52 protein-coding genes and 2 pseudogenes are annotated in these 56402 nt (G+C 67.6%); 25 read left to right on the top strand and 29 right to left on the bottom strand.

Annotated elements, in window-relative coordinates; all coding sequences use genetic code 11:
• Positions 1-174 precede the first annotated feature (174 nt).
• Positions 175-612 carry a pyridoxamine 5'-phosphate oxidase family protein gene (locus ACWEQQ_RS38875; protein ID WP_452351696.1) on the top strand — a complete coding sequence of 146 codons (438 nt, stop codon included), beginning with the start codon at positions 175-177 and terminating at the stop codon, positions 610-612.
• Here the strand turns inward: ACWEQQ_RS38875 and ACWEQQ_RS38870 are convergent.
• Together ACWEQQ_RS38870 and ACWEQQ_RS38865 are read right to left on the bottom strand one after the other, a co-directional pair.
• Positions 609-761 carry a hypothetical protein gene (locus tag ACWEQQ_RS38870; RefSeq protein WP_452351695.1) on the bottom strand — a complete coding sequence of 51 codons (153 nt, stop codon included), beginning with the start codon at positions 759-761 and terminating at the stop codon, positions 609-611. The two genes, ACWEQQ_RS38875 and ACWEQQ_RS38870, sit on opposite strands and share 4 nt — an antisense overlap.
• Before the next feature lie 49 nt (positions 762-810).
• A complete protein-coding gene (locus ACWEQQ_RS38865; protein ID WP_452351694.1) occupies positions 811-2094 on the bottom strand; it encodes a ubiquinone/menaquinone biosynthesis methyltransferase in 1284 nt (427 codons plus the stop codon).
• 94 nt (positions 2095-2188) lie between these two features.
• Between ACWEQQ_RS38865 and ACWEQQ_RS38860 the strand changes: the two genes are divergently transcribed.
• Complete coding sequence (locus tag ACWEQQ_RS38860) at positions 2189-2344, top strand: hypothetical protein (RefSeq protein WP_452351693.1); 156 nt, start codon at positions 2189-2191, stop codon at positions 2342-2344.
• 215 nt (positions 2345-2559) lie between these two features.
• Here the strand turns inward: ACWEQQ_RS38860 and mgtA are convergent, their stop codons facing one another.
• The 3 genes from mgtA to ACWEQQ_RS38845 form a co-directional block, all read right to left on the bottom strand.
• Positions 2560-5241, bottom strand: coding sequence for a magnesium-translocating P-type ATPase (gene mgtA / locus ACWEQQ_RS38855; RefSeq protein ID WP_452351692.1), 2682 nt, complete (start codon positions 5239-5241; stop codon positions 2560-2562).
• A 207-nt stretch (positions 5242-5448) separates the two neighbouring features.
• Positions 5449-6096: a response regulator transcription factor gene (locus tag ACWEQQ_RS38850; RefSeq protein ID WP_364618536.1), complete on the bottom strand. Its 648-nt coding sequence runs from the start codon at positions 6094-6096 to the stop codon at positions 5449-5451.
• Between the two features lie 54 nt (positions 6097-6150).
• On the bottom strand, positions 6151-7170 hold the full coding sequence (locus tag ACWEQQ_RS38845) for an Acg family FMN-binding oxidoreductase (RefSeq protein ID WP_452351691.1): 1020 nt from the start codon (positions 7168-7170) through the stop codon (positions 6151-6153).
• 118 nt (positions 7171-7288) lie between these two features.
• On the opposite strand from ACWEQQ_RS38845, the gene otsB reads away from it, so the two are divergent.
• On the top strand, positions 7289-11281 hold the full coding sequence (gene otsB / locus ACWEQQ_RS38840; RefSeq protein ID WP_452351735.1) for a trehalose-phosphatase: 3993 nt from the start codon (positions 7289-7291) through the stop codon (positions 11279-11281).
• Here otsB and ACWEQQ_RS38835 read toward each other — a convergent pair.
• A complete protein-coding gene (locus ACWEQQ_RS38835; RefSeq protein ID WP_452342311.1) occupies positions 11262-11468 on the bottom strand; it encodes a hypothetical protein in 207 nt (68 codons plus the stop codon). The two genes, otsB and ACWEQQ_RS38835, sit on opposite strands and share 20 nt — an antisense overlap.
• 228 nt (positions 11469-11696) lie before the next feature.
• Between ACWEQQ_RS38835 and ACWEQQ_RS38830 the strand changes: the two genes are divergently transcribed.
• Entirely contained in the window at positions 11697-12635 is a 939-nt protein-coding gene (locus tag ACWEQQ_RS38830; protein ID WP_452351690.1) for a universal stress protein, read from the top strand.
• Positions 12632-15001 carry a phosphoketolase family protein gene (locus ACWEQQ_RS38825; RefSeq protein ID WP_452351689.1) on the top strand — a complete coding sequence of 790 codons (2370 nt, stop codon included), beginning with the start codon at positions 12632-12634 and terminating at the stop codon, positions 14999-15001. Before ACWEQQ_RS38830 ends, ACWEQQ_RS38825 begins: the two co-directional genes overlap by 4 nt.
• A gap of 254 nt (positions 15002-15255) precedes the next feature.
• Here the strand turns inward: ACWEQQ_RS38825 and ACWEQQ_RS38820 are convergent.
• Positions 15256-15456, bottom strand: a pseudogene (locus ACWEQQ_RS38820) (transposase); the annotation flags it as partial.
• 356 nt (positions 15457-15812) lie between these two features.
• Here ACWEQQ_RS38820 and ACWEQQ_RS38815 point away from each other — a divergent pair.
• From ACWEQQ_RS38815 to ACWEQQ_RS38805, 3 genes are read left to right on the top strand one after another with little or no spacing between them, the layout of a single operon-like run.
• Positions 15813-18128, top strand: coding sequence for a nitric-oxide reductase large subunit (locus ACWEQQ_RS38815; RefSeq protein ID WP_452351688.1), 2316 nt, complete (start codon positions 15813-15815; stop codon positions 18126-18128).
• Complete coding sequence (locus ACWEQQ_RS38810) at positions 18125-18685, top strand: hypothetical protein (protein WP_452351687.1); 561 nt, start codon at positions 18125-18127, stop codon at positions 18683-18685. The genes ACWEQQ_RS38815 and ACWEQQ_RS38810 overlap by 4 nt, the downstream gene beginning before the upstream one ends.
• Positions 18682-19446, top strand: a complete 765-nt coding sequence (locus ACWEQQ_RS38805) for a slipin family protein (protein ID WP_452351686.1) — start codon at positions 18682-18684, stop codon at positions 19444-19446. The genes ACWEQQ_RS38810 and ACWEQQ_RS38805 overlap by 4 nt, the downstream gene beginning before the upstream one ends.
• Positions 19447-20070: 624 nt before the next feature.
• Here the strand turns inward: ACWEQQ_RS38805 and ACWEQQ_RS38800 are convergent.
• Positions 20071-21111: an Acg family FMN-binding oxidoreductase gene (locus ACWEQQ_RS38800; RefSeq protein ID WP_452351685.1), complete on the bottom strand. Its 1041-nt coding sequence runs from the start codon at positions 21109-21111 to the stop codon at positions 20071-20073.
• A 230-nt stretch (positions 21112-21341) separates the two neighbouring features.
• Between ACWEQQ_RS38800 and ACWEQQ_RS38795 the strand changes: the two genes are divergently transcribed.
• From ACWEQQ_RS38795 to ACWEQQ_RS38760, 8 genes and pseudogenes are all read left to right on the top strand, one after another.
• On the top strand, positions 21342-21776 hold the full coding sequence (locus ACWEQQ_RS38795; protein ID WP_452342315.1) for a hypothetical protein: 435 nt from the start codon (positions 21342-21344) through the stop codon (positions 21774-21776).
• 22 nt (positions 21777-21798) lie between these two features.
• Complete coding sequence (locus ACWEQQ_RS38790; RefSeq protein ID WP_452351684.1) at positions 21799-23508, top strand: SulP family inorganic anion transporter; 1710 nt, start codon at positions 21799-21801, stop codon at positions 23506-23508.
• 80 nt (positions 23509-23588) lie between these two features.
• Positions 23589-24176, top strand: a complete 588-nt coding sequence (locus ACWEQQ_RS38785) for an Rv1733c family protein (RefSeq protein WP_452351683.1) — start codon at positions 23589-23591, stop codon at positions 24174-24176.
• A 30-nt stretch (positions 24177-24206) separates the two neighbouring features.
• Positions 24207-25106: a universal stress protein gene (locus ACWEQQ_RS38780; protein ID WP_452351682.1), complete on the top strand. Its 900-nt coding sequence runs from the start codon at positions 24207-24209 to the stop codon at positions 25104-25106.
• Between the two features lie 20 nt (positions 25107-25126).
• Positions 25127-26485, top strand: coding sequence for a wax ester/triacylglycerol synthase family O-acyltransferase (locus ACWEQQ_RS38775; protein ID WP_452351681.1), 1359 nt, complete (start codon positions 25127-25129; stop codon positions 26483-26485).
• A gap of 193 nt (positions 26486-26678) precedes the next feature.
• Positions 26679-27452 carry a hypothetical protein gene (locus tag ACWEQQ_RS38770; RefSeq protein ID WP_452351680.1) on the top strand — a complete coding sequence of 258 codons (774 nt, stop codon included), beginning with the start codon at positions 26679-26681 and terminating at the stop codon, positions 27450-27452.
• Between the two features lie 72 nt (positions 27453-27524).
• Positions 27525-28196 (top strand): annotated as a pseudogene (locus tag ACWEQQ_RS38765) (DUF4389 domain-containing protein); the annotation flags it as partial.
• Positions 28193-28447 carry a hypothetical protein gene (locus ACWEQQ_RS38760; RefSeq protein WP_452351679.1) on the top strand — a complete coding sequence of 85 codons (255 nt, stop codon included), beginning with the start codon at positions 28193-28195 and terminating at the stop codon, positions 28445-28447. The pseudogene ACWEQQ_RS38765 and the gene ACWEQQ_RS38760, both read left to right, overlap by 4 nt.
• Here ACWEQQ_RS38760 and ACWEQQ_RS38755 read toward each other — a convergent pair.
• From ACWEQQ_RS38755 to ACWEQQ_RS38735, 5 genes are all read right to left on the bottom strand, one after another.
• Complete coding sequence (locus tag ACWEQQ_RS38755; RefSeq protein WP_452351678.1) at positions 28414-29274, bottom strand: universal stress protein; 861 nt, start codon at positions 29272-29274, stop codon at positions 28414-28416. The genes ACWEQQ_RS38760 and ACWEQQ_RS38755 overlap by 34 nt on opposite strands.
• 158 nt (positions 29275-29432) lie before the next feature.
• A complete protein-coding gene (locus tag ACWEQQ_RS38750) occupies positions 29433-30476 on the bottom strand; it encodes a zinc-dependent alcohol dehydrogenase family protein (protein WP_452342323.1) in 1044 nt (347 codons plus the stop codon).
• A 35-nt stretch (positions 30477-30511) separates the two neighbouring features.
• The gene (locus ACWEQQ_RS38745; RefSeq protein ID WP_452351677.1) at positions 30512-31516 is read right to left on the bottom strand and encodes a hypothetical protein; all 1005 of its coding nucleotides are present in this window, start codon (positions 31514-31516) and stop codon (positions 30512-30514) included.
• Between the two features lie 24 nt (positions 31517-31540).
• A complete protein-coding gene (locus tag ACWEQQ_RS38740) occupies positions 31541-32542 on the bottom strand; it encodes an Acg family FMN-binding oxidoreductase (protein WP_452351676.1) in 1002 nt (333 codons plus the stop codon).
• Positions 32539-33249 carry an SRPBCC family protein gene (locus tag ACWEQQ_RS38735; protein WP_452351675.1) on the bottom strand — a complete coding sequence of 237 codons (711 nt, stop codon included), beginning with the start codon at positions 33247-33249 and terminating at the stop codon, positions 32539-32541. Before ACWEQQ_RS38735 ends, ACWEQQ_RS38740 begins: the two co-directional genes overlap by 4 nt.
• 177 nt (positions 33250-33426) lie before the next feature.
• Between ACWEQQ_RS38735 and ACWEQQ_RS38730 the strand changes: the two genes are divergently transcribed.
• The 4 genes from ACWEQQ_RS38730 (at position 33427) to ACWEQQ_RS38715 (ending at position 37271) form a co-directional block, all read left to right on the top strand.
• On the top strand, positions 33427-34188 hold the full coding sequence (locus tag ACWEQQ_RS38730) for an SDR family NAD(P)-dependent oxidoreductase (RefSeq protein ID WP_452351674.1): 762 nt from the start codon (positions 33427-33429) through the stop codon (positions 34186-34188).
• 30 nt (positions 34189-34218) lie between these two features.
• Positions 34219-34479: an SHOCT domain-containing protein gene (locus ACWEQQ_RS38725; RefSeq protein ID WP_379426897.1), complete on the top strand. Its 261-nt coding sequence runs from the start codon at positions 34219-34221 to the stop codon at positions 34477-34479.
• Between the two features lie 18 nt (positions 34480-34497).
• Positions 34498-35400, top strand: a complete 903-nt coding sequence (locus tag ACWEQQ_RS38720; protein ID WP_452351673.1) for a universal stress protein — start codon at positions 34498-34500, stop codon at positions 35398-35400.
• A gap of 212 nt (positions 35401-35612) precedes the next feature.
• Positions 35613-37271 carry a SulP family inorganic anion transporter gene (locus tag ACWEQQ_RS38715; protein WP_452351672.1) on the top strand — a complete coding sequence of 553 codons (1659 nt, stop codon included), beginning with the start codon at positions 35613-35615 and terminating at the stop codon, positions 37269-37271.
• A gap of 19 nt (positions 37272-37290) precedes the next feature.
• Here ACWEQQ_RS38715 and ACWEQQ_RS38710 read toward each other — a convergent pair whose 3' ends face one another.
• The 4 genes from ACWEQQ_RS38710 to ACWEQQ_RS38695 all read right to left on the bottom strand — a co-directional run bounded on the left by ACWEQQ_RS38710 (position 37291) and on the right by ACWEQQ_RS38695 (position 43698).
• Entirely contained in the window at positions 37291-38442 is a 1152-nt protein-coding gene (locus ACWEQQ_RS38710) for a site-2 protease family protein (RefSeq protein WP_452351671.1), read from the bottom strand.
• Between the two features lie 28 nt (positions 38443-38470).
• A complete protein-coding gene (locus ACWEQQ_RS38705) occupies positions 38471-39118 on the bottom strand; it encodes a DUF2267 domain-containing protein (protein ID WP_452351670.1) in 648 nt (215 codons plus the stop codon).
• A gap of 108 nt (positions 39119-39226) precedes the next feature.
• Positions 39227-42070: a cation-translocating P-type ATPase gene (locus ACWEQQ_RS38700; protein ID WP_452351669.1), complete on the bottom strand. Its 2844-nt coding sequence runs from the start codon at positions 42068-42070 to the stop codon at positions 39227-39229.
• Positions 42071-42075: 5 nt separating this feature from the next.
• Complete coding sequence (locus tag ACWEQQ_RS38695) at positions 42076-43698, bottom strand: bifunctional aminoglycoside phosphotransferase/ATP-binding protein (protein WP_452351668.1); 1623 nt, start codon at positions 43696-43698, stop codon at positions 42076-42078.
• Between the two features lie 55 nt (positions 43699-43753).
• On the opposite strand from ACWEQQ_RS38695, the gene ACWEQQ_RS38690 reads away from it, so the two are divergent.
• Positions 43754-44356 carry a hypothetical protein gene (locus tag ACWEQQ_RS38690; RefSeq protein WP_452351667.1) on the top strand — a complete coding sequence of 201 codons (603 nt, stop codon included), beginning with the start codon at positions 43754-43756 and terminating at the stop codon, positions 44354-44356.
• Between the two features lie 207 nt (positions 44357-44563).
• Here the strand turns inward: ACWEQQ_RS38690 and ACWEQQ_RS38685 are convergent, their stop codons facing one another.
• The 5 genes from ACWEQQ_RS38685 to ACWEQQ_RS38665 all read right to left on the bottom strand — a co-directional run bounded on the left by ACWEQQ_RS38685 (position 44564) and on the right by ACWEQQ_RS38665 (position 49027).
• Positions 44564-45577, bottom strand: a complete 1014-nt coding sequence (locus ACWEQQ_RS38685) for a M48 family metalloprotease (protein WP_452351666.1) — start codon at positions 45575-45577, stop codon at positions 44564-44566.
• A gap of 148 nt (positions 45578-45725) precedes the next feature.
• Positions 45726-46742, bottom strand: a complete 1017-nt coding sequence (locus ACWEQQ_RS38680) for a TIGR03617 family F420-dependent LLM class oxidoreductase (protein ID WP_452351665.1) — start codon at positions 46740-46742, stop codon at positions 45726-45728.
• Between the two features lie 112 nt (positions 46743-46854).
• The gene (locus tag ACWEQQ_RS38675; RefSeq protein WP_452342334.1) at positions 46855-47463 is read right to left on the bottom strand and encodes a hypothetical protein; all 609 of its coding nucleotides are present in this window, start codon (positions 47461-47463) and stop codon (positions 46855-46857) included.
• Positions 47464-47930: 467 nt separating this feature from the next.
• Positions 47931-48140, bottom strand: a complete 210-nt coding sequence (locus ACWEQQ_RS38670; RefSeq protein WP_452351664.1) for a DUF397 domain-containing protein — start codon at positions 48138-48140, stop codon at positions 47931-47933.
• Positions 48137-49027: a helix-turn-helix domain-containing protein gene (locus ACWEQQ_RS38665; protein ID WP_452351663.1), complete on the bottom strand. Its 891-nt coding sequence runs from the start codon at positions 49025-49027 to the stop codon at positions 48137-48139. Before ACWEQQ_RS38665 ends, ACWEQQ_RS38670 begins: the two co-directional genes overlap by 4 nt.
• 231 nt (positions 49028-49258) lie before the next feature.
• Between ACWEQQ_RS38665 and ACWEQQ_RS38660 the strand changes: the two genes are divergently transcribed.
• The gene (locus tag ACWEQQ_RS38660; RefSeq protein WP_452351662.1) at positions 49259-49642 is read left to right on the top strand and encodes a hypothetical protein; all 384 of its coding nucleotides are present in this window, start codon (positions 49259-49261) and stop codon (positions 49640-49642) included.
• Entirely contained in the window at positions 49629-49934 is a 306-nt protein-coding gene (locus ACWEQQ_RS38655) for a hypothetical protein (protein ID WP_452351661.1), read from the top strand. The genes ACWEQQ_RS38660 and ACWEQQ_RS38655 overlap by 14 nt, the downstream gene beginning before the upstream one ends.
• A gap of 212 nt (positions 49935-50146) precedes the next feature.
• Here the strand turns inward: ACWEQQ_RS38655 and ACWEQQ_RS38650 are convergent, their stop codons facing one another.
• The 5 genes from ACWEQQ_RS38650 to ACWEQQ_RS38630 form a co-directional block, all read right to left on the bottom strand.
• Complete coding sequence (locus tag ACWEQQ_RS38650) at positions 50147-50326, bottom strand: winged helix-turn-helix transcriptional regulator (RefSeq protein WP_452351734.1); 180 nt, start codon at positions 50324-50326, stop codon at positions 50147-50149.
• Positions 50327-50370: 44 nt separating this feature from the next.
• Positions 50371-51057, bottom strand: coding sequence for a hypothetical protein (locus tag ACWEQQ_RS38645; RefSeq protein ID WP_452351660.1), 687 nt, complete (start codon positions 51055-51057; stop codon positions 50371-50373).
• Between the two features lie 55 nt (positions 51058-51112).
• Positions 51113-51550 (bottom strand): hypothetical protein, encoded by a 438-nt coding sequence (locus ACWEQQ_RS38640; protein WP_452351659.1) that lies wholly within the window; start codon positions 51548-51550, stop codon positions 51113-51115.
• Positions 51551-51958: 408 nt separating this feature from the next.
• Positions 51959-52453 carry a pantetheine-phosphate adenylyltransferase gene (gene coaD, locus ACWEQQ_RS38635; protein ID WP_452351733.1) on the bottom strand — a complete coding sequence of 165 codons (495 nt, stop codon included), beginning with the start codon at positions 52451-52453 and terminating at the stop codon, positions 51959-51961.
• An 88-nt stretch (positions 52454-52541) separates the two neighbouring features.
• Positions 52542-52667, bottom strand: coding sequence for a hypothetical protein (locus ACWEQQ_RS38630; RefSeq protein WP_452351658.1), 126 nt, complete (start codon positions 52665-52667; stop codon positions 52542-52544).
• A gap of 229 nt (positions 52668-52896) precedes the next feature.
• Between ACWEQQ_RS38630 and ACWEQQ_RS38625 the strand changes: the two genes are divergently transcribed.
• Positions 52897-53790 carry a LysR family transcriptional regulator gene (locus ACWEQQ_RS38625; RefSeq protein WP_452351657.1) on the top strand — a complete coding sequence of 298 codons (894 nt, stop codon included), beginning with the start codon at positions 52897-52899 and terminating at the stop codon, positions 53788-53790.
• Between the two features lie 456 nt (positions 53791-54246).
• On the opposite strand, the gene ACWEQQ_RS38620 is transcribed toward ACWEQQ_RS38625, so the two are convergent.
• Together ACWEQQ_RS38620 and ACWEQQ_RS38615 are read right to left on the bottom strand one after the other, a co-directional pair.
• The gene (locus tag ACWEQQ_RS38620) at positions 54247-55071 is read right to left on the bottom strand and encodes a MerR family transcriptional regulator (protein WP_452351656.1); all 825 of its coding nucleotides are present in this window, start codon (positions 55069-55071) and stop codon (positions 54247-54249) included.
• A 21-nt stretch (positions 55072-55092) separates the two neighbouring features.
• A complete protein-coding gene (locus ACWEQQ_RS38615) occupies positions 55093-55320 on the bottom strand; it encodes a hypothetical protein (RefSeq protein WP_452346529.1) in 228 nt (75 codons plus the stop codon).
• Between ACWEQQ_RS38615 and ACWEQQ_RS38610 the strand changes: the two genes are divergently transcribed.
• A partial coding sequence (locus ACWEQQ_RS38610; RefSeq protein WP_452351655.1) for a protein kinase occupies positions 55314-56402 on the top strand: 1089 nt, incomplete at its 3' end. The two genes, ACWEQQ_RS38615 and ACWEQQ_RS38610, sit on opposite strands and share 7 nt — an antisense overlap.

Below are 56402 nucleotides of genomic sequence, written 5' to 3'. Positions count from 1 at the left end.
CCCGAACACCACTGCCCTTGGTCCCGGTGGTGGCCGGCCCACGGTTCGCGGGCTGTGCCGTGTCCGATGTATGCCCGAGACAGGACCTTCGGCCCTGTGAGGGGCGCGGGTGCGGATGCTGACATGTATCGAGGGGTTTGTCGTGCAGGGGATCAGGTGAGAAAGGGTCAGTTGATGCGTGGGTATCAGTTCGCTCCGCGCGCCACCGTGAGTCTGGAGCGCGCGGAAGCACTGCGGCTGCTGGCCGGTGTTCCGTTCGGGAGGGTCATCTTCACGCGCGACGCGCTGCCCGCTGTGCGACCGGTGAACCATCTGGTCGACGAGGGCGAGATCATCGTCGTGCGGACCCGGCTCACGTCTCGGTTGACCTCGACCGTGCGTGCGGATTCGAATGTGGTGGTGGCCTATGAGGCCGACGAGATCGACCCCATCGCGGGGCTGGGATGGTCGGTGGTGGTGACGGGGATCGCCCGCACCGTGACGGATCCGGAACGGGTCGCACGCTACGAGCGCCTGCTGCAGCCGTGGGTCGACGGGGAGATGGACACCATCGTCGCCATCGAGCCGACCCTGGTGACCGGAGTGCGGTTAGTGGTGAAGCAGGCGGGTTAGCCGGATTCAGGGCGCCGAAGTGCCCCACCGAACCCTGCCGGGTTGGCCCAGAAGGCCTGGGCCGACAAGGTGTCCTCCTGCCAGTGGCCCCACAGCCGCAGCGCCAAGTCTTCGGTGACCCACATAGCGGCGCCGATGAAAGTGAGCATGCTGCCGACTATCGGGAACCGAGCTTTTGAATCCATTTTCTATGACCGATCATCGTGGCTTGTCGGCCCAGAGGACGACATTGGTGCCGAGGAACTTCTTGCTCCATCCGATGTTCCGAAAACCTGTTTCGCACAGAACATTAGCGACATGTTGGGGTGAGGTGAAGGCGAGGGTGCTGGATTCGAGGTATGTGTACGACGACCGGTCGCGAGCAATCGTCTGCCCCAGCAGCGGAATGATCGTGCTCATTCCCCACTCGAGGATCGGCCGCAACGGGCCGCTGGGAGGGCAGGTTTCGAGGATGACGATCCGGCCGCCGGGTACGAGGACGCGGTGCTGTTCGCGAAGCACTCCGGGGAGGTCTTCGATGTTGCGGAGCAGATAGCCTTCGGTGACCGCGTCGAAGGACTCGTCATCGAACGGTAGCCGGGTCGCGTCGGCCTGCTGCCATCGAATCGCGCCGGCCCCGGATTTGATCCGTGCGCGAGCCAGCATCGCCTCGGAGAAGTCGGCACCGGTCACGGCGACAGTGGGATACATCCGTGCCGCCGCCAGAGCGATCACACCTGTCCCGGTGGCCAGGTCCAACAGTTGTCCGCCCGCGGGCGGCGCGGCGCGGACGGCCACTTCACGGCACCAGCGCGCATGGCGGCCGAGCGTCATGACGAGGTTCATCCGGTCGTAGTATCCGGCGATCTGCTCGAAGATCGTGTGTACCGCAACACCTTTGCCGTGCGAGGTCGCGGCGACGGTGTTCGCTTGCCACTCGCGGCCGATGGCGCGCATGAGCGCCGGATACACACCGAGATACCGGAAAGGCTTGATACCGGCCATGTAGAGGGTGCCCAACAGGCCGTTCGGCTTCACCAGGACAGCCATCTGACCGCGGTAGCCGCCGGTTCCGTCCGCAACCCAGCCGAGGTGCATGACCGCGTGGACGGTCGTGTTGCCCATTTCGGCTGCCCATTCGTTCTCCAGTTGGTAGACGGACCGGAACGGCGATGTGCCGAGGTCCGGTCCCCGGGAGCCTTCGCGGAGGTCGGCGGGCAAGCGGTCGTACAGGGAGGGCAGCCGACCGCCGGTGCCGGTATCGGGCCGGTCCCAGCCGAGCAGTGCTCCGAGCTTCCAGCGAATGGTGAACAGCGCCCGGGAGATCGCGGTATCGCCGGTCACCCCACCGCCGATTCCTTCGGCGAATTGGCGTACCAGCCAAGGGAAGTCGTCGGGGCCGCCCGGTGTGGGCAACGCCCATACGTCCTCCACGGTGAAGTCGTCGGCGATGTCGTGGATCCGCCACGGGCGGTTGGTGTGAGCGGTTGGAGGAAGTCTCACGAGCTCGGCTCCGATCTATACGGTGGCGTATAAATCGAACATAAACCCATCTATACGCCCCCGTATACTCCTTGCCGACGTGAGGAGGCGCACCGTGGCCGTGGCTCGCACACCGCGAGGCAGATGGGTCGAGGAAGGCTTGCGTGCGCTCGTCGCGGGCGGCCCCGAAGCCGTGCGGATCGAGGCGCTGGCACAGGCCCAGCGCCACCGGTGGCGGGCGTGGACGGCCCGCGCAGCCGCACCGAAATGATGGAACTGATCAAGTCCCGGCTGCTGGCCTAGGAGCACCAGTGAAACCGATTGCGGGCCTGATCAATTCGTTGGGATGAGCGGGGTGGCGGATCGCCTGGGGTTCGAACCGGCGAGCCCGTAGACCAGTGCAGCGCGATATGGACGCGAGCGGCGGTCCAGCGCTCGGCGACGGTTTCCGGATCCGGAACAGCGGGATCACCTTCTCCAGTTCGGTCACGACTGGTTCGACGCGCACAGGGCCTCCACGGTCGCCGCCCGAGGCGTTCCGGTGGCGAAACGCGCAGCGCGACGTCGCATTCGATGGTCGGGCCGGCGGTCGCGGGCGGCTGGGACGGCGGGGGGTGTCCGGAAGAACCAGTGCTTCGCGGTTTCCGCCAGCGCGAGGTACACGACGATCATGGCGAGCAGCGCGACGAAGAAGGCGCCTGGCAGCGGCTGGAAGCCGAGCGTAGCGGCCAGCGGCGTCACGGGCAGCAGTGCGCCGATTCCCACCGCGGCCAGCGCGGCGGTGAGCAGGGCGACGCTCGGGTGGCTGCGGAAGAAGGGTGTTCTGCGGGTGCGGATCACGAACAGCACCAGGGTCTGGGTGGCCAGTGATTCGACGAACCAGGCGGTGTGGAAGAGGGCTTCGCTCGCGTGGAAGACCCACAGCATGATGCCGAAGGTCGCGAAGTCGAACACCGAGCTGATGGGACCGAACACCAGCATGAATCGCCGGATCAGCCCGATGTCCCAGCGCGCGGGCCGGGCCAGCTGTTCCTCGTCGACGGTGTCGGTGGGGATGGCGAGCTGGCTGGAGTCGTAGAGCAGATTGTTGAGCAGGATCTGCGAGGGCAGCATGGGCAGGAACGGCAGGAACGCGGAAGCGCCCGCCGCACTGAACATATTGCCGAAATTGCTGGACGTGCCCATCAAGACGTACTTCATGGTGTTGGCGAACACGCGCCGGCCCTGGGTGACGCCGTCCGCCAGGACCTGCAGGTCCTTCTCGAGCAGCACGACGTCGGCGGCGTCCTTGGCGACGTCGGTGGCGGCGTCCACGGAGATTCCGACATCGGCGGCGTGCAGGGCCAGCGCGTCGTTGACGCCGTCGCCGAGAAACGCGACATCGACGCCGAGCGACCGCTGCGCGCGGACGATGCGCGCCTTCTGCTCGGGATCGATGCGCGCGAAAACCGTTGTGGTGGACAGCTTCCCGGTGAGCTCGGCGTCGGTGAGCCGGTCGAGGTCGGCGCCCGACAGGGTGTCGCCCGCCGGTAGGCCCAGCTGTTCACAGACCCGCGCCGCCACCGTCGGATGATCGCCGGTGATGACCTTGACCGCGACGCCGAGCCTGCCCAGGCGGCTGATCGCCTCGCGCGCAGAGGCTTTCGGCGGGTCGAGGAACACCAGGAACCCGGCCAGCCGCAGACCGGTCTCGTCCTCGGCCGTCAGCGACGTCCGCCCGGGCGCCGGACGGGTCGCGACCGCGACCACGCGGTGCCCGGCCGCGAACTCGGCGCCGAGCGCCCGGGTGGCCGCATCCGGCACGTTCTCGCAGCAGGCGAGGACGGCTTCCGGCGCTCCCTTCGTAATGATGGTTTCCCCGGTGTCCGGTGCATCGACCAGGACCGAGACCATGCGCCGCCGATGATCGAAAGGCAGTGTGGCGAGCCGGGTGTGCCGCTCGGCGTCGTCCCGCGGTGCGAGCGGCGCGGCCCACAGTGCCGTGTCGAGCGCGTCACCGCCGGCGAGCCGGCCGTTCTGGATCACGCCGTCGGTGCAGGCCATGCCCAGCTCGATGATATTGCCATCCGTGTCCGGTTCGGCGGCGACCGCGCGCATGAATTCGATTCGTCCCTCGGTCAAGGTGCCGGTCTTGTCGGTGAACAACACTTCGATGTCGCCGAGATCCTCGATACAGACCAGCCGCTTCACCAGCACCTTGCGCTGCGCCAGGATTCGTGACCCGGCCGCCAGGTTGGTCGACACCACCGCCGGCAGCAGTTGCGGGGAAATGCCGACCGCGATCGCCAGCGAGAACATCAGCGCGTCCAGCAGCGGCCGGTGCAGCACCAGGTTCACCCCGAAGATGCCGATCGTCAGAACGGCGGCGACGCGCACCAGCAGCATCGAGAACCGGCGCAGCCCGGCCTGGAACTCGGTCTCGGGCTCCCGGCGCGCCAAACCGACGGCGATACGCCCGAATTCGGTGTCGCCGCCCGTCGCTGTCACGACGCCGCGGCCGGTCCCCGCGGCGACCACCGTGCCCATGAGTGCGCAGCAGGCCAGCTCGGACACCGGGCTTCCCGCCGCCACCGGGTCGGGCGATTTGATCACCGCTTCCGACTCGCCGGTCAGCACCGATTCATCGCACTGCAGTCCGGTCACCGACAACAGCCGCAGATCCGCGGGCACCAGCTCGCCGGGCCGCAGCTGGACGATGTCGCCCGGAACCAGCTCCGCGAGGTCGACCGATCGGGCCTGTCCGGCACGCGTCACCACGACTCGATGCCGGATGCGCTCGTGCAGGGCCGCCGCGGCCTGCTCGGCGCGGAATTCGTTGACGGTGCCCAGGCCTACGGACATCGCCACGATCACCCCGATGACCACCGCATCGCTGCGCTCGCCGAGGAAGAACGACACCAGAGCGGTCGCGGCGAGCAGCAGCAGGAGCGGCGAGCGCAATTGCCGCACGATGACCGGCCCGATGCGCGCGCGATGCGCCTGAATGGCGTTCGGCCCGAAAAGGCGTGCCCGTTCGGCATATTCGGATTCGGTCAGCCCTTCGTCGCCGGTGGCCAGCGCGGTCAGAATCTGGTCGGCGGGCCGGGCCGCCGCGTCCGTGGCGGGTACGGCCCGAACCGTGTGCGGCAGCGTCCGATTCGTGGCCGAGGACAGCGCGTGAACGTGCATGCAGTCGAGGGTTCCGCTGTCCGGGCCGAGCCGATAGGGCCTGCTCGCATCCAGGGAGGGGACCAAAGACCTTGTAGCCGAGGACTTGCCGCCGCCATTGGCCAGCCCCGGCCTCGGAGGTCGGCCTGTCAGGTCGGTGTGGGCGGAGGCGGGAACGCGCGATCGCCGCGCCTTCGGCCGAAGACGCGGCGGGGAGCGCGGTTCGTTCTACTGCGGACGCGGATGGTCGCCGCGCAGCTTGGACGCGTAGACCGCGGCCTGGGTGCGCCGCTCCATGCCGAGCTTGGCGAGCAGCCGGGAGACGTAGTTCTTGACCGTCTTCTCCGCGAGGAACATGCGTTCGGCGATCTGGCGGTTGGTCAGCCCGTCACCCAGCAGGTCGAGGAGTTTGCGCTCCTGGTCGGTGAGCCCGGCCAGCGGGCCGTCGGACTGGGTGCTGCGGCGCAGCCGGTCCATCAGCGCCGCGGCGGCGCGATTGTCCAGCAGCGAGCGGCCGGCCCCGACCTCCTTGATGGCCTTCGCCAACTCCATGCCCTTGATGTCCTTGACCACGTAACCGCTGGCTCCCGCGAGGATCGCGTCCATCATGGCCTGCTCGTCGGTGAACGAGGTGAGGATGAGGCAGCGCAGCGTATCGAGGCGCGAGAGCAGATCACGGCAGAGTTCGATGCCGTTCCCATCCGGCAGCCGGACATCGAGGACCGCGACATCCGGTTTCAGCGCCGGGATTCTGGCCAGGGCCTGGGCCACATCGGAGGCTTCACCGATGACGGTGAGTTCCGGGTCGCTGTCGAGCAGGTCGACGAGTCCCCGGCGAACGATCTCGTGATCGTCAACGAGAAAAACCTTGATCATGGCCGGTTCCCAATCTGTAGGTCGTCGTGGTCGAACATAGCTCTCCGGGACGGATTATCGGGGATGACCGGACGGAGCTGGGCCGCCGGGGCTGGCGGGAGCGGTGACCTCCAGGATCTGTTCGAGGGGCAGCCGTGGGGTATGCGTCGGCTGCCGGTCGGAGGCGGGAACCGTGCCGACCCGCACCAGCACCTGGGGCTGCTCCACGCGGCCGGTGAGCTCGCGGATGACCGCTCGGCTCTGCGGCACTTCGGTGACGTGGGTGATCGGGCAGGTCGCATAGCCCGCGACCGTGCATTCGAGCAGGATGGTGGACAGCGACTCACCGCAGCGCAGCAGGTCTGCGGAGGTGCTGCCGCTCGACACGACGAGAACCACGGACCGATCGTCCTCGATCTCGGTCCGGCGCGGCTCCTCGTCGACGGCCGGGAGTACACGGCTCAGATCGACCCGCTCGCGCTCCTCGGCGGACACCCGGGCCGTCGGCGGGATACCCTCCGCGGGGAGTGAATGGCCTGTCCACCACTGCAATTCGGCTTGATAGCCGGAATCGTAGCGGCGTATCGCCGCGGTCAGCCGTGAAGCGCGGGCGAGCTCGGTGCGGGCCTCGGGCGGCAGCACGGTGATCACTGCGTCGGAGGGGTCGACGATGACCGGCAGTACCGGTTCGAAATCGCTCCAGTCCGCCGGTGCGTAGAAGGGGAGCCGGTCGGTGTAGCGAACCGTGATGGCGGCGGCCCGATCCCGGTCGGCGTCGGTCACGATCCGCGACGGCTCGAAGGTCACCGTCGCCGGCTGATCGTGCCGGTTGGGGTCGGGGAAGTACGTGACCTGCGTCTGCCACCCGGCCGCGGCCAGCGCGGCGCGCAGATGCCCCAGCGCGAGACCACAGCTGATCAGCATCTGCCGACCGGAGTGGTCGGTGGCCGGGAGCATGCGCGATGGCACCGAGAACAGGTGCAGGGCATCGCCGTCGAAGACCCAGCGCCACGGCTGGCTGTTGTGCAGGGAGGGCGCGCGACCGGCCAGCCGAACAGCCTGCTCGATCGTGTCGCCGCTGGGTAGTTGGCTCATGGACTCACGCTAGGACGGGTGGCGTGCGCGCTACAGGGGCCGTTGGTCCTCGTTACGGTGCTACAGGACCCTTGGCCCGGCGCCCGGACGCACGCACGCTGAAGCCGTGGACGACAACATGCGGCCCGCGCCACTGATCGACGCGCGGCGCCATGACGCGGTGATCTTCGATATGGACGGCGTGGTGACCGACAGCGCCCGCGTCCACGCGGCGGCCTGGAAGGAGATGTTCGACGACTTCCTCGTGCATCGGGCGCCGGCCCCGGGCGAGAACCTGTCGCCCTTCACCGACGACGACTACCTGCGGTGGGTGGACGGTGAACCGCGCTACCGGGGTGTGTCCGATTTCCTTGCCGCACGCGGCATTTCGCTACCAGAAGGCGATCCCGCCGACGCCGAGGACGCGGGAACGGTGTGCGCACTCGGCAACCGCAAGGACCGGTTGTTCCTCGAACGGCTCGCCCGCGACGGCGTCCCCGCGTTCGACTCCACCGTGGCCCTGGTGCGGCGCCTGCAGACGGCGGATATCGGCGTCGCGGTGTTCTCCGCCAGCCGCAACTGCGCCGACGTGCTGCGGGCCGCCGGTATCGGGGACCTGTTCACGGTGCGGGTGGACGGCATCGTGGCGGCGGAGCTGGGGCTGGCGGGCAAGCCCGACCCGGCGATGCTGCTCGAGGCCGCACGCCGGCTGGGCGTGGAGCCGGAACGGACCGTCGTCGTCGAGGATGCGGAGGCCGGTGTCGCGGCCGGCCGGGCCGGCGGATTCGGTCTGGTGATCGGCGTCGATCGGGGCGGGCACGGCGATCGGGTGGCCGAGCGCGGGGCCGATGTGGTGGTGCCCGACCTCGATCGGGTGCGGCTGCGCAACGGCTTCCGGCGGATGTCGGAGGTGCCGGATGCGGTCGCGGGGCGGCTCGGTGATCTGCTCGACACCGAAAAGGCCTCCGTCCTGCTCGATTTCGACGGCACGCTATCGGCCATCGTCCCCGATCCGGTGGACGCGACCCTGGTGGAGGGCGGTGCGGCGGCCCTGGCGCGGCTCGCGGCGCGGTGCCCGGTCGCCATTGTCAGCGGGCGTGAGCTGGCGGATCTGCGCGACCGGGTCGGTGTCGAGGGTCTCTGGTACGCCGGGTGTCACGGCTTCGAATTGCAGGCCCCGGACGGCACGACGTATGTGCACGATGCCGCTCCGGGCGCGGAACGCGCGCTGGCGGCGGCAGCGGAGGAACTGGCGGGGTCGTTGAGCGCGATCAAGGGGATCCTGGTGGAGCACAAGCGCTTTGCGGTCGCCGTGCACTATCGGCGGGTCGCCCCGGAACACGTCGGCACGGTGACGGCCGCCGTGCACGCGCAGGCGCACCAGCGCGGCCTGCGCGTAACGGGCGGACGCAAGGTGGTCGAACTGCGGCCGGACATGGACTGGGACAAGGGCACCGCGCTCCAGTGGATCCTCGGCCACCTCGTCACGCCGACGCTGCCGATCTACGTCGGCGACGACCTCACCGACGAGGACGCCTTCGACGCCGTGGAGGCCGAGGGTATTTCGATCGTGGTCCGGCACGACGAGAACGGCGACCGGCGGACCGCCGCCCGCTTCGCGCTACCCGGACCCGAGGGCGTGCGCTCCTTCCTCGACGATCTGGCCGTCCTGCTGGCCGCCGAATCCGCTGGGGCCGTGTCGGATTCGTGGGTGTTCGCCTTCGACGGGTACGACCCGGCGCACGAGCGGCTGCGGGAGGCGCTGTGCACCGTCGGAAACGGATATCTCGCCACCCGCGGGGCCGCGCCGGAGTGCGCGGCGGGGGATCACCACTACCCGGGTACCTATGTCGCCGGTATCTACAACCGGCTCTTCGATCAGATCTCAGGGCGCACGGTCGACAACGAGAGCCTGGTGAACCTGCCGAACTGGCTGCCGGTTACGTTCCGGATCGGCGACGGCGACTGGCTCGACATCGACGCCGTCGAATTGCTGTCCTATCGCCAGGAATTCGATCTGCGCCGGGCAGTCCTGCTGCGGCACTTCCGCTTCCGGGACAGCACCGGTCGCATCACGGCGGTGCGACAACGGCGGTTCGCGGCCATGCACGCGCCGCACCTGTGCGCGCTCGAGACCGCGGTGACCGCCGAGAACTGGTCGGGCACGGTGGTCTTCCGTTCGACGGTGGACGGCGCAGTGAGAAACAGTCTGGTGGAGCGGTATCGGGACCTGTCGGGGGATCACCTCGAGCGGGTCTCGGCGCGGGAGCTGTCACCTGAATCGGTGCTGGTGGTGGTACGCACCGGGCAATCCCGGATTCCGGTTGCGACCGCGGCGCGCGGCACGCTGCACCGAGAGGGTGTGAAGCTGTGTCCCGCTACGGAACTCGTCGAGAGCGACGGGGCGATCGGGCACGACCACGGCGTCGCGATGGCCGAGGGTGACACCGTCGTACTGGAGAAGACCGCGGCCGTGGTCACCGGCCGCGACCACGCGGTCTCGGCCCCGGACGACGAGGCGGCGCGGGCACTTCGTAGTGCCGGCCGGTTCGCGGACCTGCTCGAATCGCACACAGCTGCCTGGGAACACCTCTGGGATCGGCTCCGAATCGATCTGGGCGGCGGTGAACACGCGACCCGGGTGATCCGGTTGCACCTGCTGCATCTGGTGCAGACCCTCTCACCGCACACCGCCGATCTGGACGTAGGGGTCCCCGCGCGGGGTCTGCACGGCGAGGCCTATCGGGGGCACGTCTTCTGGGACGAGCTGTTCGTGCATCCGGTTCTGAGTCCTCGCTTCCCGCGACTAGCACGCGGTCTGCTGCGGTACCGATACCGGCGGTTGCCGGAGGCGCGTCGCGCGGCCGCCGCTGCCGGGTTGTCCGGGGCGATGTTCCCGTGGCAGTCCGCCTCCGACGGCCGTGAGGAAAGCCAGCTCATGCATCTGAATCCGCTGTCGGGGCATTGGAATCCGGATCCGAGCCCGCGCGCCCACCATATCGGCAGTGCCATCGCCTACAACGTCTGGCAGTACTTCCAGGCGACGGGTGACCTCGAATTCCTCACCGACTACGGCGCCGAGCTCATGGTGGAGATCGCCCGGTACTGGGCGAGCCTGGCCGACTACGACCCGCGCCACGACCGGTATCACCTGCGCGGGGTCATCGGGCCCGACGAATTCCACACCGGTTCGCCGAGCGCACCGGGATCCGGCGTGGACGACAATGCCTACACGAATGTGATGGCGGTGTGGACATTGCTGCGGGCGCGCGACGCGCTGGCACGGCTGACCCCCCGCGCACGGGCGGAACTGCTCGAATCGCTGCGCGTCTCACCGGTGGAACTGACGCGGTGGGAGCATGTCGGGCGGCGGATGTACGTGCCCTTCCACGACGAGGTCATCAGCCAGTTCGACGGTTACGAGCAACTGGCCGAACTCGATTGGGACGGCTACCGGCAGCGCTACGGCGAGATCCAGCGGCTGGATCGCATCCTCGAGGCCGAGGGCGACGACGTCAACCGCTACCGGGCCGGCAAACAGGCCGATGTCCTGATGCTGTTCTATCTGTTCTCAGCCGACGAATTGCGGGAGGTGCTCGAGCACCTCGGCTATGACCTTCCCAGGGAGATGATTCCGCGGACGATCGACTACTACCTGGCCCGCACGTCGCATGGTTCGACACTGAGCGCGCTGGTCCACGCCTGGGTGCTGGCCCGCGCGAATCGGGCGCGGGCGATGGAATTCTTCGACCGGGTCCTGGACTCCGATATCGCCGATATCCAGGGCGGGACCACGCAGGAGGGAATTCACCTCGGCGCCATGGCCGGAACCATCGACCTCGTCCAGCGGTGCTTCACCGGAATGGAGATCCGGGCCGATCGCCTCATCTTCAACCCCTGCTGGCCCGACGAGCTCGGGGAGCTGCGCTTCTCGATCGTCTACCGCGGGCACCGGCTCGCGATCAGGGTCAGCGCCTCCGATCTGGAGGTCGCCGCCGATCCGGGCGTGGCGGACCCGGTGGAGATTCACTACGACGGATTCACCGAGCTGTTGAAGGCGGGGGCAACGATCCGAATGCCGGTGAGCCGCAAGGCATCCGATCCGGATCCGTTCACGACCGCAGCTGAATGACGCCCCATCGGGCCAGCCCGATCGCGACGGCCAGGTATTCGACGAGCGCGAGATACACCAGCATCGCGCCGTACAGCCGAGCCCAGAGGGAGATGTAGTCGGTGGCGGCGGGCACCGCGACCACCATCGCCGCGCCGAGGACCAGGGCCACGGTCGCCACGGCATGCGGTGTTGCGGGAGGATTCATGGCAGCAAGTTTTGTCGCGGCTCGCGTGAATCAGCAGGGCCGATGTTCCCGATACCGGTGGGACCAACGGCCGAAGTCCCAGACAGCCCAGCCCGGTCGCCGCGCTGAGGTCTTTGGTCCTCACTCCGAGGACGATCGCCCGCAGAGGGCGGTCAGGTCCCATTTCTACCGTGAGAGTACGAGCCCCTCCCCGGGCGCCGACGATTTCACCTCACCCCGGAGGTCAGGATGACACACCAGGAACTCGACGATCCGCATCGGCTGGCCTCGGCACCCGTCGTGGTCGGCGTGGACAATTCGGAAGGTTCGGCGCGGGCGGTGCACTGGGCCGCGAACTACGCCGCACAGCGACAGCGGCGACTGCACATCGTCCACGGCCTGGATCTGGTGGCGGCCAGCCGTGGCGTCGGTCCCTACTCGGTGGCGGCGCCGTCACTCGTCGAGGCGGTCAAGGCCGCCGGTGCGGCGGCCATCGCCCGGGCCCGGGTGGCCGCCGGCGACTACGAGCCGGAACTGACGGTCTCCTCCGCGGTGTCGACCGACAGTCCCGCCCAGGTGCTGATCGATCTCAGCGAGTCCGCCTTCGCGGTGGTGATCGGGGCGACCGGGACGGCCGGCACGCTCTCGCATCTGGGATCCACCCTGTTCTCGGTGACCAGTCACGCCCGGGGCGCGGTGGTCGTCGTGCGGCCGGATCCCGACGCGGCCAATGCCGTTCGCGGCTCGGGTCCGGTCGTGGTCGGCGTGGACGGCAGCCGCGTGAGCGAGGCCGCGATCGGCGCGGCGTTCGCCGAAGCCTCCGAACGGGGGGTGGGATTGGTCGCCGTCCACGTCTTCAGCGATTGGGACACCGGGCAATTCGCCGACGCGGTGATCCCGGTCGTGACCGCCGAGCTGGCCGGCGGCGAGGAGGCCGTCCTGGCCGAGCGGCTGGCCGGCTGGCAGGAGAAGTATCCGGATGTCGAGGTGACCCGCGAGGTGTTCGCCTCCGGGCCCGCCGAGCGGCTGGGGGAGCTGTCGAAGACCGCGCAGCTGGTCGTGGTCGGCAACCGTGGTCGTGGCGGATTCATGGGAATGCTGCTCGGATCCACCACCCATTCCCTGGTGCAGCACGCGCACTGCCCGGTGATGGTCGTGCACGCCGATGACGAGGAGACGAAGCGATGACACTGACCATGCCCGGCGCCGGAACCGGAATCCGGGACGACCTGATCGATCTGGACGCGTGGTGGCGGGCCGCCAACTACCTCGCCGCCGGGCAGATCTACCTCATGGACAACCCGCTGCTCACCGAGAAGCTGCGGCCCGAGCACATCAAGCAGCGGCTGATCGGCCACTGGGGAACCGTGCCCGGGGTGACGCTGACCTACGCCCACCTCAATCGGGTCATCATGCGGACCGGGCAGCAGATGCTGTTCGTCCTGGGCCCCGGCCACGGTGCCGCGGCGCTCACCGCCGCGACCTGGCTCGAGGGCACCTATTCGCTGCGGCACCCGGAGGTCGGCCAGAACCTGGCCGGGATGCGGGAACTGTTCCGGCAGTTCTCCTTCCCGGGCGGTGTCCCCAGCCATGCCTCACCGCATCTGCCGGGTTCCATCCACGAGGGTGGAGAACTGGGCTATTCGCTCGCCCATGCCACCGGCGCGGCACTGGACAATCCGAATCTGGTGGTGGCGTGCATGATCGGTGACGGCGAGGCCGAAACCGGGGCTCTGGCCACCAGCTGGCACGGGTCGCTGTTCCTGGACCGCGTCAGCGACGGCACCGTACTGCCGATCCTGCACCTCAACGGCTACAAGATCGCGAATCCGACGCTGCTGGCGCGCATGTCGCGCCACGAGCTCGACGCCATGCTCAGCGCGCAGGGCTGGGAGCCGATGTATGTCGACGGCGACACTCCGGCCGAGGTCCACGACCGGTATGCGACCGTGCTCGACGAGGCGATGGAGCGGATCCGGGAGATTCGCGAGTTCGCCGAGCACGGCCTGGGTCCGCGCGATCCCTGCCGTCCGATGATCGTGCTGTCGACTCCGAAGGGGTGGACCGGTCCGATGATGGTGGACGGCGTGCGAGTCGAAGGCACCTTCCGGTCGCACCAGGTGCCGTTGCCGGGCGTGCGCGAGAATCCGGAACACCTTGCGCAACTGGAGGACTGGTTACGGTCCTATCGGCCCGAGGAGCTCTTCGACGACGAGGGCCGTCCGGTGGACCGGATTGCGCGGCTGCATCCCGAGCACCTGCGGATGAGCGCCAATCGCGCCGCGCACGGTCACGACAGCGTCGACCTGCAACTGCCCGACCCGACCGACTATGCCCTCGAACTCCCTTCTCCCGGAACCGAATCGGCGGAGGCGACACGGGTCCTGGGCGGGTATCTGCGCGACGCGCTGGTCGAGAATCCGCACAATCTGCTGTTCTTCTCGCCGGACGAGCACACCTCCAATCGCCTGGACGCCGTGCTCGAGGTCACCGGCCGGCGCTGGCGCGCCAGGCGGATTGCGGGCGATGATCGGCTGTCCCCGGACGGCCGCGTCTTCGAGGTGCTGTCGGAGCATCTGTGCCAGGGCTGGCTGGAGGGCTATCTGCTGACCGGCAGGCACGGTGTGTTCTCCACCTACGAGGCCTTCGCGCACATCATCGACTCGATGGTGGTGCAGCATGCGAAATGGCTGCACATGGCGGCGGAATTCCCCTGGCGTGAGCCGATTCCCAGCCTGAACTACCTGATCACCTCGCACGTGTGGCGTCAGGATCACAACGGGGCGTCCCATCAGGATCCTGGCTTCATCGACCATGTGCTGAGCAAGCGGCCCGAGGTCAGCCGGGTGTACCTGCCGCCGGACGCCAACTGCCTGCTGCATGTTTTCGACCACTGCCTGCGCAGCCGCGGCCGGGTGAATGTCGTGGTCGCCGGGAAGCAGCCCGCGCTGCAGTACCTCGACGACGACGCAGCGCGGCTGCACTGCGAGCAGGGTCTGGGTGTGTGGCATTGGGCGAGTTCGGATTCCGATCGTCCCGCCGAGGTCGTGCTGGCCTGTGCCGGGGACGTCCCCACCCAGGAAGCCCTGGCAGCCGCGGCGCTGCTGCGAGAGCTGGTGCCGGACTTGGCTGTCCGCCTTGTCAACGTGGTGGACCTGGCCCGCCTGTTCCCGCCGGATCGCCATCCGCACGGGATCTCCGACGAGGAATACCGTTCCGTCTTCACCGACGCGCCGGTGATCTTCGCCTTCCACGGCTACCCCTGGCTCATCCACCGCATCGCCTACCGCCGCCCCGGCCACGACGTCATGCACGTCCACGGATTCACCGACAACGGCACCACCACAACACCTTTCAGCATGTGCGCCATGAACGGCATCGACCGCTTCACCCTGGCGGCCGCCGCCCTCGCCGAGGTGCCGCGCCTGTCCGAACAGCTCGCCCCGCTCACCGAAGAGCTCACAGCCCGCCGTGAGGCCGCCGACGCCTACGCCCGCCGCTACGGCATCGACCCACCGGAGATCGCCGACTGGCGCTGGCCCGCCCAGCTGTAACAGCGAGGTCGGTGCAGGCGAGCATGACCAGGGTGATGTAGCGGTACCAGGCGTCGGAGCGGCGGACTGGTACTGGTCGAGTCCGACATCGGTTCTCGCGGTCCGGGACCAGTCCTCGGCCGCTCACCTGGTGCCAGCGACGCGGATCAATTCCGCGTCGCTGGTGCCGGTCGGGGTGCCGCCGGAGCCCAACGCGGCATCCGTTGGGCCAGAACCTGTTTCGTGTCGAAGTCAACCGCATCGAGCCTCGCTTCAGAGTATTGCCGTTGCACCCCAGCCGATTTGATGCCCTTCTTCACGAAACCGGTCTCATCCACCAGTGCACCGTCGGGCTCGCCGAGATGCTCGACCGCAGAGGGACGCGGGTCGTCGCGCACCCCGTCGGCATCTGACGGCGCCTTGTTCAGTAACTGCTGCATCCCGTCCGGCGTCTGATCGCCGGCCGCTTCGGCCAGGGCTCACCCGTTCTTGCGAGATCCTCATCGACCGACACAAGTCACGCACGGAGCCGCAGACCCCGCCCCGTCGTCAGTGGAATCGACAACTCACCGAATCACGAAGCGCTGCTGGAGTATCAGGGCCGAGTACTCGGTCGTGCCGGCATTGTGTGCCATGAATGTTCTTGAACCACGGTAAGGCTCTGTACCGCTTGCTGCTCGGCCGGAACCCGTCAGCAGGGGCGGGCAGGTCCGTGTGTCGCTGTCGGAAATGCGTGGTCGAGTACTGGATGATCCTTCGTTGATGGCCAGTCGGCTCTGCTTCAGCGTGTTTTCCGCGAGTGAAAAGGCGTGAGTGAAAGGGAGGATCAGGGATGGGCCGGAGTTCGAGGCGACAATTGCTCCTCGGAAAGGGGTGGATTCAGGCGTGTGCCCTTGTTGCCTTGTTCGGATTCTTCGTCATGGGGTTGCTGGCGTTTCGGACCTATGACGCAGGCCCGCCTATTCCGGACCGGGTGCAGAGCACCGACGGTGAGGTTCTCTTCGTCAAGGATGACATCGCCAACGGGCAGAAGATCTTCCTGGCCGCGGGGTTGATGCAGTACGGGTCGGTGCTCGGGCACGGTGCGTGGCTCGGACCGGATTACACCGCCGATTATCTGCGCCGGGCCGCTGACTTCGCACTCGAGCAGGGCAGGAACAGCGGCCAGGCGCGAGACAAGGTTGCGGCTGACTTTCAGGCCAACCGGTACGACGAGAACAGCGGTGTGCTGGTCTACAGCCCCGAGCAGTCGCAGGCGTTCGAACGGCTGGTCGATCACTACGCAGATGTCTTCGGTAGCGCGGGTACGGAACTGGGCCTGAAGCCCGAGGTGATCTCCGATCGGGCGCATATCCATGATATGACGGCGTTCTTCTCGTGGACGGCGTGGATGTCGGCGGCGCACCGGCCCGGCCACGATTACTCCTACACCAACTCCTGGCCGTCGGAGCCGCGTGTCGGCAACGGTCCCACCGCGAATGTCGTTGTATGGAGTGTTGTTTCACTCATAGCGTTGCTGGGCGGCATCGGCCTGGTGTTCGCGGCATTCGGCCGTTGGGGTGAGCGGATCGGGTGGCGTGGCCGTGAAGCGGCCACGTTGTCGTTCCGGCAGCCTGGTGAGGTGGCGCTTACTCCCGGACAACGCTCCACCCGGTGGTATTTCGCGGTGGTGGTGATCCTGTTCGGCGTGCAGAGCCTGCTGGGCGCGGCCACCGAGCACTATCGCGCCGATGTGACCACCTTCTTCGGCCTCGACCTGGCAAAAGTACTGCCATACAATCTGACTCGCACCTGGCATTTGCAGTTGGCATTGTTCTGGGTGGTAGCGGCGTTCCTGGCGGCGGGAATCTTTCTGGCCCCCTTGATCGCCAAGCGGGAACCACGCGGGCAAGGCAAGCTCTCCTACCTGCTGCTGGGCGCGGTCGCGGTGGTGGTCTTCGGCAGCCTCATCGGTGAGGCGCTGAGCATTCACGGCAAGGTGTCGTTCACGAATTTCTTTGCCGCCCAGCAGTTCACCTTTCTCGACCTGGCGCGATTCTGGCAGATCCTGCTCGTGGCCGGGCTGGCGATCTGGGTGGTGATCCTGTACCGCGGTTTGCGCCGACATCTGGCGAACGAATCGCCCGGCAACATGCCCTGGCTGTTCTTCCTTGCCGCGCTGGCAATTCCGGCGGTGTACGCGGTGGGGCTGCTGGCGCGGCCCGGCGACACCTTCACCCACACCGAGTTCTGGCGGTTCTGGGTGGTACACCTGTGGGTGGAGGATTTCCTCGAACTGTTCACCACCGTCATGGTCGCCTACATGTTCGTACTGCTCGGGGTGGTGCGCGAGAAGGTCGGTATGGTGGTGATCTACCTCGACATCATCCTGTACTCGGCCGGCGGCGTGATCGGCACCATGCACCACATGTATTTCAATGGCACGCCGCCCGAAACCATGGCGCTGGGCGCGGTGTTCTCGGCGCTCGAAGTGATGCCCCTGACCTTCCTCACGCTAGAGGCATGGAGCTTCTTGCAACTGGGCTCCCGGCAGGAGGCACGGTCGGCCACGGTGTTCCCGCATCGGTGGGCGGTCATGTTCCTGGTCGCGGTGGGATTCTGGAACTTCCTGGGCGCGGGGATCTTCGGATTTCTGATCAACCTGCCGGTGGTGTCGTACTACGAGATCGGCACCGCGTTGACCGCCAATCACTCGCATGCGGCGATGATGGGCGTGTATGGCATGCTGGCGATCGCGTTCGCCCTGTTCTGCGTTCGCTACATGATCCCGGCCGGCAAATGGCCGGACCGGCTGGCGAAAATCTCCTTCTGGTCGCTGAACATCGGCCTGGCATGGATGGTGTTCGCGACGCTGCTACCCATCGGCCTGCTGCAGTTGTACAAGGCGGTCGACAGCGGATACTACGAAGCCCGCGAGCTGACCTACATTCAGAGCCACGCGAATTCGGTGCTGGAATGGCTGCGCATGCCCGGCGACATCGTGTTCATGGTGGGTGGCATCGCGCCGCTGGTATGGATCATGTGGCTCGCGGTGAAGTACCGCGGGAGGGGTGGAGCGCAGCCCGCGGAGCAGAAGACGGTGGGCACGGGCGATTCCGACATCGTCATGGACGAACTCGCGACGGTGTCCGGGGGCGACGAGCAATGAGTTCCTCCGCCCCCGCCGGGCAGACGCTGCTGATGGGCGGGTACGCGCTCATTCTCATCGGCTGCGCCGCCGGGTTGGATTGCCTTGCGCGGCACATTCATCAACGCTCGGAGCGGCATCGTACTGCGGGCTTCCGCTATCTGCCCCACCACGACTACTGGGTGTGCCCGACCAATCAGCCGCTGTGGCCGCATCGTGTCGATGACGATGCGCGTTTGGTTCGCTACCGGGCGCGTCCGTCGGTGTGCAATGCCTGTCCGGAGAAGCGGGAGTGCACCGACTCGTCGCACGGGCGGGAGGTCAGCCGCGCGATCGATCCCTGGCCGCATTCGGAGGCGGGTCGATTCCATCGTGGCATGGCCCTCATGCTTGTGGTACTCGCCGGCATCTTCCTGATGATCGCCGCGGTCCTGCACTGGTCACTCACGACTCTGCTCGTGCTGACGCCGATCGCCGTCGGCTGGGTGGTCGCCGCCTGGGTGCTGACAGGTCACTTCCGCCATACGCCTGCCGACTTCCCCACCGGTGTCCCCACGGCGGAAAGGAGTGCCCGATGATGCTGATCGTCATGGCGATGGTGGTTGTGACCTCGGTGCTTGCCTTGTCGACGGTGCGCGTTCTGCGTGAATACGAACGTGCTGTGGTGTTCCGGCTCGGTCGGCTGCGGCCGCTGCGGGGGCCCGGCATGGTGGCACTGATTCCGTTCGTGGACCGCATGGTTCGCGTGGATTTGCGGACCATCACCCTCACCATCCCACCGCAGGAGGCCATCAGTCGCGACAACGTTCCCGTGCGGGTGAATGCGGTCGCCTATTTCCGCGTCCTCGATGCGGTGCGCAGCGTGGTGGAGGTCGAGAACCATGCGGTGGCCACCTCCCAGATCGCCCAGACCACACTGCGTTCCGTGCTCGGCCGTGAGGATCTCGATACCCTCCTGTCGGAGCGTGACCAGCTCAATGCGAATCTGCGGAAGATCATCGACGAGCAAACCGAGCCCTGGGGAGTCAAGGTGAGTCTCGTCGAGATCAAGGATGTCGAGATCCCGGAGGCCATGCAGCGTGCCATTGCCCGCCAGGCCGAGGCCGAGCGTGAACGGCGTGCGCGGGTCATCCACTCGCGCGGTGAGGTGCAGGCGGCCGAAAACACCCGTGAGGCAGCTCAATTGCTCGCCGACACACCGGCTGCCCTCCAGCTGCGCTATCTGCAGGCGTTGGGCGAGCTCGGGGGCGAGGGACGCTCGACGGTCGTTTTCCCGATGCCCATCGACCTCGCCGAACCTCTCACCCGCTTGTTGCGGCCTGTGGCGGACTCCGAGTAGGGGCTGGGGCTGGTGCCGTGGCGTGACGCCCCGTTTCCTGCCCCGCCGCATCGAGTGCCTGCGGATGCTGACGAAGTGCCCCATGTGCCACAGAGGATTTCGAGCTGACTCGCCCTGGAGATGCCGTCGACGAGACCATCTCGTTGGCGGCATCGGTTTTCGGTGGCAGGACCGTGTTTGCGGCACTTGTGGGAGTCGTTCCTGGCACGCTGGGTTACTGATCAGTTGCCCAGTCTGTTTTTCCTGCTTTTACTGGTCGGTTGGTCTTGTAATCCCCCGGATCGGCATTGCTCGATGGCTTTCGTGAATGCACTGATCAGGCATGTTAACTGAAGTAACACATATCACCCCCTAATCGGCGGCTGGTCTGGTGGATATCGGCGGCGCGCTCGATAGAGTTTCCAATCAGCTACTACAGCAGTAGTTTTCGATCCCGAGTCGCGCCACGCGGAGGGGAGGGGATCGAGAGTCGTGAGCCGCCCATCCCTTCGCGGCGGCTCACGGTCGTCCCGCGGGTTGCCTGCAACGATCCCGGTGACGACGTCGAGGTCGACGCCCGGGTGCGGTTGGTTTGCTGCCTGCCCGGGCGTCGGCCCCGACCGGCGCCCGGGTGGCTCCTGGAGGTCAGCGGTTTCGCCGATGCGGCGGTGCCGGGGCGGCCTGGTCGGCGAGAGTGAGTATGTCCGCTACCGGGCGTCGAGGGGTGGGGGGAGGTTGGTGTGCGTCGTCGATCGGTGGGGTGCCGATGCGGACTACCGCCTGCGGAATGCCGGGGCTGGATATCATGCCGGTGAGCAGGTCCCGCCCGTCAGGTAGCTCCGTGATATTGGTCAGGGTGCAGGTGGCGAGCCCGGCGGCCGTGCACTCGAGTAGTACCGCGGACAGCGCCTCGCCGACACGAACCCATTGCGGTACCGAGTCCCGCACGGCGCTGAGCACCACGAGCTGGGCACGATCGGCGAAGTGATCGCGGCGGACGGTGCGCGGACCCGGGGGGAACACCCGGCCGACGCCGACCTGGGCGAACTCCGCCTTCGATGCCAGTGCGGTGCGCGGGATGCCCTCCTGCCCGTCGGAATGTCCTGCCCACCAGTGGAGTTCGGTGTCGTAGAACATGTCGTGGCCGCGCAGTGTCGCGAATTTCCTGGAGAGTGCGGCGAGCTGCGGCCGGACGGATTCGTCGAGCAGGTCGAGCCGCACATACTGTGCCGCTGTCAGCGCGCGCAGCCTGGGCAGGAGTTCGGCCCACCCCTGCGGCTCGTGGAGGGCCAGCCGGTCGGTGCGCCGGTGTTCGACGGCTCGGGCCAGGGCGTGGATGCTCGCCGGGGGATTGCTCCACGGCCGGAAATCGATGGCGGCCAGTCGATCCGGGTGGCGTTCATCGGGTACGCGCAGGATGTCGGTGTGCCAGCCGCGGTCGGCGAACACGGTCCTGACGTGGTGCAGCATCGCGCCACAACTGATCACCAGCTGGCGGCCGAGCGGGTCGGTCGAGGTCAGCTGCCGTTCGGCGTCGGCATACAGATAGAGGCGTCTGCCATCGAAGCGCCAGCGCCACGGCTGAGTGTTGTGCAGCGACGGCGCCCGCGCCGCCACCTCGACCATCGCCGTGATTGTCGCCGGATCGGGCACGGACCGACCGCGCACACCTTCGTCGCTGCTCATACCGGAAGTCTGCGGTTTGCCAGCAGCTCGCACATACGGCCGTTGCTCCTGTACCGCAGGGTATTTGGTCCTGTTGTGCGCTGTGCGGTTGTTCGGCAACGCAGGCGGCGGGGCTGATCGAGGCCCGATGCCCAGGGGCAATGGTCATCTCGAATACGACCTGTCGACTCTGCTGGGTCTGACGGTGGCTGCGCCAGGCTCGGGAATGCCGACCGGAGAGGACCGATCCCATGACCACCGCCCGTGCCTTCATCACCGCCGCAGTCTTCCTCTGGCTGGGCATGGTGCTGGCCATCTCGTTCATCGAGGCACCGCTGAAGTTCCGCGCCCCGAATGTCACCCTTGCCATCGGACTCGGCATCGGACGCCTGGTCTTCCGGGCCCTCAACGGCGTCGAATCCCTGCTCGCCGTCCTCGTTCTCGCCGCCGTCTGGGCTGATCCCCCCGGTGCTGCGACGACCGGCGCCCTCGCTGTCGCGATCGGCGCGCTGGTCCTGCAGCTCGCTTTCGTGCGCCCCCGGCTGACCCGGCGCAGCGACGCGGTGCTGGCCGGGCACGAGGGGCCGCGATCGCGCAGCCACTATGCCTACGTCGCCCTCGAAGTCCTGAAGGCGATCGCCCTTCTCAGTGCCGGCGTGCTCGTCCTGGACAGCGCGATGCGGTGACTTCGCGCGCTACGGTGCTCTGATGGGTGACGCCACGGGGCGGTGGCTGCCCGGGACCCGACAGTTCCGGGGTTACCGGCGTGGGTGGCTGCGGACCGACGCCGTGGCCGGAGTCACCGTGGCTGCCTATCTGATTCCGCAGGTGATGGCGTATGCGACGGTGGCCGGTCTGGCGCCGATCGCGGGCCTGTGGGCGGTGCTCGGCCCGCTGGCCGTCTATGTGGTGCTGGGGACCTCACGGTTGCTCTCGGTCGGGCCGGAATCGACGACGGCGCTCATGACGGCGGTGGCGCTGGCGCCGCTGGCCGCGGGTGACTCCGCCCGATACGCGGCCTTGGCCGCAGCGCTCGCGCTGCTGGTCGGAGCCTGCTGTGTGGTCGGCGCGGTGACCCGGCTGGGCGTATTGGCCGACCTGCTGTCGAAGCCGGTACTGGTCGGCTACCTGGCCGGGACGGCAGGAATCATGATCGTGGGCCAGCTCGGCCGGGTCAGCCGGGTGAGTGTGACAGGTGAGTCCATCCCCGATGAACTGCGGTCCTTCGCTACGCATGTCGACGAATTGCATTGGCCTACCGTGTGTCTGGCCGGCGGCACGCTGGCCGTGCTGCTGCTGGCGGCGTGGCGGGCGCCACGGCTGCCGGGGCCGCTGGTGGCGGTGCTGGGCGCGACAGCGGTGGTTGCGGTGTTCTCGTTGCGGGAAAGCGGGATTCGCGTGGTGGGTGAGATCCCGTCCGGGCTGCCGGTTCCCGGTGTACCGCACGTCGCGGCCGCGGACCTGGCGAAGCTGCTGCTACCCGCGGTCGGGATTGCCCTGGTCGGATTCTCCGACATGGTCCTGACCGCCCGCGCGTTCGCGGCCCGGCACAGCGTGGCCGTCGACGCGAATCGCGAACTGCTCGCCATGGGCGCGACCAACCTGACCGCCGGTGTCTCGCAGGGCTTTCCGGTCAGCTGCAGTGGCAGCCGCACGAGCATCGCCGACGCCGCGGGTGCGCGTACCCAACTCTACGCGGTAGGGGCGCTGCTGACGGTGCTCGCCGTCTTGTTCTGGGGGCGGACCGTGCTCGCCGCGTTCCCGGCCGCCGCGCTGGGCGCGCTGGTGATCTACGCTGCGCTGCGGCTGATCGACCTGCCGGAGTTCCGCCGCCTGGCGCGATTCCGTCGCAGCGAGCTGGTGCTCGCGCTCAGCACGGCCCTCGCAGTGCTGGCAGTCGGCGTCCTGTACGGGATCTTCATCGCCGTCGGGCTGTCCATCCTGGACCTGCTGCGCCGGGTGGCCCGAGCCCACGATGCGATCCAGGGCTTCGTCACCGGTCTGGCCGGCATGCACGACATCGACGACTACCCGGAGGCGACGACCGTGCCCGGACTGGTGGTCTATCGGTACGACGCCCCTCTGTGCTTCGCCAACGCCGAGGACTTCCGTCGCCGTGCGCTGGCGGCCGTCGATACCGCCGCCGCGACGGTTCCGGTCCGCTGGTTCGTCCTCAATGCCGAGGCCAATGTCGAGGTCGATCTGACCGCACTCGACGCCGTCGATCAGCTCCGCGCCGAATTGGCCTCCCGTGGAGTGGTTTTCGCGATGGCTAGGGTCAAGAAGGATCTGCGCGCGGCGCTCGACGCGGCTGGGCTCACCGCCCGCATCGGCGCAGATCGCCTGTTTCCGACGCTGCCGACGGCGCTGGCGGCCTATCGGCACCGGACCGGCGACCTCGGACCGGCGGATCAGTGACTTTCGGCCGTCACCGAGCGGCCCCGGACGCGAGATGCTGAACGGGCAGACGAGAAACTCCAGGGACGAGGTGCAAGGCCATGTCACACAATTGCTCCCTGCCGTGGCGGGTGTGGCGGATGCGGCCGTGGAACAGAAATCCGCTCATGCGGGCATCCGACCGCTGGGCGTCGGTGCTGCACATGCTGGTGGTCGTCCTGCTGCTGCTGGCCGTGCCGGTCGCTGCCGCGGTAGGCACCGAGACGTACACCCGCAGCGCCGCCCACATCAGTGTCGCGAACGCTTCGAAGACCACGGTCCACGCGACGGTTCTGACCGCGCCGAAGGAAGTCCAGCCGGCCGGTCCCGCGCAGCCGGCGCGTTTCGAGTCACGGGTGCAGTGGCAGCGCGACGGGAGCCTCGCGACCGGAACGATCGAGATCCGGCGCGATACGAAGGTCGGTGACACGGTGCAGCTCTGGGTCGGGCCCGACGGGCTGGCCACCGACCCGCCGCGGGAACCCGAAATGGCGGTGTGGGACGGCGTCGGCACCGGTCTCGCACTGCTCATAGGAGCTGGATTCGGAGTGTTCGCGCTGCTCTGGTGCGTCACGCAGGGGCTGGAACGCCTGCACGCCGCACGCTGGGAGGCGGAGCTGCGCGGGCTCGGCCGTCCCATCGGTACATAGTCACCACAGACCATCGGGAGGATACCGATCATGAGCGCCGACCTCAGTTCTGTTGCCGGGCAACCGATGTCGCGCATCATCGCCGCCGTCGACGGCTCGGCGACCTCATACCGGGCAGCGGTGTGGGCCGCGGTGGCCGCGGATCTGCACGGCTGCGGACTGCACCTCGTCACCTCCATCTCGCTGCCTGTCAGCGAAATCCCCGGCGAGTTGCTCGGAGACACCGACCTGGAGCTGCTCGACCGGGACGGTCAGCGAATCGTCGGCGAAGCCGGCCGCCTGGTGCGCGCCGCGGCGACGGGTGCGGCCGTGCCGATCACGACCGAGGTGATTCGCGAACCCATCATCGGCCATCTCCTCGATCAGTCCCGGCACGCGCGTGCGATCGCCGTGGGCAGCCGCGGACTGGGCGCGATCCGGCGCGGCCTACTCGGCTCGGTGGCCGATGCGGTCACCCGGCACGCGCACTGCCCGGTAGCCGTGATCCACGCGACCGCGGCGGCCGATCCGCTGTCGGCGGAGAAGCCGGTGCTGGTCGGCATCGACGGCTCCCCCCACAGCGTGCCCGCAGTGGAATTCGCGTTCCAGGAGGCTTCGGTACGCAAGGTCGGGGTGACCGCGCTACACGCTTGGACCGATGTTCTCGGCTCATACGTGCCGCTGATCGGCTGGGAGCCGCTGCGTGCGCAGGAGAACGAACTGCTCTCCGAGCGGCTTGCCGGGCTCGGCGAACGCTATCCCGACGTGCCGGTCCGTCGCATGCTGGTGACGGAGCGCCCAGCCCAGGCTCTGCTCCAGGAATCCGAGCACGCGCAATTGGTCGTGATCGGCAGCCGCGGCCGCGGCGGCTTCACGGGCATGCTGCTCGGTTCCACCAGTTCCACCGTGTTGCACAACGTCGAGACTCCGACGGTCGTCGTGCGCGCGTAATCGAGGATCAGGTGTCGCTCATGACCGAATTACAGCCGCTGGACGCGGGATTCATCGAACTGGAGGACTCCGATCGGCATGTCAGCCTCGGTATCGCCGCCGTGGCGATCCTGGCCGGTGCGCCTCCCGGTCGTGCGGAATTCGCGGCGGCGCTGGCCGAGCGGGTCTCGGCCAACGAACGCCTGCGGCAGCGTGTCCGGCGTACGCCACTGGACCTGGCCGTACCGGTTTGGGAGGACGACCCGAATTTCGATCTCGCCCACCATATCCGGTGGAGCGGGCTGCCCGCGCCTGCCGACGAGCCCGCCTTGCGTGAATTCGTCGCCGGTGAGCTGGTGGAGCGCCTGGACCGCGATCATCCGATGTGGGAGTGCGTCGTCGTCGACCACCTCGCGGGCGGGCGCTGGGTCGTGATCGTGAAGGCGCATCACAGTCTGGTCGACGGCGTCTCCGGCGTGAATCTGTTCGAAAGCTTCTGTGATGAAACGGAAGTGGAGAGCCGGGAGAAGCCGACGCCGGACACCGATGCCGCCGGAGGCGGGAACTGGTTCGACTGGGCGGTCACCGGGCTCCGATTGCCGGTGGAGGTGCCACGCTATGCGTTGGGTCTGGTCCGCAGCCTGGTCCCGGTGGCGGCCGCTCTCGTCTCCACGCCCGCGGCCTCCTCGCTCAACGGTCCGATCGGCAGGCAACGGCGCTATGCGATCGCGCGAGCCTCGCTCAGCGAGATCAGGGAGATCGGCCACGGCTTCGACACGACGGTCAACGACGTCGTGCTGGCCGCGGTGACATCGGCGTACCGAGCTGTCCTGCTCGGGCGCGGGGAAGAACCCACCGGGAACAGCGTGCGGATCCTCGTCCCGGTGTCGATGCGTGCTGCGGATGCGAAAACGTTTCTCGACAACCGTATCTCGGCGGTTCTGTCCCTGCTGCCCCTGCATCTCGACGACCCGGTCGAACGGCTCACCACCATTCACCGTCGGATGGCCCGGCACAAGTCGGGCGGGGCGGCGCAAGCCGAGAAGTCGCTGCTCGCCCTCGCCGGCCGGCTTCCGTTCGCTCCGGTTGCCTGGGGCATGCGGCTGTGGTCGCATCTGCCACAGCGCGGCGTGACGGCCGTGGCGACCAACGTCCCGGGCCCGCGCCGCACCCTCACCATGCTGGGTCGCGAGGTCCTGGAGCTGATACCGGCCATTCCCATCGCCATGCGCCTGCGTACCGGCATCGCGATCCTGAGCTACGGTGATCAGCTCACCTTCGGCATCACCGGCGACTACGACTCCACCCCCGACCTCGAGGTGCTCGCCGACGGAATCCACACCGCCATAACCGAACTGCTCACCGCCGCGCGAGCCCGGCCGCAGCACCCGGCCGAGTAGGTCTCCGGTGCCCGGGGCCACCGTCGGACAGCCAGAGGTCCCGCTACCGGCGGGACCAAGGTCCTGCCCACGGTGTCACCGGCAGCGGCGAAAGGCCGTCGGGCGTGGGACTTCGGCTTCTGTCTGCGGAGCCCCGTCATGGCGGACGATCGGACCGGCGGGCGGATCGACGCGCTCGCGGACGGAGGACACAATGGTTACCGGGTACGGGGGCCACGGCATCGGGGCGGCGGCCCTGCGGCTGCCGAACGCACTGCGACATGCGCTGGGGGAGTACAGGACACGCCATTCCGGCGCGATGGTCGAGCCAACGACGCCCGCGTCGGCGGTGCATGAGGTGCGCGCACGGTGGTTCGTCACGGTGACCGCCGGAGAATTCCTCGGGTTCCTCGTGCCGGCACTCGCGGGTGCGCTCATCGCACGCGCGAGTGGGGCGGCGGTTGCCGCCGTCATGCTGACGGCGGGGGCGGTCGAAGGCGCCGTCCTCGGGTACTTCCAGGCGCGGGTGTTGCGAACGCTGTTGTCCTGTTTACGAATTCGCGAGTGGATGGCAGTCACTTCGGTAGGGGCGGTGGCGGCGTGGTCGATCGGTATCCTGCCCATGCTCTACGGCGAACGATTCGGCGCGTGGCCCACGTGGGCACAGGTTCCGGTGGCCGTGGCGGGCTCGCTGATCGTGGTGTCCTCGATCGGCGTCGCGCAGTGGACGGTGTTGCGCCGCTTCAGTGATCGGTCCGCACTGTGGATCCTGGCCAACGCGGTGGCATGGATCGCTGGGCTCATCGCCTTCACGGTGGTGGCGCCGCCGCTGTGGCAGCCGGGCCAGCCGCCGATTCTCACTGCCGCCATCGGTGCGCTGGGAGGTGCCGCCATGGCCGCCGCCATGGCGTGGGTGACCGGCGCCTTCCTGACCCAGGTACTGGCCGACGGGCATCGCCGGACGCCGCATACGGAGCTCCGATCCTGAAGTCCGGCAACGGATTCCCCCTCGAGACCGTGCTCGACCCTTTCCGAACAGGAGAACGACATGAACCCCGAACCCTCCACCGTCCGCTCCGTCCGACTGCGCGGCGACCTGGACGAACCGCTCTCCCGCTGGCTGTGGCTGGTGAAATGGATCCTCGCGATACCCCACTACATCGTGCTGTTGTTCCTGTGGATCGCCTTCTGGGTGGTCACGGTGGTGGCGTGGTTCGCGATCCTGTTCACCGGGCGCTACCCGCGCTCGCTGTTCGACTTCACCGTGGGTGTGATGCGCTGGTCCTGGCGAGTGCAGTTCTACACCTACGCGGCACTGGGCACCGACAGGTATCCGCCGTTCACCCTGCGGCAGACCGACTACCCGGCGGATCTGGAGATCGACTACCCCGAACGGCTCTCGCGCGGGCTCGCTCTCGTGAAATGGTGGCTGCTCGCCATCCCGCACTATTTGATTCTGGCCGCCCTGTTCGGCGGCGGTGTGATGCTCGGCGGCGACACGGGCGACAGCAACGCCGGCAACACGATTCCGCTGATCGGCGTGCTGGTACTGATCGCCGCGGTCGCCCTGCTGTTCACCGGCCGCTACCCGCGCGGACTGTTCGGATTCGTCCTCGGCGTGAACCGGTGGTTCTACCGCGTCCTGGCGTATTCGGCCCTGCTGACCGACGACTATCCACCCTTCCGGCTCGACCAGGGCCCGCGGGAACCGGCCGAGGACGTCGCACCGTGACAACGAGATTCCCCCGGGTGCCGGAACGCTGGGCAGTCCTCGCCGTGCTGGTGGCGGTCGCGGTGGTGCTGGTCGCCGCGACCCTGGTGGCGATCCTCTGCGATCGCAATGACCAGTCCGCGCCGGCGCCGCCGGCCACCGTCGCCTCCTCGGCCGGCGCCGACTTCCGCTACGAACCCCTCTGGCCCTTCCGCAGCCTCGCCGAACACCCGGCCGCTCAACCGCACAGCACGACGGGACACGGCGAGTGATGCAACAGATCCCGGCTGGTGGATCCGAACAATGCGGCGGTCGCGGAGTTGCGGCCGCGTGTGCCGACCACCAGTAGCTGGGAATCGTGACCCGTCTCCGCCAGAACGGTGGCGGGTACGCCGGGAACGGTCACCTCGGTGACCTCCACGTCCGGGTGAGCCAGCCGATGCGGTGCCAGCGCACTCGTCAGGACGGCATCGTCCGCGGCCGTGTGGTCGGCTGCCGGTCCGATCGGCACGATCCGGTTCCCCGGCCGGCAGTGCACCGCGGTCAGCGGCACCGAGAGTGCCTCGGCGAGTTCGAATCCCAGCGCGAGGGCCGCCGTACTGAGTGGGGTGCCGTCCACACCCACCGTGACCGGTTTCCACCGCGGAATGCGACGGCCCGTTCTACCGCGCCATATCGCGACCGGGCACCGCGCGTGGCGCGCGACCTCCATGGTCGTCTGGCCGACCAGCCGCCCATCCCAGGCGGTCTGGGCCCCGACCACCAGGATCCGGGCGTGCGTGCTGCGCGCGATGAGCGCGGGAGCGGCCGCCTCGGGGGTGACCTCGGTGGTGACGGGCAACTCGGGTGCACAGGAACGCACCAGTGCCACAGCGTGTTCGGTGGTGTGCGCGGCGATCTCGTGCCAGCGCACCACCCGTCCGCTCGGGTGAGCGTGCTCCGCCTCGCCGTCGCCGCGAGGAAATCTCGGCGCGCAGGCGATGACGAGCGGTTCGTGGATGGCCGTGGCGAGATATGCGGCCCAGCGGACGGCATTGAGTGAAACCGTCGAGCCGTCCACCCCGGCCACGACGGCATTGCGAGCATGGTGCGCGTCCATCGTTACCTGCCTCCCGCCCGGCGTATCCGTGCGAAACCTGTTCCGACTCTCCGAGAATGACGCGTCACCGGCGATCGCACACGATGCGAGAGACCTCGATCGCGGTGACGTAAGACCATCCGCGCGCCGGATCAGGCCGGGCGACAGGTGTATCGGCCCTACACGGCGGTGATGACGACCTTGAGCGCTCCGGTCTCGCCGGCGCGCGCGAAGGTGTCGTACGCGGAGGGGAATTCGTCCATTGTGAAGCGGTGGGTGATCATCGCGGCGGGGTCGAGCCGCCCGCTGGCCACCAGGTCGATGAGCCGGGGTGTGGAGTAGGTGTCGACCAGGCCGGTGGTGATGGTGAGATCGCGGATCCAGATCTTCTCGAGGTGCAGGGTGGCGGGCTTGCCGTGCACGCCGATATTGGCGACGTGACCGCCCGGGCGGACGAGGTCGACTGCGGTTTCGAACGTTTCCGGGATGCCGACCGCCTCGATGGTGACGTCCGCGCCGAGGCCGCCGGTCAGCCGTGCGATCACGTCGGCCGGATTGTCGCGGCCGCTGTTGACGATGACGTCCGCGCCCAGTTTCGCGGCGGCGTCGAGCCGGCTGTCGGCCAGGTCGATGGCCACGATGTGGCCGGGGCTGTAGAGCCGGGAGGTGACGATCGCGGCCAGCCCGATCGGACCCGCGCCGATGATCGCCACGGTATCGCCCGGCCGCACGGCGCCGTTGAGGACGCCGACCTCGTAGCTGGTGGGCAGAATGTCGGCGAGCATGAGCATCTGCTCGTCGGATATGCCCTGGGGGATCGGGTAGGTCGAGGTATCGGCGAAGGGGACGCGCACCATCTCCGCCTGCGTGCCGTCGATGAGATGGCCGAGGATCCAGCCACCACCGCCGAGGCACTGCCCGTAGCGGCCCTCCCGGCAGAATCGGCATGCGCCGCAAGCGCTGATGCAGGAGATCAGGACCCGCTCGCCGACCTTGCGGGTGTGCACTCCGGTACCCACCTCGACGATGGTGCCGACGGCTTCGTGACCGAGAATCCGGCCGGGCGCGAACTCGGGGACGTCACCCTCGAGAATGTGCAGATCGGTGCCGCAGATCGTCACCGCCTCGACACGGATGATCGCATCGGTCGGCTGCGTGATGGCCGGGTCGGGAGCCTCATCCCAGGATTTCTGCCCGGGTCCATGAAAAACCATTGCTCGCATCGGAATACCTCCTGTGCGCGGACATCTCGACCGGCCTAACGGTCCGGCGCCGCCGCAGAGCGTGATCGGCGGCCGTGCGTATCGGTCGCGGCGTCGAGGGAATCGGCGAAGTCGATGAGCTGGCGGACCTGTTCGCCGTGCCGGCGCAGGAAATCCTCGCGGGCGCGGCCGCGCCGGAAGGTGAGGAAGGAGCGGCCGGTCTCGAGCTGCCAGGTGTACCAGAACAGGTAGGGGATGGTGAGGACGAAATTGGCTATGCCCCAGACGATCCAGACATCATTGTTGAACCAGCCGTCCGACGGCATCACCTTCGGGAAGATGTTGTAGATCGCGATCACCAGCATGAGCACGGGCAGCGTGTAGATGCGCGCCATGATGTAGAGCTCGGGGCGGCGCTTGACCAGCGGATAGATCTCCGCGACCGCGAGTATGCAGATACTGGCGGCGAAATGCTCTTCCTGCGGGGGATATCCGCCGAAGGTGAAGCACAGATTCCAGGTGGTGTAGAGGAAGTTCCACGCCATGGTCGTGTAGGCGACGAGCTCGGCGTTGCGGCCGGGCAGCACCTCCCAGAAGCGCGGGCAGTAGGGGATCGTGAGGCACAGTCCGAGCCCGACCGCGGCGTTCCAGTAGTTGCCGATCTGGGCGTCGCGCAGGGTGGCTTCGGCGATGTTGAGGAACAGGATCGCGTACGGGAACCACAGGAATCGCGGGTTGCGCAGGATCTCCCACACCCGTCCGGGGCGTTGCTCGGCCACGGCGATCCGCATGGCACCGACCAGGGTCAGCGGGATGAGCACCGACAGAATCTTGGCCCAGGAGAACCAGTTGATCAGCCCGATATCGCGGCCGGGCCCCCAGATCCAGAGCGGGAACGTCAGCAGCGACAGCCCCCACACCCACATCGCGGGTCGTGGATGGGTGCGCATGTAGTCGACGATGAGCCACAGCACACCGCAGAACACCAGCATCGAAACCGCAGTCACCCACGTGAAGGGGGCCGGATTCCCGGACACCGCCTGCGACGCCGCACTGATCATGGTGGATAGCGCCTTTCGCTCGCGTCAGCCCTGTTCGATCGTGAGGATGTCGGCCAGCGGGCGCCGGGGAGTCGGCGGCAGCGGCGGTTCCCCGTCCGGCACGGTGCCGATCCGCACGACGATCTGCGGTGTGCCGGGATGCCGCAGCAGATTGGTGAGAATGTTTCGGCCCGTGGGCAATTCGGTGATGTGGGTGAGCGCGCAGGTCGCCAGCCCGGCCACCGTGCATTCGAGCAGCACCGCGGAGAGGGCCTCGCCGGTCGCCAGCCACTCGGGCAGGGAATCACCCTCCGAGCTCAGCATGACCATGCCGGCGTGGTCGTCGGTCTCCGCGCGCCGCATGGAGTGCGCCGCGGACGGGAAGACCCGGCCCACCCGGACCCGGGCGAATTCCGCGTCCGAGACCAGCGCCGCGGCCGGAACGCCCTCGGGATCCCCGGAATGCCCTGCCCACCAGCCGATCTCGGCCTGGTACATCATGTCGTGCCGGCGCAGCGCCGCGGTCTGTTCGGATACCGCGGCCAGCCTGGCCTGTACCGCGTCGTCGAGCGTGTCCAGCTCCAGGTAGTGCGGCGAGACCAGCATGCGCAGCCGGCGCTGGAGGTCTTCCCAGTTCGCGGGCGCGCCCATCGGCAGCCGGTCGGTGTGGCGGTGCTCGATGGCGCCCGCGCGGGCCACCAGACCCGATGGGGGATCGGGCCAGGGCCGGAAGCTGATCTCGGCCAGGCGGCCGGGATCCAGCGGGTCCGGGATCCGAGTGGTGTCGGTGTGCCAGCCCTGCGCGCCGAACGCGGTGCGGACGTGGTGCAGCATGGCGCCGCAGCTGATCACCTGCTGCCGGCCGTGCGGGTCCGCGGCGATGAGCAGCCGGTCGGGATCGGTGCGCAGGTGCAGCCGTGTGCCGTCGAAGCGCCAATGCCAGGGCTGGGTGTTGTGCACGGAGGGCGCGCGCGAAGCCAGCAGCATCGCGGCCCGCAGCGTGCGGTGGTCGGGTACGGCGAGCGGGGTGGCGTTCATTGCGGTCATACTTCGAGTGTTCGCGTCGGCCAGTTCGGAACATACGGGCTTTCCGCCTGCTGACCAGGGACGTTGGTCACCAGGGCGAGTGCCGGCACGGTGCGTTCGGCCCGCTCCTTGATGCCCCGCAGCATCTTGGCCTCCATGATGAGGCTGCCGGGCTCCATGATCAGCATGTAGAAGAGCCGTTGCAGCAGACCGGCGTCCGGTAGCGCGATGCGGTTGCGGCTGATCAACCGGGTGCCCTCGGCGGTCGGGTAGAGGCCGAACGCCCACACCCAGTGGTGGTCGGTCGAGGCCAGCACGAAGGCGCGCGGGCGGTCCAGCACGGCCACCCGCATCGCGGGACCGGACTTGCCCATCGGCAGCACATCGTCCACCGCGAGCTGCTGATACTGCGGCAGGATCTGGTCGGCGCTGTGCATGTCCAGGCCGAGCAGGTTCTCGACCCAGTCATAGGTATAGGCGCCGGCCCGGCCCGGTCCCATCTGAACCAGCCACGGCCAGATCTGCTCCGGCGTGGCGGCGACGGTGATCGCACGGGTGGTGACGGTGCCGGCTTCGGCGAGCAGTCCGTCGCCGGGCATCGCCCGCCCGACTTCCTCGGCGGTCGAGCCCCAGGTCACGCACTTGGTGCGTGCGAAGAGCCGGTATCCGGCCGCCAGCCCGGTGAGAGCCGAGGCCACGCCGATCGCGGTCGCCAATGGTGTCTTCACGGTTGTTCCTCTCGGTGGGACGTCGATGTCGATCCTCGGCCGCGTCGCGGGATTTCCGCAGGGACCGATGGCCCGACATCCGCCCTCGGAACCGGTGACTTTCGGCCATCTCGCCGCAGCCACCCGCGCGGGATGCTGTGAACGAACAGCGGATTCGCACGGATCGGAGGACATGCCATGAGGGAGTTCACGGACCGGAGCGCGCTCGTCACCGGCGGTGCGCGGGGAATCGGCGCGGCGGTGGTCGCGGAACTGGTGAAGGCGGGCTTCGGCGTCGTCGTCGCGGACCTGCGCACCGACGCCGGGAACAAGCTCGCCGAAATCCATGGGCCGCAAGCACGATTCCATCACCTCGACGTCACCGACGAGGGGGAGTGGCAGCGGGTGCTGGAGAAGACAGAGCGAGAATTCGGCCCGCTGGGCGCACTGGTGAACACCGCCGAGATCCTCGACCTCGGGACCGTCGAGTCCGAGTCGCCCGCCCTGTTCCGGCACGTGCTGGACGTCAACCTCTACGGGCCCTGGCTCGGGATGCGGCTGGCCGCGCCGCGCCTGCGTGCCGCGGGCGGCGGCACGATCGTCAATATCTCCTCGACCGCCGGCCTGATGGGATACCCGGGCATCAGCGGATACGTCGCCAGCAAGTGGGGACTGCGCGGATTGACCAAAGCCGCGGCGCTGGAACTGGGTTCGTCCGGCATTCGCGTGTGCTCGGTGCACCCGGGGCTGATCCATACGGCGATGACCATCGGCCTGGCCGAGTCGATCGCCGCCACCCAGCCGCTGCCGCGATTCGGCGACCCGGAGGAGGTTGCGGCCATGGTGCGGTTCCTCGTCACGGAGGCGACCTTCTCGACCGGGTCGGAATTCGTGGTCGACGGCGGCGCGACCACCGGTCAGGCCGGGCTGATCGAAACGTCTGGTGCAGACCAGCGGTAATGGCGACACGAAAGAACTGGAGGCATCGCCATGATGTACTGGTACGGCCACGATATGGGTGGCTGGGGCTACGCCTGGATGGGCGTGGGCATGTTGGTCTTCTGGGCCCTGCTCATCGTCGGAATCGCGTTCGCGGTCCGGTTCGCGGTATCCGACCCGGGCCGCTCGGGGCGCTATGAATCCCCGTCGCCGCAGGAACTGCTGGCCCAGCGTTTCGCGCGCGGCGAGATCGACGAGACCGAATACACCAATCGCCTTGCCGCACTGCGGGCCTCGGGCGCGCGGCAGTAGGACGACAGGAGCGAGAGAATGTCGGAGATTTCCGAAACCCCCGGCGGGCAACTGAATCCGCCGGTCGTCGTGGCAACGGACGGATCGGCCGTCTCGTACCTCGCCGTGGCCTGGGCGGCCGTGGATGCGGGACTGCACGGCTCGCCGCTGGAGATCGTCACCTCCATGGCGGTCCCCGGCGGATGGGGGCCCGGTGCGATGCTGACCAATACCGACACCGACTGGCTCCGCCTGGATGGCAAGCGGGTGGTCACCGAAGCGAGCCGCGTAGCGCGCACCGCCGCCGTCGGCGACGGCCTGTCCATCCGCACCGATGTCACCTTCGACACGGCGATTCCGTCTCTGATCGAACGGTCGCGGCGGGCTCGCCTGCTGGTGGTGGGCAGCCGCGGGCACGGCGCGATCAGGCGTGGCCTGCTCGGATCGGTGAGCACCGCGGTGACGCGGCATGCCCACTGCCCGATCGCGATCGTGCATTCGACAGCGGCGATCGACCCGGTCTCCGCGGAGAAGCCGGTGCTCGTCGGCATCGATGGCACACCCAACAGCGTGCCTGCCCTGACGCTGGCTTTCGAGGAGGCATCCCGTCGCAAGGTCGGGCTCGACGCGCTGCACGCCTGGAGCGACACCAACCGTGGCGGTCTGCCGCTGCCGGGGTGGGACGCCGTCCGCGACCGCGAAACCGAACTGCTCGCTGAACGACTGGCCGGATTCGGCGAACGCTACCCGGACGTCCAGGTCCGCCGAATCCTGGTTCGCGACCGCCCGATCCAGTCCCTGCTGGAAGCCGCGGAGACCGCCCAGCTGCTGGTGGTCGGCAGTCACGGCCGCGGCGGGTTCGTCGGCATGTTGCTCGGCTCGACCAGCAACGCCCTACTGCACAGCGTGGAATGCCCGATGATCGTGGTGCCGACCCGCTGACCGGGCCGACATGGTCTCGGCGCAGTGGTAACTGCAGTACCGCCCCCCGACAAGGGGGGTCCGTGCTCATCGTTGATTGCATATTTTCTAAACTAATAACCTAGTTTATTGGTGAAGGAGAATGTTGCCATGGACGATCAGACCACTGCGGAGCGGTCGGAGGCAGCACCGGAGCAGTCGGCAGTGCCGGAATCGGCTCTGGTGCAAGAACTGTGAGCGTGCGGGCACTGTTGCCGGTCTGGTCGGACTGGCGTGCGGGCGTGCGTGCTCCGGGCGCGGATCTGCTGTCCGGGCTGATCGTCGCCCTGGTCGCGCTGCCGTTGGCGCTGGGTTTCGGGATCTCCTCGGGCCTCGGCGCGGCCGCCGGCCTGGCGACCGCGGTGATCGCGGGCGCGGTTGCGGCGGTCTTCGGCGGATCGCGGTTCCAGGTGTCGGGGCCCACGGGAGCGATGACCGTGGTGTTGGTGCCGATCTTCCATCAGCACGGTGCGAGCGGGGTGCTGGCCGTGGGGCTGCTGGCCGGGCTCGTGCTGGTGGTGCTCGCGGTCGCCGGGGTCGGGCGTGCGGTGCGCTACATGCCCGCCCCGGTGATCGAGGGTTTCACCGCCGGAATCGCGGTTGTCATTGCGCTGCAACAGGTCCCGGCAGCGCTCGGTATCGCGCACGCGCACGGGGACAAGGTATGGCAGGCCGCCGCTGACGCGGTGCGCCAGTACCTGGGCCATCTCGACCCGCTGCCGATCGCCACCGCCCTGCTGGTGGCAGCGCTCATGCTGGTCGGTGGCCGGTATCTGCCCCGCTGGCCGTTCGCGCTGGTGGCCGTGGCGCTGGCGACCGCCGCGGTGGCGGTGTTCGATCTGCCGTTGGCCAGGATCGGGACCATTCCGTCGGGATTGCAGGCCCCCGCCCTCGGCTTCCTCCATGCCGACCAGCTCGGTTCGCTGCTGGCGCCGGCGCTGGCGGTGGCCGCGTTGGCGGCGTTGGAGTCACTGCTGTCGGCTACGGCCGCCGACGCGATGGCGGTGGGTACCCGCCACAACTCCGACCGCGAGCTGTTCGGCCAGGGCCTGGCCAATATCGCCGCACCGCTGTTCGGAGGTGTCCCTGCCACCGGCGCGATCGCGCGCACCGCGGTGAACGTCCGCTCGGGCGGTCGCACCCGGCTGGCCGCGCTCACCCACGCGATCGTGCTGGCGGCCATCGTCTTCCTGGCAGCCCCGCTGGTCGGGCAGATTCCCCTCGCCGCGCTGGCCGGGGTGCTGCTGGCGACCACGGTGCGGATGGTCGAGACGGCGTCCCTGGCGGCGATCGCCCGCGCTTCGAAGGGAGACGGGGCGATCATGGGCGTCACGTTCCTGGTCACCGTCGTCGCCGATCTGGTGACCGCGGTGGCGGTGGGTGTGGGGATCGCGGTGGTGCTCGCCCTGCGCGCGGTCGCGAAAGAGGCTCGCCTGCACCAGATCCCGCTGGACGAGGGAGATCACCTGGCCGAGGAGCACGACCTGCTCGACGAACACATCGTCGCCTACCGGCTCGACGGGCCGCTGTTCTTCGCCGGCGCGCACCGATTCCTGCTGGAGCTGGCCGAGGTATCGGATGTGCACGTGGTGATCCTGCGCATGTCGCATGTCACCGCGCTGGACACCACCGGTGCGCTGGTGCTCAAGGACGCGATCGGCAAACTCGAACACCGCCACATCGTCGTGCTCATGTCCGGGCTTCGCCCCGATCATCAGCGCCGTCTCACCGCGATCGGGGCCCTGCCCGCGGGCGGCGCCGACCACCTTTTCACCCACACGCCCGATGCCATCACCTGTGCGCGGCAGCTGGCGCCCGCGGTGGCCGGGGACGGTCATCGAGCGGGCGCCTGACATCCTGTGCGCGCACTGTTCAGCGCGTGTTGGTCGAGGGGCGGGCCGGGAGCCCCAGGGCGGAGCGGTTGCAGGCCAGGGCGAGGTCGGTAGCGGTCACCAGGCCGGTGAGGCGGCCGGTGGGGTCGGTGACGGCGACGGCATCGAGGTTGGGGCGCAGGACGATTCGAGAAATGACGTCGGCGAGCAGATCGTCGGCGTGAGCGATCGCGGCCGGGGGGAGCGGGCGGGCGAGGTCTGCGACCCGGAGGCCGGGGTGCGGACGTGCGCTGGTGCGCAGGAGATCGGCCCAGGCGAGGACGGCGCACGGGTGGCCGTCCTGATCGACGACCGGGAAGAGGTGGTGGTGGGTGTAGACGAGGTCGGATCGGAGGAACTGGTCCAGGGTCCACGAGGCGTCGGCCATCCGCGGCGCGGGGGTCATGATATCGCCGATGGTGGTGGCGCCCAGACGATGTCGCAGGCCCGCCATGGTCAGCTCGCTGTTGGCGGCGCTGTAGAGGAACAAGCCGAGCAGTATCAGCCACAGGCCGCTGAAGTCGCGGAACGCGATGATCTCGGCACTGCCGAGGCCACCCAGGGTCATGCCCAGGACCTGGCCGGTGCGGGCGGCCGCCGTCGCGGCGCGCAGGCGGTCGCCGCTGCGCCACCAGATCACCGCCCGGACGACGCGCCCACCGTCGAGGGGCGCGCCCGGCAGCATATTGAACACGGCGAGAACCACATTCACGGTGGCGAGCCAGACGAGGGTTTCGGTGACCGGGCCGCCTGGGGAGAAGACCGACGACACGGCCGCCGCGCCGTAGGCCATCACACCGAGCACCAGACTGGTGGCGGGGCCGACCAGGGCGACCCGCAGGTCGGTCCGGGCGTCCTTGGGCTCGTCGGTCAGCTCGGAGGCCCCGCCGAGCAGCCACAGCACGATGCGTTCGACATGAATCCCATTGCGGGTGGCCACGATCGAATGCGCCAGCTCGTGTGCGAGCAGGCAGGCGATCAATACGACAGCGCCGACGATCGCCGCGGCCCAGATGATTCCGGCGTCGGCGGTGCCACGGAGGTAGGTGGCGAGTATCCACGTGAAGAGCCCCACGGTGACGGCCGCGGACCAGTGCGCGGCGATACGGATGCCGCCGATTCTTCCCAGTGGGACAGTGGATCGGAGCTGCATGGTGTCCTCGTCTGTTGTGCGGGTCGGATCAGTGCCCGGACCCGGTCAGCCCCTGAGCGAGCAGGATGCGGTGGGCCTGCTGCGCGGCCGAGAATCCGCCGTGTTCGTCCGGTCCGGCGTCGGCGGGATACTCGAGGCCACGCACGAGTGCGGTGACGGCCTCGGTGAGCGCGGTCAGACGTCGTTCGATGTCATCGGTCTGCATCTGGCCCGGCAGTGTCAAGGCCGCCACACCCCCGGAGACCGCCGTCAGGTCGGTGCCGAGCAGGAGGAAGCGCAGCGCCACCGGGAGCTGCGCCAGCACATGGTCGAGTTGACCGGGAGAGAACAGGTCGGCGAGGGCGTCGGTCACCACCCCTACCAGCGGCACGGCCTCCTCGGGAGTGACGCCCGCGGCATGGGCGAACTGGGCGAGGAATGACGGCACATCGCGCGGGACCGGCACGTGGGCCGGGATCCAACCCTCGTAGAACGTACCGCGCAGCAGTTCGGGCAACTGGGCGCTGAGATGCGCGGCGGCATTGATGCCCAAGCGGTCGCGCACGGTGTGCAGCCATGCGCGCAGTGCGCGATGGGCGAGGATGCGATCCTCGGTGTCGATGGCCTTGGCCACGGCCGCCAGCCATTCGTGGGCGGTGTGCACGCTCGGTGCGAACGGATCGGTGTGATGGCTCATGGGACACGGCCTTTCAGGAGATGAGTAGGCACTGTGGTGATAGGTCGAGCCTGCGCTCCCCGCGGGCCCGACGGCAGAGGACTGGTGCCACCGCACCGACGACAGAGGTCACCGCCGCGATGGTCTTTGCGCCCTGCCGGCTTCGGGGAAGTGGTCGCTGGATCCGGCAGACCTGCCGGGGGCGGCCCGATGGCGGACCAGCCAGCGGCGGATTTCGTCCGCGCCCCACACGATGAGCGGGAAGGGAAGGGTGAAAGCCAGCATGGCTGGGGTGAGGGAGGCGGTGCCGAGGAGGGTGTGCAGAGGCGGGAGGTAGATGATGACGGCGGTCAGGGCTGCCTCGAAGGCGATGCCCCAGAGCAGGAGTGGGTTGGAGAGGACGCCGATCGAGCGCAGGGAGGCGTATTCGGTGCGGGCGGCGAACGCGGTGCCGATCTGGCCGGTGACCATGCCGAGAAGGGTCATGGTCGTCGCCTGCTGATAGGCATTGTGGAGAGGGGTGCCGGGGCCGGTGGGCGCGCCGGGATGCCATCCCGCGCGCAGGAGCACCCAGAAGAAGCCCGCCATGGCCAATGCTGCGCAGAGGATGCCGAGGAACAGCCAGGCGCGCAACAGCATCGGCGTCCGGGTGACCGGTTCGTCGCGCGGGCGGGGTGGCTGGTCCATGACGCCGGGTTCGGCGGGTTCGCGGCCGAGGGCCAGGGCGGGCAGGGTTTCGGTGCCGACGTCGAAGGACAGCAGTTGCAGCACGGTCAGCGGAAGCGGAACGGCGCCACCGGAGAGCGCGAACACCAGGAACGGGACGACCTCCGGGGTGGCATGGGCGAAGATGTAGAAGATGAACTTGCGGATGTTGACGTAGACGCGCCGCCCGGCCTCGACGGCGCTGGTGATGGTGGCGAAATTGTCGTCGGTCAGCACCATGGTGGAGGCTTCGCGTGCCACGTCGGTTCCCGAGCGGCCCATGGCGATTCCGATATCCGCGCGCCGCAGGGCGGGCGCGTCGTTGACGCCGTCGCCGGTCATCGCGACCACGTGGCCGGCTTCCCGCAGCGCGTCGGCGATCCGCAGCTTGGCCTCCGGTGACGAGCGGGCGAAGATCAGCGCCGGGTCTCCCGCGAGTAGCCGGTCGAGGTCCTGTTCGGACATGAGGTCGAGTTCGTCGCCGGTCACGATGACCGGCTCCCCGTGGGTGATGCCCACCTGGGCGGCCACCGCCGCCGCGGTCAGGCCGTGGTCGCCGGTGATGACGATGATCCGGATCCCGGCGGTGTGGCAGGCGCTCACGGCCTCGGCCACTCCGGGCCGGGGCGGATCCACCATCGCCACCAGGCCCACGAGCATCAGTTCGCACTCGGCCTGATCAGGTTGTCGCGGGTCCGGCGCACCGTCTTCGAGGCGGCGTTCGGCCACGGCGAGGACCCGCAAACCTTGCCGGGCCAGTTCGTCGACCAGCGCGCCGAGCTCATGTCGGCGGGCGGTGGTCAGGGGCACCGCTCGCCCATCGTCATCGAGTTCCGTATTACACAGTGGCAGAAGCGATTCCGGTGCGCCTTTGGCGTGCACGACATGGATGCCGGAATCCTCTGTGTCGAGCGTGGACATTCGCTTGCGCGACGAATCGAAATGGAACTGCCGGATCCGACGCCGCAGGCGCAGCTCGGGATCGAGTCGAATCCCCAGCGCCGCAGCGGTTTCGAGGATCGCCACCTCGGTGGGATCACCCATCGCCCGGTCATCGCCGCCGGGGCCGTGGAGGCGTGCGTTGTTGCAGGCGGCCATGGCGGTGGCCAGTCGGATCAGGGTGAGCCGTGGCGCGGGTGGCGGGTGCTCCGACGCGAAGTCGAATCGTCCACCGGCGGTGTGCGCCACCACGACCCGCATTCGGTTCTCGGTGAGAGTGCCGGTCTTGTCGGTGCAGATGACATCGGTGGACCCGAGCGTCTCCACCGCGCTGAGCCGCTTCATGACCGCGCCGCGGTGGGCGAGTTCGCGGACCCCGATGGCCAGCGCCAGCGTGATGACCGGGAGCAGCCCCTCCGGGACATTGCCGACCAGCAGCCCGACCGCGAAGACCACCGCGTTGACGAACGAGAGCCCGGCCGCGAGGGTGGCGAGCGGGATGAAGGCCGCCCCGAGCGCGACCGACACCAGGGCGATGAGCCAGGCCACCCGGCGTACCTGATGTTCGAGCGGGCTCTCGTCGCGTCGCACGCGCTCGGACAGGGACGCGATCCTGCCCAGCTCCGAGCGCATCCCGGTGGCGTACACCACCGCCCGCGCCTCGCCCTCGGTGCAGGTGGTTCCGCTGAAGACCAGGTCGGGCGCGTGCAGCAGTGGCACGCCGGCATCGGCCAGGTCCGCGGCCCGATAGACGGGCATGGATTCGCCGGTCAGGGCGGATTGGTCGACCTCGATGCCGCCGTCGAGCATGCGGGCGTCCGCTGAGATCCGATCGCCCTCGGAGATCACCAGCACATCGCCCGGAACCAATTCGGTGGCATCGATTTCCGCGACGGCCCCGTCTCGCAACACCGTCGCCCGGGTCGGCAGATAGGCGGCAAGCGCCTCCACCGCCTGCTCGGCGTGGCGTTCCTGTACGAACGCGAAGCCGGCGTTGATCACGATCACGATCACAATGGCCGCCGCGATCGGCGCGATGCCGACCGCGGCGGCCAATCCGGCCGCCGCCCAGAGCAGTATCGCCAGCGGATGAGTGAACTGCCGCAGCAATTCTCGTGGCCAGGTGCGGCCACCCCGCCGCTGAAGCTGATTGGGACCGACGTGGACGAGCCGCCGCCGCGCTTCGCGATCGGTCAGCCCGGTGCGGCTGCTGCGCAGATCCCGGAGCAGCAGGTCGATGCGCTCGGTGGGGTCCGGCGGCACCGTGGATTCGCCAGCGGTCGCGCTGCCGGGCGTGTCGGCCGCGCGCACATCGGTGCCGGTTGTCATGCGGATCAGCCACCACGGTTGGGCGGCAGGTCGATGCCAGCCGGATCCGCGTGGGGCGAACTCGCGGAACGTCCTACCGCGTTCCACCCGCGCAACGCCTGGGCGACGGTGACATCGATCGAGCTGGTCGTGTCCACGGTTGTCGCGTCCGGCCACGGAGAGTTGGTCGTGGCCAGTGCACGCGCGATATCGGGGGTGGCCTCGGAATCGCCGGGGCGGCGCGTACGGATGCGCGTGTCGGACGTCTGGGGCGGGCACTCACAGCGCAGCGAGATCAGCTCGGCGTGGGCGCCCGCCGCGAGCGCCTGGGCGCGGGTCCGTTCGGCGGCATCGATCCAGGAGGCGTCGAGTATCACCGAGACACCGAGCCCGAGCCGCTGCCGTGCCAGCTCCAGCATGTGGGTGTACACCAGTGATCTCGCGTCGGGCCGATAGGCTCCGGCGTCGAGGCAGCCGCTCGCACCGGTGATCGCTCCCGAGGCGCGGAGTCGGGCTCGCACGGTGTCGCTCGAGATGACCTCGGCGCCGGTGATCTCCGCGAGACGGGTTGCGACGGTGGACTTTCCGGTCCCGGGCAGGCCGCCGACCAGGGCCAGCCGCACCGCGCCGGCCTCCAGGTGCCGCACCGCGAGATCCAGGTGCCGGATCGCGTGACCGACGAACTGCTCGTCGCCCTGTGCGGCCCGGATATGGTTGGTCTTGGCCCGCACCATGGCCCGGTAGGCGATGTAGTGGTGGCGCAGCGAGGCCGGCGGCGAATCCCCGGCCGCGCGCAGGTAATCGGTGAGAAAGTCCTCGGCGAGCTGGGGTCGGCCGAGGAACTCCAGATCCATCGCCAGGAAGGCGGCATCGTCGAGGCCGTCGACAGCGCGGAGGGAGTCGTCGAAGTCGAGGCAGTCCAGGATTCGGAAGCCGTCGGGGAGCGCGAAGATGTCTTCGGTCAGAAGATCGCCGTGCCCATCCAGAATCCGGCCGTCCGCAATACGTTCGGCCAGCAGCGGCGAGCGGCCGTCGAGGAAACGCATGGCCAGCCGCTCGATGCGGTCGACCAGCGCGGGATCGAGCGTACTGAGCGGATGGGATCGAGGGCCGCGCAACAGGATTCGCCATCGCTGCCGCAGGGCCTGTGCCGTTCCCGCCTGATCGATGGTGCTGCTGCGAATGGCATTGCGATGGAATCGGGCCACCACCGTCGCCAGTACGGACAGTTCCGCCCGGCCGATCTCGCCGCTGGTGACCAGCCTGCTCAATCTCCGAGATTCCGGCATCCGCCGCATGATCAGCACGGGTTCGCCGGGACTGTCGAGCGGACCGGTGAGATGTTCCAGGCCCAGGTAGACATCGGGAGCCCAGCGCCGATTCAATTCGAGTTCGCGGCGCAGCGCATGTTCCCGGGCCTCGGTCGTGGCGAAATCGAGGAAGTCGGTGACGATGGGCTTCTTCACCTTGTACGCCCGATCCCCGACCAACACCACCAGCCCGGTATGCGTTTCCCGCAGCTCCGCGGCGCGCGCATCGTGGAGGGTCCCGCCGCGCAGGTGCTCGGCAGCCACGGCGCGGTCGACCGCCCGCTGTCGCGGGTCGTCGGGCCGGACGACAGGACGTGAGGTGGAGGCGTTCGTGTCCATGCCTCCCACACTCCGCGCGCCGGGCTGCCGGAAACAGAGGACTTAGGTCCCCGCAGTGACGACAACGGTCCCGTCGCCGGCGATCGCCCGTAACTACGTTGTGCCTGTATGGTTCGGTGATCAATCCGGGGAGGACTATCGCATGGCGCAGCTTCGGCATCGGATCGACGAAATGACCGATGACTCGGGATTCCTCGGTCTTGTCGACCCACATGCGTACACGTCGTTCGTGGGCGAAGACTGGACCTTGGAGATGCTGTTCGAGCGCGTCGAATCAGAGATGCGGCAGCGGAGAATGCTGCTCTGGGGAACCGGCGGCGAGGAGCAATGGCGGATCGACCTTTCGGATTCGCCGGTAGATCCGCGGCTGCCGCTCATCAGGCAAATCGCCGGCCCCATCACCGTGACGCGCGGTGAGCTGGTCGTCGTCAATTTGGACACGGTCACCATGGCTGCCCAGTTCGCGGACTCCGCCGTGGACGATGACAAGGATATCTACGGGTCCAGTATCGAACTCCCAAACGGCGACTACATCTGCACCATCAGTCAACTCACCGATCTTGAAGAGGATCGGACACATGAAGGCCCCGACTTCCACCTCCAGCTGTTGGCTGGACGAACCTCGCCATGGTTCGGGGTCGCATGGTCCGAGCTATGACGCTGCGACGGCTGCTGGACTTGCGGTCCGCGAGTTGGCGGCCTGGCCAATTCGAATGATCATGACGCCCTTCCCTTTCCGGCAGGGTCAGCCCCAGGCGCTCGCCCGTCACGAAACTACAGGTCCGCGACGAAGTCGACGTCGTCCCCATTGCCACCGCTTCCGGCCGGCTGTATCCGCAGCGCGATGATGGCGCGGGACTCCGGGCTAGGCCGAGGGCCAGGGCCGCGCGCGGTAACGAATCATCAGGCGGCGTGCCAAAACTTCCGGGTGGGTGGTGCTGAAGCGTTCGCCGTACTTCCCGCCGGAGGTCATGAGGTAATCGTCCAGGGCGGGACCGTAGCCGAGGTCGACGGCCACCTGGTCAGCCAGGAATTCTTCCCGCCAGTTCACCCACATCTTCGGGAAGGGTTGCAGGAGACAGACTATGGCGAGCGCCTGGGCGAGATGCAGGCCGATGGTCGGGAGCAGGGCATCGATTAGGGCGACGAAGGACACGGTGTACATGATCAGCAGCACGATCGTCGCAACGATGTCCGGCGATCTTCGATAGGACAGCAGGGTGATGAGCAATTTGGTCGGCGCGCCGAAGACGGTGACGACCGGTGTGGTGCACAGGTTTTCCAGGAACCTGACAGTCCAGCCGCCGATCAGCAGATGACCGAATTCATGTGCGATCACTGCCCGTAGCTCGAGCGGGGGTAGTTCGTTCACAGCCGAAATCGTCACTGAGACAAGACGGCGTGGGTGCGCCATACCCGCTGCCCGAGGGCGACGGGTTCGTAGCACCATTCGCAGCCAGTTCTCACCCCGGGCGACCCGCTCCACCGCAGACGTCCCCTCCCCTGCCGCACCACCGGGTCGGCCCGCGGCCTCCATGACGTCCCAGGAGGCTGCCCACAGCAGGATGGAGGGCTCGACGCGTTCCGGTGGGTACGGCGCGATATCGGGAAATTCCGCGGCACGTCGCCGCATCGTCAACTCGTCCGGCCTGATCAGTTCGACGACCAGCGCGTAACACCAGATCGGACACCAGACCGCTATCACACTGATCGTCGCCCAGCGCCCGGCCCAGGCCGTGAGACTCCAGAGCATCACCACGGTCGCGACCGCCCAGGGGACAGCCAGGAGCAGTCGCAGCAGCGGCAACAGTCGGGCTTCGATGCGGGCGCGGCCAGTGAACCGGTACCTGGTTGTGCCCGAAGGCGATTCGAGAGACATGGCGGGTCAGCTCTTCGTGCGGGCGAGGCTGTGTTCTCCTGCGCGGTCGCTTCACGATACGAAACCGGCGACAAGGTCGCGTAGCCCCAACTTCGGGTGGGCGGCGGAAGCGATTCCCGCGGGCACATGAAGGGGTGTGCTGTTCCCGCTACAACGCTCGGAGGGACTCGATCGCGTGCATCAATCGGGTGTTCTCGGGGTCGGCTGCGGGTGCCGGTAGGACTATGCCGTGGACGAGGCCGGCGTAGCGGTCCCGCACGAGGTCCGGCAGGGCGTCATAGTCGCCGCAAATGAGCAGCGCATCAAGGACCTCGTCGGTGACCACGTCGTGGAGTTGATCCCAGAGTTGCGCTTTCACCAATTCGCGTAGGCGGTCGAACAATGCGGGCAGACCGAGGCGTATCAGCGTCGGCCGGTAGGACGGGGTGGAGTAGAGGAAGGCGAGTAGCCGTCGCTGCCGCTCACGGTCGCGTGCCACCTCGGCTGCTGTGGCGCCCGTGGCGATCGGGACCGCGGCGATGATTCCGGGGGCCTGACGTGAGCGTTCGGCGGCACCCGCGTGCAATGCGGGGTGAACGACGTCGCGCAGGTATCCAGGATCGGAGTTGGTGGAGTGGGTGATCACGCCGTCGGCGAGTTGTCCTGCGAGGCGGCACATCCCGGCATTCACCGCGCCGAGCAGGATCGGTGGCGGGGCGATGTCGTCGGGGCCGGGGTTGAAGTAGGGCTGCAACCGGGTCAGCCGGTAGCTGTCGCCCTCGAAATGGATCGAATCGCCGGATGCGAACGCGGCGAACAGCTCTCGCAGCACAGTCAGGTACTCCCCGATCCGGGCGACGGGTTCGGTCCACGGCATCCCGAAACGGCTTTCGATGTTCTGCTTGATCTGCGTTCCGAGTCCCAGCTCGAAGCGCCCGCCGGAGAATTTCGCGAGATCCCAGGCGTTGTACGCGACCAGCGTCGGGCTCCGGACGAACGCCAGCGTGATCGCGGTGCGCACGGTGATCCGGCTGGTGTGCTCCGCCGCCAGCAGCGCGACCGCGAACGAATCGTGGATCGTCTCGGGGATGTGAACCCCATCGAATCCGAGGTCCTCCACCCGCCGCGCCACCCGTGGCACCTCGGACAGCGGCAGTCGCGGATCCAGGGCTGCATAGACTTTCATCGACCGTCTTCCTCGGCGTCGGTGCGTTGTCACCGCAGACGGTAGCGGGCGCACCGCGTCATGGGCCCTCAGGCCGTCGGTCCGCTCCTCCGGAATCCATGCCCGCGCACGATCACGCCAAGATCTCCGCTTTCAGATCCGGCCGGCCTCGCTCCTCCGCGAACGTCAGTGCGCGCCCGCACAATAGGTCCACGAAGTACCCATACGGGGCATCGTCGCTGTCGACGGCCATCATGAACAACAACACCAGAAAGTCGTTCGTCGACTCCTGCGACCACCGGTAACCAACCGCCGGACCGTACCCGTCGAAGATCGGCGCACCGTTCTCAGGTGAATTGAACCAAACACCCTCGACGCGTCGCACCATCCACTCGCCGATATAGGTGATGAATTGCTCCGCGAGAACACCGTTTTCGGGCGCGTACCGTCCATCCTCGCCAAGCACCGCGGCATCGATCAGGGACACGATCCAATCGAACGCAGCAGCGCTGAATCGGTCATCCAGCGATGGACGGCCCCCGCTGCCCTGTACCGCTTCCAGCCGGGGCAGCGTCTCGGTGAACAACGCCTCGATGCGGGCATCGATCGCAACCTGGTCGCTCCACGCGAGCCAGGCCGCTGACTGCTGGGCGTCGCCGTCGAACCATCCGGGGTCCAGATCGCTATCGGCCGCAGTGGCCCGTCTCGCGTGAGTCCTCATGTTCCCCTCGTGTGCGTGCATGCCGTGACGGTCTGCCGGATGATAAACGACCTCGCGCTGCCACAAGGGCAGAGCCGCCGAGGTGCTGTTCGAGATCGTGGCTGATCATTGGTTGCCCGAGTGGAACCGCACCGGTCAGCACCGGCACATACTGTCGTATGAGCGGCACTGTGCGTCATCGATGGAATGCGACTGCCGCGATAGGTTTCTCGATGCCGACACCCCAAACAACACCGCGTCGGCGCGCAAAGGGTTAGCGCCCGCCCGGGCGGCAATTTCTTTCAGCGCAACCCGGGCGGGCATTCTCTGTCCACGGATGATGAACTCGATCGCTTCGGGATTCACGCCACATGTGGCGTGCGTAGACGGCGCGAGTGGCGCATGCGGGAGCGTTGGCGTTTGAATGCCTCGATCGCTCCACGACACCCAAAGCAGATGATGCCGCCTGGACGAACGGAGTTCTTCCCACAGCTGGCACTGATCGACCCTCAGGCCGGGCAGTTGAAGTCCCCTCGAATGATGCCGGCGGCGAAGGCATCCCATTCGCCGGGGGCGAAGACGAGGGCGGGGCCTGTCGGGTTCTTCGAGTCACGAACTCCGACTGTGCCTCCGGTCAGCCAGGCCACCTCGACACATTCGGTTTGGCCGCTGCTGTGGCTGCTCTTGAACCAATGGGCTCCGGACAGGTTGGTGTTCATGCGGTATGACTCCTTGCTACCCGTCTGAGCAGGTCTCGTGTTGCTGTCTCGTTCAATGCGGTTTCTCGTATGGCCGAGGCGATTTCATGGTAGCGCTGCATGTCGTCGCTGCTTTCCATGTAGATGTCCGGTTTGCCCGCTCCCTCGAGATAGACGAGAGGCGGCTCGATCGGGCGAGATTTGGCATCCTGTCCGAACTCGAGAATGACAAAGGGCCCATGCAGCAGACCGCGGCTACACCCACTCGCAAACGGTTGAACGCGCAGCGAGATGTTCGGCAGCTTGCCGATCTCGGCCATGTGCTGTAGCTGAGCAGCCATGATGCACGGTCCGCCGATCATCCGGTGCAGCGCCGACTCGTGAAGCAGCAGCTCGAGTTTCACTGGATCGGTCTTGCGAGTGATGATCGTTTGTCGTTTGAGCCGCAACTCGACCCGGCATTCGATGTCTTCGCGGCTGCTGTCGACATAGAACGCGCTGATCAGGGCGCGGGCATAGTCGGCGGTTTGCAGGAGACCCGGAACGATCTCGTGATAGGTGATCAGACGCTGGGCCGATGCCGCCAGTCCGACGAACATATTGAATGTCGTATCGCTGTAGAGACCGCCGAATGCGGTGTACCAGGAGGTGACCTGCGCCTGCTTGGCAAGTTCGACGGCCCGATCGGTATCGGCCGGAGAAACCTCGTACAGCTCGCACAACGCTCGGATGTCGCGAATGCGAAGCTTTTTCACGCCACCGCTCTCAATGCGGTGCAACGCGGTCTTGCTCAGCTCTACCAGGCGAGCCGCACGATCCATCGAGAATCCACTGCTGTCGCGGGCCTCGCGCAGAAACCGGCCCAGTTGCCGCCTGGGCAGTGTCGAGGGTTCGTCATCGCTGGTCATGTGTGCATCCTGTGAATTTTCGGAACGGAACACGCGCCATCGCGGAACAGACTGTACGCCGGGCGTGGACCCCGTCCTGGCCAATCGAACCAATCGTGTTCGGAACGTCCGAATTCGCTGTCTCGCCAGGACATCGGTGGTGTCCTGATCGCACGCCAGGCAAGAAATCACACCATTTGGTTCTCCAAATGCCTGGCGCGCCATAGCCGTCCGATGAGCAGGGGGTCGATCATGTCCAGCAACAATCCGTGGTCGGTGCAGGCGATCATCGACCGCATCGAACGTGAGAAGCAGCGAACCGTTGACACAGAGCACGCCGAGGTCGGCGTGTCCGGGTATGCGGTGCGTGGGCTGTGGTCGTGCTACGACGATCCCGGCGCATTGACTGCCGGACAAGCGCATACCGCAATGCAGCTGCATCTCGGATGTGGGGTGGACAGCTGCTGGGTGCGGTGGCGGGCGCGGACCGCGCTGGTCGTAGCCGGGCGCATGGTGCTCGATCCGCGTGCGGCACGGGTGCCGGGTGTGCACCGCAGGTCGCTGTCCGCGGTGGTGCGGATGGCAGTGTTCGGGTGTGGCGCACTGTTTTTCGGAGGTCGTCATGCCCTGCGATGACCCCGACCGGATCGAGATCCAGGTCATCCAGGACGTACTCGACACCGTCGAAGCCCGGCTGTGCGACCGCGAACGTCGCGGGTGGCGGTTGACCGCGCCGCGTTCGCTCATCTACGCGGCCGTCCTGCACGCGGTCATCGTCAGCGCCCGCGCCTCTCACCGCCTGCCCGCCACCCTCGACCACGCCGCGGTCCTCGACGCCATCTTCGACGGCACCGAACCGCCGGAACCCGGCGAACGCGGCTGCCCGGTCGATGACGTGATCGAACGCCACACCATGAACATGAACTGACGGCCTTCGCCGGCGAGGCGGCTCCCGCGACGATGAGGCCATCACGGTCGGCAACCGCCATAGCTCCTTACTCGGTGCAGTTGAATCCCTGTGCGTCCGTACGGATTCCCAGTGCTCCTGACGGTCTCGCCTCCCTCCGGCCCCGCTACAGCCCGGATCTCGTCGCTCATGGCCCGGAACGGAACACCCGCCAGTTCATGAACTCCCCGCTTTCAGTCACGTTCGAAGTCTCGATCGGCTGCGTGAGTGTGGGCGTCGTGTCGCACTGCGCGGGCGGCTGCGATCTGAGGCTGATACTCGACGGCCCAGTCGGCGAGGGCGGACAGCGGCCCGAGCAACGAGTGACCGAGTGGAGTGAGACTGTATTCGACGCTCGGCGGGTTGGCGTGCAGGTCAGCATCCGTTGACTGATGGTCTCTACGCCCGATGTAGCGGCTCAGTTGGTGGCCGGGGTGGAGTCCGGTGCGTTGAGGCGGTTGAACAGGCCGATGCCGACCGCGATGGCGGCGGGCCCGCCGACACCGATCAGACCGGCCGCGGCGCCCAGCGGGATGCCGATCGCGGCGCCGGCGACACAGCCGGCGATGCCGGTCGGAACCGACATGATCACGACACCGGCGAGGGCGCCGCCCGCCGCGCCGATGGCGCAGCCGGCCACGCCGCCGACGAGGGTGCCCAGCAGGGTGCCCATGGAGCTGGCGATGCCGAACTGGTTGGCCGCGGCGCCGAACGCGGCGTCCTGGTCGGCTTGGCTGGCGACGTCCTTGATCACGGGGGCCGGCAGGGCCGGGGCCGGGAAGTCGGCGGCCGGGTCCATGTTCGGGGTGAAGGTGGCGGTGTTGCCGTCGATCGTGGCGGCGACCGGGTGGGCGACGTCACCGGTGATGATATTGAGCGGGAACTGGGTGACCAGGCCGCCGTTGTTGTCACGCACCTGGAACTGGCCGTCCTGGGTGGTCAGCGAGCCCGCGTCGGTCTTCAGTACCACCGAAGCGCCGTCGATCTTGGTGTCCCAGTGGATCCCGGCGGCGGCGGCCGCGGGATCGGCATGGGCGGTCCCGGCGGAGATGCCGAGGGCCGCGATGGTGACGGCAGAGGTGGCGGCGAACTTGTGGAAACGCATTATTACTTTCTCGTCGCTTTCTTGAACGGGCGCTTGCCTTTGGGAAGCGAGGTCCTCATCGAGGTTTCAATGAGTGACGAAGGCAACCATCCGGCACACAAAGAGACCCGCCCCGCACCCTCATCAGAGGAGTCCAGGGGTGCGCTGCTTCGCGAACAGACGACTTACTGGTTCGCCGGATCGTGATGCGCTGGCCGAAACCGATGCCGCCGAGGGTGTGGCTCAGCGGGAGACCGGTGACGATATTGCCCTGGTTGTCGCGGACCTGGAGCTGGTTGTCCGCAGCGGTGACCGAGCCGGCGGCGGTCTCGACCACGACGGAGTCGCCGTCGAGCTTCGCGTCAGTGGATGACGGAAGGACCTGGCCGAGAGCCTGATTGATGCCGTCGAGCCGGGACGGGATGACCGGAGCCGGGGCAGGGACAGGATCAGCGTGTACGGTGCCGGCGGTGATGCCGAGGGCCGAGGTGACGGCGAGTTTGCTGAACTGCATGGCTTTTGGCCTTCTTGCAGGCATACTTCCCATCCCCGGGCAGTGACGCGCTTGTGAAGCGTCCTAGTCGAGTGTCCAGTAATTGGGAGCTGGGTGGTAGCCAAAAGGCATTTTGATAGCCGAGATCACTGACTCCCAAGGCCATGATCCGGATCACTTCTCAGTGAGCGGAAGCGCCCGCGCAACTGCGGCTCGTTCCCCCAACCACAGGCCGCTGGACACCCGCTCGTCGTCCGCCGCCGCAGCACTGATCAATGTCCGGTCGCTACGGAATCGGAACTTCGCCGCCGTCAATGTGATGCATGGGCACCGTGTCCGGGCTAAGAGCGCTGGTGCCCGGAAAGGCCCGAATGAATGAGAGCATCCAGACAGTGGCTCATGCGTTCACTCGAACCTACTGGTAGAAGGTCAGTCCGACTTCGCTTTGTGCTCGGCCAGTCGCGACGTGAGCTGGGCGAGCACATGGTCGGGAACCAGACCGGAGACGTCGCCGCCGAGCCCCGCGACCTCTTTGATCAGCGACGAGGACAGGTGGCTGTACTCCGGATCGGAGGCCACGAAGAGTGTCTCCACTTTGGACAGCCGGTGGTTCATCTGCGACATCGTGAGCTCGTACTCGTAGTCGCTCACTGCGCGCAGGCCCTTGACCATGGCGTGCGCGCCGTGCTGCACGCAGAAGTCGACGAGCAGCCCGTCGATGGCCTCGACGCGGACATTCGGATATTCGCCGATGACGTTGCGGATCATGGCGATCCGCTCCTCGGCGGTGAACAGCGCGCGCTTGCCGACGTTCTTGCCGACGCCGACGATCACCTCGTCGAACAGCGTCGCGACGCGGCCGATGATGTCGAGGTGGCCGTTGGTCACCGGGTCGAAGGAGCCCGGGCAGACCACGCGCCGAATGGTTTCGCCGGTCAAGTCCGCGGAAGGATGATCGCGCGCCCCACACCATCGGGTCGGCCTGTGGCGCCCTGTTCGGCAGCGAAACGCTTCAGCCAGGTGAGGAGGTCGGCGGGCATGCCAGCGTGATCGTGATGGCCGGGTGGACCCAGGTGATGAGCGCTCGCGTGTGGACTGACGGCTGATCGGTGATCACCTGTTGTTCGGTGATACTCATGACGCATATCCCCTCCGAGCCGGTTGATGACGATCGTGCGATGTGCGGGTCGGCACCCGCCCCCTCTGCTCCGCCCCGATCCGGATGAGCCGAAGAAGCGGGGCGGGTTGCCGCCCTGGGCCCACAACGATCATCAGCGAAGTGCGCGCAGCCGGTCAATCCTCGGTTTGCCTTGGTAATCCCCAAGATTCAGCTTTGATACGGACACATTACGGTGGGCTTGGTGCGGATGACCTTCGATGACCTCCGGGTATTCGTGGCGGTCTGTCAGGCCGGAAACCTCAGTGCCGTCGCTCGCGACCTCGCGTGTACCCAGCCCGCGGTGAGTCAGCACGTCAAACGGCTCGAAAAGGCCACCGGCGCACGGCTGCTCGAACGTGGACCTGACGGCGTGACCCCCACCGCGGAAGGGCTCGTGCTGTATACGGCGGCGCGTGACGGCATCGTCGGCGTGGACCTGGCGCTACGCCAACTTCGCGAAATGGCCCGTGGCCAAACTGGTTCCGTTCGCATCACCACAGGAGCGACAACAATCCGCCACTTCATGTCCGAAGCCGTCGTCGACTTCCGCCGACGCTATCCCCACGCCAGACTCGAGTTCCGAACGATCATTTCCAGTCGTCGATGCTTCGAATCCCTCGCCGAGGGCCTCGTCGATCTGGCGTGGGTGACCATCGCCGACGCGATCCCCGGCATCGAACAACGCCCCGTCATGGACTTGCCTTGGGTGCTGGCGACCCGAGACGACGACCCTCTCGCTGACCGGCCTTCGATCACACCGGCCGACCTCACCGCGATCCGACACATCCAACTACCCGCCAACGCGGTATCGCGTGTCCACCTCGACACCGTCCTCAATCGACTCGGAATCCAGCTGACACCCGAAACCGGTGTCGCAGACTGGAACACCGCAGTCCTGCTCGCCGAACTCGGCGTCGGCCACGCGATAGTTCCCTCGCTGCCGTACGATTCCGCCGCCGCCTCGCACCGGCCACTGCGATTCCAGCCTTTACCGTTCCTCGCTCCACTGACCGTCGGATGGGCCGTCCGCCGCTGGGAAACACTCAGCCCGCTGGCGAGAAGCTTTGCAGACATGGTCGAACAACAATGCCGAGACCACTGAGAATTCGACACCGACCAACGTCCACGGTGCATCCGCGGGGCACTTGCAGCTGTCCGCAATACGTTTCGACGCCAAACGCAGCCGCTCCAGCAATCTCGGACGGCATGGCGTCACACCGGTGTCGTTGTTCGGAGTCGTGATCAGTGCTGACCTGCGGATCTCGTTGGGGCTGAATGGGACTGCGGATCGCCGGCGTGTCCCGAACTCCTCACCAGTACGGCTCTTACAGCTCGTACTCGTCTTCAGCACGGGGGTTGCAGCACCGCCGAGGATTGCGGCACTGCTGAGGAGTCCGCCAGCAACCGGCAGTCGAAGGTTCATGTGGTGTTGGGGTACACCCTCATCTGACACACCAGATCCCCCTCACGGGCGTCGGAATAGAATCCGTGTCGATTCTTCCGACACTTGTCGGTGTGGGTTCTCAGACTCCAGCCCGCCACATTTCCCGAGCCGAGGTCAGGTCGTGACGATTGGTGCCTGCAGCTCGGACACCGACTCGTCCGGATTCTCCGAGGAGTTGAGCATGACCTCCCGCGCATGCCCGTCGAACCGGTAGCCGTGCGCGTCGACCCAGCGGACGAGCAGCTGGCTGGTGCTCAGAAAGCTGTACGGCATGCCGCGGTGCACGATCGTGGCGGCGCGTTCCACCGGGGGCAGCGAGACGATCTGTAGGTGCGCGTCCTCGGTGACTCCCTCGGGGACAGGGAGGCCGACGTGCACGACGATCCCGTAATCGCCTTCGGCAGGGGTCTCGAAGTAGACGGTGCGGGGGCCGATCGGAGCGACTCCGGCGGAGTTGAGCCGTCGGCGCAACTCGTCGAATAGCCGGCCGATGAGCGGGCCGGTCTCGTCGGGGCTGAAGCTCGTGGCCGTCGCGTTCAGCTCAGCCAGGCGGACCGCGGGCAGTTGCCTGATTACGACGTCTTCTTGGGGCATGGAACCCTCATTCTCGATCGACCGGAGCCTCGCCTCGACCTGGGCCAGGCCCGACGCCGCCTCCGCTAGCGCCGCTTCCAGCTCGGCGCGTCGCAGTCGCAGCATCCCACGCAACTCATCGGTGCTGATGTCCTCGTCGAGGATCGTCTGCACCTGCTGCAGTGTGAAGCCGAGGCCCTTCAGTGCGACGATCCGGTTGAGCCGGGACAGCTGCGCGGCCGCGTAGAAGCGGTAGCTACTGGACTGGTCCACGTGCGCAGGGCGCAGCAGACCGATGGCGTCGTAGTGCCTGAGCATGCGGATGGAAACACGTCCATGCCTGGCGAAGTCTCCGATGGTGAACATGACGCCTTCGAGTGTTGACCCTCACACGGTGGCAGGGTCAAGGAACATCAGCGAAGACAGCCAGATCCCAACCGAATAGACCCAGGTCGAATGCTCCGCCTCCACCGACATTTCGGGCCGGGTTTCGTCCGCTGAAACTCGCACCGTGGTCCGCCGCCTTACTGTCGGTGCTGTTGCCGCCTCGGGTGTCGGTGTGTGCTCGATGGTTGCGCGATAGGCTTTGGATGTGCCGGTCAGGGTGGATGGCACCGAAGCTGTGTCGTTTATTCAGGTGTGGTTGTCGATCGTCGCGTGGGGCCACACCTCGGGGATTCGCGTCTCGGGGTATCGAAGTGGTGCATGAGCCCCTCGAGGATCTGATCATCGATCCGGCCGAACGGAGCCGTACAGCGCTCGCCGGGGCGGTGGCCCGGTTTTCGCAGGCGTGGGCGGCGTCGGGGTGTCCTCCCGATCTGTCGGCGTACCTGCCCGACGTCGATGCCGAGCGGCGTGCGGTGCTGGTGGAACTGATCAAGGTCGACCTCGAGAATCGCTGGGTTCGGCATCACTTTCCCAAGCGTCTCGCCGAGTATTGCGAGCAGTACGCCGAACTGCGCAGCGGCCCACTGCCTGCGGACCTGGTCTACGAGGAATACCACGCCCTGCATCGCGGCTCCCCGCCGGTTACCGGGGAGGAGCCGACGGAGCCCGGGGCTGCTGAGCCCGCGGCCATGGCGATCGATCGTCCTCCTGTCCAGCTGGATACCACCGGATATCGCAGTACGATGGTCGCTCGCCCGAGCGCGCAGGTCGCGCTAGGGGCGATCAATCCCGGTGACCGGGTGGGGGACTTCGATTTGCTGACGATGATCGGGGAGGGTGCGTTCGCTCGTGTGTATCTGGCGCGGCAGCGGTCGATGCAGCGGCTGGTCGCGGTGAAGATCTCGCACAATCACGGCACCGAGCCGGAGACCCTTGCCCAGTTGGATCACGAGTACATCGTGCGGATCTTCGACCAGCGATTGATCGCCGACGGCGAGCTCAAGTTGCTCTACATGCAGTACCTGCCGGGCGGCACGTTGCTCGACGTGCTGAATCGACTGCGGTCGACCCCGGTTGATGCCCGCAGCGGGCAGGTGTTGCTCGATGCCGTCGACGGGGTGCTCAAGGACAAGGGTGAGGTTCGTGCCACCGATACGGCGGTGCGGGCCCGGATCGCGGCGATGACGTGGCCGGAAACGGTCGCCTGGCTGGGCCGCCGGCTCGCCGACGCGCTCGGGCACGCCGCCGGGCGCGGGGTGCTGCATCGCGACATCAAACCGGCGAACGTGCTGCTGAGCGCCGACGGGATA

Source organism: Nocardia sp. NPDC004123, from assembly GCF_053603795.1.
Note: the sequence above shows the minus strand (reverse complement) of the source record. Positions and strands in the feature narration are given on the sequence as shown.

Bases quoted from the DNA above. Each gene is read 5' to 3' on its own strand.
- ACWEQQ_RS38875 (WP_452351696.1), top strand. From the start codon at position 175: ATGCGTGGGTATCAGTTCGCTCCGCGCGCCACCGTGAGTCTGGAGCGC.
- ACWEQQ_RS38870 (WP_452351695.1), bottom strand. From the start codon at position 761: ATGCTCACTTTCATCGGCGCCGCTATGTGGGTCACCGAAGACTTGGCG.
- mgtA (WP_452351692.1), bottom strand. From the start codon at position 5,241: ATGCACGTTCACGCGCTGTCCTCGGCCACGAATCGGACGCTGCCGCAC.
- ACWEQQ_RS38850 (WP_364618536.1), bottom strand. From the start codon at position 6,096: ATGATCAAGGTTTTTCTCGTTGACGATCACGAGATCGTTCGCCGGGGA.
- ACWEQQ_RS38845 (WP_452351691.1), bottom strand. From the start codon at position 7,170: ATGAGCCAACTACCCAGCGGCGACACGATCGAGCAGGCTGTTCGGCTG.
- otsB (WP_452351735.1), top strand. From the start codon at position 7,289: ATGCGGCCCGCGCCACTGATCGACGCGCGGCGCCATGACGCGGTGATC.
- ACWEQQ_RS38835 (WP_452342311.1), bottom strand. From the start codon at position 11,468: ATGAATCCTCCCGCAACACCGCATGCCGTGGCGACCGTGGCCCTGGTC.
- ACWEQQ_RS38830 (WP_452351690.1), top strand. From the start codon at position 11,697: ATGACACACCAGGAACTCGACGATCCGCATCGGCTGGCCTCGGCACCC.
- ACWEQQ_RS38825 (WP_452351689.1), top strand. From the start codon at position 12,632: ATGACACTGACCATGCCCGGCGCCGGAACCGGAATCCGGGACGACCTG.
- ACWEQQ_RS38815 (WP_452351688.1), top strand. From the start codon at position 15,813: ATGGGCCGGAGTTCGAGGCGACAATTGCTCCTCGGAAAGGGGTGGATT.
- ACWEQQ_RS38810 (WP_452351687.1), top strand. From the start codon at position 18,125: ATGAGTTCCTCCGCCCCCGCCGGGCAGACGCTGCTGATGGGCGGGTAC.
- ACWEQQ_RS38805 (WP_452351686.1), top strand. From the start codon at position 18,682: ATGATGCTGATCGTCATGGCGATGGTGGTTGTGACCTCGGTGCTTGCC.
- ACWEQQ_RS38800 (WP_452351685.1), bottom strand. From the start codon at position 21,111: ATGAGCAGCGACGAAGGTGTGCGCGGTCGGTCCGTGCCCGATCCGGCG.
- ACWEQQ_RS38795 (WP_452342315.1), top strand. From the start codon at position 21,342: ATGACCACCGCCCGTGCCTTCATCACCGCCGCAGTCTTCCTCTGGCTG.
- ACWEQQ_RS38790 (WP_452351684.1), top strand. From the start codon at position 21,799: ATGGGTGACGCCACGGGGCGGTGGCTGCCCGGGACCCGACAGTTCCGG.
- ACWEQQ_RS38785 (WP_452351683.1), top strand. From the start codon at position 23,589: ATGTCACACAATTGCTCCCTGCCGTGGCGGGTGTGGCGGATGCGGCCG.
- ACWEQQ_RS38780 (WP_452351682.1), top strand. From the start codon at position 24,207: ATGAGCGCCGACCTCAGTTCTGTTGCCGGGCAACCGATGTCGCGCATC.
- ACWEQQ_RS38775 (WP_452351681.1), top strand. From the start codon at position 25,127: ATGACCGAATTACAGCCGCTGGACGCGGGATTCATCGAACTGGAGGAC.
- ACWEQQ_RS38770 (WP_452351680.1), top strand. From the start codon at position 26,679: ATGGTTACCGGGTACGGGGGCCACGGCATCGGGGCGGCGGCCCTGCGG.
- ACWEQQ_RS38755 (WP_452351678.1), bottom strand. From the start codon at position 29,274: ATGGACGCGCACCATGCTCGCAATGCCGTCGTGGCCGGGGTGGACGGC.
- ACWEQQ_RS38750 (WP_452342323.1), bottom strand. From the start codon at position 30,476: ATGCGAGCAATGGTTTTTCATGGACCCGGGCAGAAATCCTGGGATGAG.
- ACWEQQ_RS38745 (WP_452351677.1), bottom strand. From the start codon at position 31,516: ATGATCAGTGCGGCGTCGCAGGCGGTGTCCGGGAATCCGGCCCCCTTC.
- ACWEQQ_RS38740 (WP_452351676.1), bottom strand. From the start codon at position 32,542: ATGACCGCAATGAACGCCACCCCGCTCGCCGTACCCGACCACCGCACG.
- ACWEQQ_RS38730 (WP_452351674.1), top strand. From the start codon at position 33,427: ATGAGGGAGTTCACGGACCGGAGCGCGCTCGTCACCGGCGGTGCGCGG.
- ACWEQQ_RS38725 (WP_379426897.1), top strand. From the start codon at position 34,219: ATGATGTACTGGTACGGCCACGATATGGGTGGCTGGGGCTACGCCTGG.
- ACWEQQ_RS38720 (WP_452351673.1), top strand. From the start codon at position 34,498: ATGTCGGAGATTTCCGAAACCCCCGGCGGGCAACTGAATCCGCCGGTC.
- ACWEQQ_RS38710 (WP_452351671.1), bottom strand. From the start codon at position 38,442: ATGCAGCTCCGATCCACTGTCCCACTGGGAAGAATCGGCGGCATCCGT.
- ACWEQQ_RS38705 (WP_452351670.1), bottom strand. From the start codon at position 39,118: ATGAGCCATCACACCGATCCGTTCGCACCGAGCGTGCACACCGCCCAC.
- ACWEQQ_RS38700 (WP_452351669.1), bottom strand. From the start codon at position 42,070: ATGACAACCGGCACCGATGTGCGCGCGGCCGACACGCCCGGCAGCGCG.
- ACWEQQ_RS38695 (WP_452351668.1), bottom strand. From the start codon at position 43,698: ATGGACACGAACGCCTCCACCTCACGTCCTGTCGTCCGGCCCGACGAC.
- ACWEQQ_RS38685 (WP_452351666.1), bottom strand. From the start codon at position 45,577: ATGTCTCTCGAATCGCCTTCGGGCACAACCAGGTACCGGTTCACTGGC.
- ACWEQQ_RS38680 (WP_452351665.1), bottom strand. From the start codon at position 46,742: ATGAAAGTCTATGCAGCCCTGGATCCGCGACTGCCGCTGTCCGAGGTG.
- ACWEQQ_RS38675 (WP_452342334.1), bottom strand. From the start codon at position 47,463: ATGCACGCACACGAGGGGAACATGAGGACTCACGCGAGACGGGCCACT.
- ACWEQQ_RS38670 (WP_452351664.1), bottom strand. From the start codon at position 48,140: ATGAACACCAACCTGTCCGGAGCCCATTGGTTCAAGAGCAGCCACAGC.
- ACWEQQ_RS38665 (WP_452351663.1), bottom strand. From the start codon at position 49,027: ATGACCAGCGATGACGAACCCTCGACACTGCCCAGGCGGCAACTGGGC.
- ACWEQQ_RS38660 (WP_452351662.1), top strand. From the start codon at position 49,259: ATGTCCAGCAACAATCCGTGGTCGGTGCAGGCGATCATCGACCGCATC.
- ACWEQQ_RS38655 (WP_452351661.1), top strand. From the start codon at position 49,629: ATGCCCTGCGATGACCCCGACCGGATCGAGATCCAGGTCATCCAGGAC.
- ACWEQQ_RS38645 (WP_452351660.1), bottom strand. From the start codon at position 51,057: ATGCGTTTCCACAAGTTCGCCGCCACCTCTGCCGTCACCATCGCGGCC.
- ACWEQQ_RS38640 (WP_452351659.1), bottom strand. From the start codon at position 51,550: ATGCAGTTCAGCAAACTCGCCGTCACCTCGGCCCTCGGCATCACCGCC.
- ACWEQQ_RS38630 (WP_452351658.1), bottom strand. From the start codon at position 52,667: ATGAGTATCACCGAACAACAGGTGATCACCGATCAGCCGTCAGTCCAC.
- ACWEQQ_RS38625 (WP_452351657.1), top strand. From the start codon at position 52,897: ATGACCTTCGATGACCTCCGGGTATTCGTGGCGGTCTGTCAGGCCGGA.
- ACWEQQ_RS38620 (WP_452351656.1), bottom strand. From the start codon at position 55,071: ATGTTCACCATCGGAGACTTCGCCAGGCATGGACGTGTTTCCATCCGC.